Genomic DNA, 55,360 nt, shown 5'->3' with positions numbered 1-55,360 from the left:
GACGGCGACGCCCCAGATCGGTAGCTTATATCGTGGGGGGAGCACTGAGGCGACGGAAGCAAGCGCGCCCATGTGAACCGCATGACCCGACGGAAATGCATCAAGCCTATCCCCGGACAACGGGATGCCATGAAGATGACCTCTCAACGTCTTTCGATCAGGACGAACCTGATCGAAAACGAGCTTCAATCCGTGCGGGAGTGCCGCACTCGCCGCCGCGACCAGGAGCAAGTGGCTGCTTGCAGGACGAAGTGGCGAGCGGCTGATTGTCAGGGCGATCCATGCCGCCGCCGCGCAACCCAGCAATAGATGTTCGTCAGCACCCCAACTCAACCCGCCTGCAACTTCTTCCGGTACCGGACTCGCCCCTGAAGCGATCTCGTTCGCAAGACCCTCGTCGATCGAGGCGGGTTTCACGCGAAATAGAGCCATCATGGCGATCCGTCGTGTCAACGAATAACCGCCAATTCGCCATCGCATAAATTAGTTCCGGTCAAGGCCTTTGTCCCGGAGCATCGGCCTCAACGCGGAAGAGGGAAGCCGATTGGATCAACCAATCGTTCGAAGTAGTCGGTAATGGAACGTTCCTCGACCGGATGCATTGAAGCGTCCGAGGACTTGCGCCGTTGTCATCCTCCGGCGCCTCATTCCGCCGTTCCATCTGAGGCGCATAGCGAGTTTTCAGAATGAGCAAGATCGAGGAGGACTTCATGGCGTGGCCTCTCAAGCCTCACCCTTGATGGTGTTTTTGATCCAAAACTCTCAGAACCGAGATGGCGCCGCCATACAGGCCAAATTGGATGAGCTGATCCGCGTGAGCACCGCGCGCAACTCATTCGTCGGGATTGAGCATCTGACCGACGAGGAGCTCGACGATATTCGAAGCAGGTGCGAGCGTCTGGCCAAGGTTGAAAAGTCAGCGAAAAGGCCGTCCAATTGACCGGCAAGAAGGCCGGTCAGGCCGCCGACCGAGCCACAGATTGAGTGTAAAAATTCTACTTTGGCTCGGGCAGATTACCTGAAGCGATAAGTCCTTCCAGTTCGGCGGCTTGACGATCAATCGTTTCAGCAAGGCGAGCAAACGTTTCGCGCTTCTCCAAATTCGTGGCGAGTTTGCTGATGAGCCTGCATTCCTCAGCTTCTGTCCGCAGCTTTTCTGCCCATTCCCTAGTGTCTTTCATGTGCTCGCTTCATCGGTGAGGGACGTCTGTGTACACGGGGGTAGATTACACTTTTAAGAATGCTTCGGAGGGATTTTCTGAATCGCAATGCAAAAAGCGGATCGCTGCCGCGTCAGCTACGACGCTCGCAGCCTGCAGGTGCGCGCTCATTGTCGAAGAGATTTCGGGCGATGAAGATTCAGGTGACACCGAACAGCTGATGATCGGAGCCGTCGTCCGTGACCTCGTTAAATCGTAGCCTGATCAGCAGGGGGGCAACTTCGGCCGCCGCCTTGTGTTGAGCCTTCATGCACTGTCCGGTCCGTTGGAAGGCGCTGCGCTCTATCGCGATCTGCCGAGAAATTGGAACCTCCGGCGAGGGCCGCGCTTGTTGCGTTCCGTAGAGGAGCGTCGAATGAGCCAAGCTGATCAAGATCAAATAGCGCCGCCGGGTACTGAGGCCGAAATGACCCCCCAGGCCGATCACGGCGAGGAGAGCTATTGCGGCTGCGACAAGCTCACCGGGCGGGTGGCTGTAATCACAGGAGGCGACAGCGGCATCGGCCGGGCCGTGGCTATCGCATATGCGAGGGAGGGCGCGGACATCCTTATCAGCTACCTCAACGAGCAAGAGGACGCAGATGCCAGGGAGACGGCGCGCCATGTCGAAGCTGCGGGGCGCCGCTGCGTGCTGGTGTCCGGCGACATCAGCGAGGCAGCCCACTGCAGGGCCATCATCGATCGGGCGGTGGCCGAGTTCGGACGCATCGACATTCTCGTCAATAACGCGGCGTTCCAGCGCACCTACGAGTCGTTGGATGAGATCTCCGAAGAGGAGTGGGATCGCACCTTCAGGACTAACATCGCGGCAATGTTCCACCTGGCAAAAGCTGCGGTGCCTCACATGGGGCTGGGGTCATCGATCATCAACACGACCTCGATTCAGTCAGACAAGCCCAACCCGATACTGCTGGCCTATGCCGCGACCAAGGGCGCAGTCTCCAACTTTACAGCGGGCCTGGCTCAGATGTTGGGTAACAAGGGTATCAGGGTCAACGCGGTAGCGCCCGGTCCGATCTGGACGCCCTTGATTCCCTCGACCATGCCGCCTGAGAAAGTGAAGAACTTCGGCGAGGACACGCCTCTTGGCCGTGTCGGCCAGCCCAGTGAGCTCGCCGGCATCTTTGTCCTGCTCGCGTCCGATGAGGGCAGCTACATGAATGGGGGAATCTATCCGGTCACGGGCGGAAAGCCGCTGCTATAAAGCAGTGCCGACTTCGACGGAAGATCGCATCGAGGCGTGACGTTACTCCACGACTCTGAGACGAAAGCCCCACGGTATTCGCTCGGCGGCTCCGACAGCGCCAGCCTCATCGATTATCTTCAATATCTGATCATGAACCGGTCGCCGTTTTCGAGGTATTTGGAGATCGAGCTTCTCGCCCAGTACCCTATCAATGTCCAACATGAGCTTGAATCCAGAAGCACCTTTGCGAGCACATCGGCATTGCTGCGAGGCGAAACTCAGCGGCAATCTCCGCCGATTTCGCATGTCGAAGCCGCCCAGGCTTTCCGTCTTGTGAATCGAATATTGCTGCATCGTGCCGATCCCCATTTTCTTTTGGTTGTACGCGGGCGAGGCCATGACAACAGCCGATGATTTGAATCGATACATTTAGAAAACATTGATATTTACGAATCTTAAATGGAACCGAGAAAGCATCCTCCAATCATCACGCGGCGGTCTGGAGAGCGGGTGAACCAGCTTTCAGTTCGAGCGTGGCAATGGTTGCTGTGAGATTGTCGCGCCGAATACGTAGCGATCGCGCCAGCGGCGGGTAAGCAATGCTGTTTGGATCGAACGACTTGCTTCGTTCTTCCTCCGCCCGTATCTCCAAATCCAACTGTCGAAGTGTCCTATCAAGATCGCCGATCAACGACTCTACCTGCGCCGCATCGACCACACCATCCGTTCCAGAAACAAAGCGTTGTGCCATTGGAGTACTCCTAGCTGCATTGGTTTGATACAAATCGCCGGTCCACCCGGGCCTTGATGATGACTTTGCAAGATTGCCGCCAACTTGGTGATCGAGGGCGCACCCAATAGCCAGATCGGACAGTCGACGGACTGCAACTGATGACAAGGAATTTTGGAACGGAGCCGGCCGCAGGATTTTGACTCGCGCGAAATCGCAGTCAGGGAGAGAACCATGAAAAAGATAACCGTAATGACGGCGCTGGCATGCACGCTGGCTCTTGGTACCGCTCAAGTTTCGTTTGCGCAGGCCGGCGGAGGTGGCGGTGGGGCAGGTGGCGCCGGCAGCGGAAGTGCTGGAGCAGGCGGTGCTGGTGGTAGCGGTGCCGGCGGGAATACTGGCACGGGTGGAGGATCGGCCGGTACAGGCGGCATGACTGGTGGCGCCGGCACTGGCGGCGCAGGCGCCGGCGGTATGAGCACCGGTGGTATGGGAAGCACCAATACTCCTGGCACTTCGACCGACAGCGCACCTGGACGACTCGGTCAGCCGCTGGTTGAACAGGGATCGGGATCCACACGTTCACCGGGCCAAGCGGGAACAGGTTCGTCCAGCCCCTCCAGCCCTAGGTAACGCGTGCGACGCTCCTGAGATATCGGGCGTCCTAGTTTTAAACGGTAGGCGTCTCAGCCATGGCAAGACAATGGACGACCGATGATGACCGGAAGCTCTCCCATATGAAGAAATGCGGAAAGCCTGTCTCCGTGATCGCTAAGGTTTTCCGCACGACTGAGGCGTCTGTTAGCAGCCGGTGGTACGCACTCCAAAGATCCATGTCTTCGGCAGATCTCGACGCAAATCGCCGGCCAGCCAACCCATTACTTTCTCATATCGAAACGGGTCGCATTCGACGCACGTGAGACTACGGGGACCTTTTCCCGGTTAGCGCCGACGCCATGATTATCGATTGTACCGCAAACGGAGCGTTTTGTGGGTTGGCCCATCTGCTGCGGCGGTGCCGTACCGATAGGTATCCTTGCCGCGCGCACTGCCAAGCGCGTTACAGGGCTGACGCTTACAGCCGCACTAGACATTGCCGGATGCGCTGTGCGCAGCAGCGGCCCGGCGATCTCAATCCGAGAAGTTGCCTATCGATCGTGCGTAAAGGTATCGGCGATAGCGCGAAGCAGCGGTCCTGAATCATTTCGGCGGTTGAAGCTCCGGCGAGTTGATCCAGTTGTAAATTTCAGTAGCTTCATCGGCCTGTGCGATCTTCTTGAAGAGTGCATCTCACTCAGGCCCTGGCGCCATCGCCTCTGCCTGCTCCCGAACCTGGTCGGCCCAGGCTGCAAGGCGAGCCAGAAAAGTAAGTTGCTTCAAACCATGACGCTCGGCCATTGCCGCACCTCCACCGTTTGAACACCAGTGGAGTTCTAACGTTGAAGAATACTTCGGGCGATCAAATTTCTCATGGCTTAGTCACCTCTGGGGTGCGGGAGATCGTCTCGCTCAGCAATCACCGGGCTTTAACGCCCTACTTCCGCCTGTCGGCCTTCCTTCCGTCCGATCGGCCAGGAACGTATGCTCGATTTCGGACTTGGTTGTCAGGACCGTATCGGAAAGGACCTCGGTGTAGAATGTGTTGCTAAACGATCTGACGGTGATCATTCTGATGTATTTTATCTTGCCGCTTTGGCTGGTGGCAGGCTTTGCTGACTGGCTCTGTCACCGCGCGAGTCACATCGAAACGACAAGCGGTGCAAAAGAGTCAATGCTCCATCTTCTGATGTTCGCGGAAGTTGGGTTCCCGCTGCTTGCCGCCATGTTCTTGGACATCAACGGTCTGATTATCGCCTTTATGATTGTGATGTTCTTCGTTCACGAGGCAACGGCACTGTGGGATGTGAGTTATGCGACGACATTTCGTACGGTCACGCCTATCGAACAGCATATCCATAGCTTTCTCGAGATAATACCCTTGATGGCGATCGTCAGCGTAGTGTCGCTACACTGGCAACAGTTCCTGGCGGTGTTCGGCGCGGGATCGGAAACGTTGCGTACTGACGTAAGCTGGAAGCCCGACCGCTACCGATCCTTTATGTCACCACCATTCTGAGCATGGTCCTGCCATTCGAATTGCTTCCCTATTTGGAAGAGTTTTGGAGGGGGCTGCGCGCCAATCGAGGCAGACTCGTTCCGACCATGACGAAGGACGCCAATTCGGATTAGATCAAACGCCCTGCCACCGGGCTGCATGATCCGTCTCTGCTGGCGCGCGGCCAGGCTTGCGGCCTAACATGACGATCACGACGGCGATGCCAGCTTAGCCGCGGTGCAGAAAGCCAGTTTCGTATCGTGGGACGACTGTTATGACAGATACGCCGAACCGGTTGATTGCTAAAACAATGAGGTCGATGAAACGCCTCAAGGATCTTGAGAAAGAGAACGGCCGGCTGCGCAAGGCTGGGTCGGACCTGACGCTGGAGAAGCTGATCCTGAAAGAGGGTTGCCTCGGAAAACCTCTGATCCCCTCCCGCCGTCGCCGTTGCGTCCTGACGCCGAGCAAATCGATATTTTGAGTGAGCCAAAAAAAGCTGAGGCAGTGAAAGAGATAGATGCTTGGGCAGCCGCCCGGGCGCCCGCGCGCTCTGCGAAATAATAACCTCGCCGGCCTATAGCGAAGGATTACCGCTTAAGCCGAAGAACTGGAGCCCGCGGGACTCGCTTCGAGCCTATGTTAGCGTATGCGGACAACAAAATGGGAGAACAGGCATGTCAGACGCAACTGATGTCGGCGGCATCTTGGGCGGAGCTCGACTGCGAAGCGAAGAAAAAGACGGGTAGGACAATGGAAGAAGCGGAAAGAGCTGGACCGAGAAGATAGCGAAGGGCGGTGTTGATCAACCGTAAACGCATTAAGTTTCCGATCTTACGGTCGTGGAAAAAGTGCTTCGAGCTTCGAAAGGCACCCGCGGCGTTAACGATCAACCACTGATTGGTTTCCTCCCGGGAAACCGCGGCCGTTTTGGGGCGTTAAGCCAAGTCGCCCAATCCGCCCACATCCCCCGTTAGGCGCCTCAAGAGCGAAGTCTGAGCGAGAAGAGGACTTTAACATGTCGACGAAAAATAGAGCCCCCAGGCCGACCCAAACGACCAATAACAGGACAAGAACAAGCGGTAGGACCCGAACAAAAAGCAGGCCGGGAGAAGGGGACGTAGGACCAAGAATGGAAGATATGCGGACTGAAGGATCGCGGATGCAAGTGCCGGCGCTGCCCCCGCAGCAGCCTCAGCCAGTAATCAGTATTGTAGCGGTCGAACAGCTTCTACGGGCTTATGGCTGCGCGGCCAATGTGTGCGGAGACGAGCACGGGCGAGTGATAGCCACGGCAGCCAACCCGAGAATGCAGCCGGAGGTGGATAGGCGACTGCAAGACGTGCTAAGAATGCAGATCAATACCGAGCCCCCTCGAAAGAGCAGGCGCTGACAACTTACGCCTCCCCCTGTTCCGTTCCCTTCACGTTTAGGCGGCAATCAAGGTACTGGTCCATGATCAGTCTTCTAAGGACGAGCGGTGGGTGGCATCGAAAGGTCAGGTACTGGCTTTGTCTTTATTTCGTCCAGTGCTCAGAAATTCGACGTCTAGTCCAAAAGGAACAAACGGCAGCGCCGCAGCGTTGGTGGGCTGTTCAACCAAGAACTTATTTATGAAGATAGTCGCCTTTAGCGCGCTGATTGCCCTTGCCGGCGCAAGCGGTGACGGTCGACGAATACTACGTTCTGCGCGATCCCGATTCCAAGAAGTGCACCATCGTGGAGCATAGGCCGGCCGTGGCGACGAGCATCGTCGACAACGGCATCTTCAAAACGCGGACCGACGCCGAGGCCGCCATCAAGACAATGGAAGAGACTGCAAGTCTGACGACAATTGAGGGGCACCCGCGTTTCCCCAAAAAACTCACTTCAGGCAGCGCTTTGCCTTCGCGATCTTCACGTCCGAAACTCCCGCCGCTTTTGCGACAGCTTCGGCCTTTGCCTCGCCGACCGCAGCGACCACAGTTCGCACGTCAGTGCAGGTGGGTATGTGTACACGAAGCCATTCTTTGATGGCCGCAGCGGATACATCGGCATGGGCCTTTTCACCAATCAGACAGGCCAACCCGAAACCAGCCGAGACAGCGACTGCGAGAAAGAGACGATGCCGTTTCATTTCAGCGCGAACCTCGCTCCGTGCAGGTGGACGATCTTACCCTAGCAATTGACGACTTGGGGTGAATGTACGCCGGCACGGCCGTCGTAGAGCTAAGTCGATCGTTGATTACTCTTAACGCTTCAACAACGCTCGGGAACCGCAGCCAGTTCCGCGCCAGGTAACAGCGACGGGACTAGGTTCTCCATTTTCTTGTTTTCCTTGTTCTGCGTACCGGCAGGCTTTGGCCGTGCCGCCTGGCTGCCGCAGCACATCATCGCGACGGGCTTTTCTAGGAACACTTCGCTGCGTCGCGCATTGAATAGACCGGAACGGACCCGTGTTCACACATGATGCCCGAACCTGAATTCGGCCCGCTGTGCCTGATGCTGACCATCGGAGTCCTTGGTCAACTTGATGCGATTGCCCGCGACACCGTCAACAGTCCCGACGTGGCCACCATCCTTGCCGACAACTTTCATATGCTCTTTGATTTCATTCATGGCATTCTCCCTTGAGGTGAACGTCCATCATCGGTGAACGTTGCGTTAGGTTTGTCGGAACAGCTCTTGGGATGTTGGAGATAGTTAAAGATATCAATCTTCTTAAGACACCTCAAACGGAGGGCGCATGCGGTCGGCTGGCTATTATTTTGCCTGGTAGAAGGGCTCCAAAGCGAATGCTTTGGAGCCCTTGCGTGAACTTAGTATTTGAACTCAGGCATTGCTTTGAGCTCATCCTTCGTGACATTCAGGACAGCGCGGTCTGGATACCATTCTCTCTTGGTCTCAGACGTCTTTCCGGTGGTCGTCTTGCCGGCCTTATTGGAGAACTTCAAGCTGTTCATGGCGACCAGCACATGGTGCTTTCCCATTCCAAGGAAGCCGCCGGCTTCGATCACGACGCCCCTAAGTTCGCCTTGTGCAGAGACGATTAGATCAGAGATCTCACCGATCTTGTCGTTAGCTTCATTGTAGACGTTCACACCTGACAATTTCGATGCACTCCAATCGCCGGCGGCAGCAATAGGAGCTTCGGCTTGCGAAGGTGTATGTGCCGGTGTCTGGGCGAACGACGCCGTCGAAATCATGAGCAATGCGAGGGCAGCGGTGAATGTTTTCAAGGTAGCCTCCATCGTGGGACTTTGGAAACAGCGACCGTGCGCAATGGTTCCTGAGTTATGTTTGGAACACAGGAACGTCTGCGGCGTCCGGCCTCAACTCTCACATGGTCTCCACCATCGACGGCCCTTCATTATTGTCGTTAAGTCGCCTCCTTCAGCTCGGCATCCGCGCCGGACCGCTTGGCGCGACCAGCCAGCGCCGCGCCGACGACGACACCCATCTCGTGCGAGCTGGTGATTCCCTGAATAAACGGATGGCGACTGAGAATGAACGGGATGCTCAGGCAGAAGATGCGGTCGGCGGCCGGATGGTCTGACAACGGATGAAACTGCTCGTCCACGGCCACGCCCTTGGCGATGTCCGGCGCGCCGTCGGCAGCGTCCTGGACGACGCCTTGCTCGATGAGCGTCGCGAACGGGAACGCCTCGACCGCCAGCGGTCGCTGGCCGGTTGCGTCAACGAAGGCCGGAAAGTGGTGACGCTCTCCGTCGATCACGACCGTGGCGCCCGGTTCGGGACCATGGCTGTCGACGCGGTGGTCCCGCCCCAGCGCGATCACGTCCAGGCGGCCGGCGCTGTGTAGTGCAAGCATCCGCTCAATCGAGAGGTGGGGAACGGTCGCATACTCGTCGACGAACACTGGCTTCAGGTAGCGGTTGAACCGCTGCAGCGAGTCCTCGCCGAGGTGCGGGACGATCAGGGCGAGCACTTCGTGCATTCGGAGAATCGCGTAGCGCCACGGCACGGTGACGTGGTCGGCGTAGTTCGCGCGCGCCTCGGCCAAATTAGCCGTCGCCCATTCGAACGGATCGGCGTCGGCACGGTCGGCGAAATAGCGATCGGTGAAGTCCTCTAGGTCGAGTTCGTCTAGGTTAACCCGCGCGGCGTATTTGGAATCGGCGTGCGCAAGTTCGCGCTTGAACAACGCATAGGCCCCGTCGAGCAGCGTGTCGTACGCTTGTTCAATCAGCGCCTCAATCGCTTTCGGTGTGCAGATAGCAAGCGGTTCATAGGGGACGGGATGGTAAAAATCGGCTTCCGGCAGTAGCCCCTTGCGCGACATCATCACCATCCGCAGCGGCTCCGAACCCGCATTAGTCCGATATATGACGCCTCCGTCATCGGTCTCGACGAAGCTGCCGTGCGCAACGGCGATCGCGACAGCAGCGTCGATCGCCGTCAGCGAGCTGCCACGGATGCCGACTGTCGTAGCGGGGATGCGCTGCAGCGCAGTTGCCGGCCATGGACTGAGGAAGTAACCTGGCCTCGCCTCGGGCTCCTCCGGCCAGCAGTGCCCCGTTGCGAGCACCACATGGTCAAACAGGCGCTCGAACGGTTCACCCGACCTGGGCGAGACGCTTAGCTTTATCCCATCATGTTCAGCTGCAACGTCGGTGACGGGACAGTTGGTGCGAACCTCGATTTTTATGCCGCGCTCGACAGCGCGGGCGATCAGCGCGTCGAACTGGTCGAGAAAGTATTCGCCTAACGCTAGCCGCGGATAAAAAGTTCGGCCGTCTATCATCTCGGGATCGATACCGAGGCGCACCAAGCGAGCCCGCGGTTGGCGCCGCAGCCAGTCAATCAGCGTCTCCCCGATTGGCGGGATCTCGATGCTGGCGATATTCGACAGCATTGCGGGATCGTTCCAGCCCGGACGATACGGTGTCCCCAATCCAGCACGCGGCTGCGCCTCAAAGACCGTCACCTTTGCCGGTGCGGTCGTCTCATCGACAAACGCGCAGAGCGTATAGATCGTCGTGGGCCCGGCGCCGACAAACGCGACGGTCCGCACCGTCTCGTCCCAAGCGCTGGTGATGCCGTTGTCGGGCGGCTCAAGCCAACGTCCGAAGCGTCGGCTCGCGATCGTAGAAGCGTCGCGCCGCCGCTTTGACGAAGGCACTGTCCAATCCGGTAACCCCTTCGTCCGTCCCGACGCCAGCCTTGTCGAGCAGGGGCTGCGCGCCGTCGCTTGCGCCGATCGCCTTCAGGTGCGCGAAGGCGTTCATCGCGAACTCGACCGACGCGCCCTCCTTGAGCAACGCCTGACAGCCCTCGTTCGACAGGATGATCGCGACCGCGTCGAAGATTTGGCTCGGCGAGCCGGCGAGCTGGCCATCGGCCTTGCGGACCTTGCCATCCGACAGCGTCGCTCCACCAATCTTGGGCGCGATTATCACGGCCTTGCCCTTCGCCCTTGTTACGGCCGCGACAACAGCGTCGAGTTGACCCGCGTCGGTGCCGTCAGCGATCAGGATACCCACCGCGCGTCCCTCAAGCGTATCCTTCATGTTCTTGTGGATTGAGAGCGCATCGGACAATGCCATGTCAACCGGCTCCCGCGCCGCCTTGGCCTTCGTCGGCAGCTCGATCCCGAGCCCGTCCGCAACGCGCCGAGCGAGGTCCTCGTCGACGTTGCGCAGGTTCGCGACCATGCGCCGTGGCACGTCTAGCAAGCCGACCTTCGATAACTCGAAAACAAACGACGAAGCGATGTGTGCCTGCTCGTGCTCGTCCTGCGAGCGGTAGAAGAGCCGCGCCTGGCTATAGTGGTCTGCGAAGCTCTCCGAGCGCACGCGCTGCTTGTCGCCGGTCTCATCCGGGCCGGAGGTGAGGTTGGTTGTCGCAAAGCCGTTCGGCGCCTCTCGGGGACCACCGTCCTCGCCATGCTCGGCAAGGCTGTTAGGCTCATAGTTCGCGCGGCCCTTAGGCACCAGCGTCTGCATCTTCCCGTCGCGCTGCATGTTGGCGAACGGGCAGCGCGGCGCATTGATCGGGATTTGGTGGAAGTTGGTCGTACCCAACCGCGAGTTCTGGGTGTCCATGTAGCTGAACAGCCGGCCCTGTAGCAGCGGGTCGTTCGAGAAATCGATCCCAGGTGGGATGTTACTCGGCAGAAACGCCACCTGCTCAGTCTCGGCGAAAAAGTTATCGACGTTACGATTCAGGGTCAGCGTGCCGATCAGCCGAACCGGCACGTCCTCCTCAGGGATCAACTTGGTCGCGTCGAGCACATCATAGGGCTGCGCATCCGCGAAGGCCTGGTCGAAGACCTGGATGCCAAGGTCCCACTGCGGAAATGCGCCAGCGTCGATCGCCTCGAATAGGTCGCGGCGCTGATAGTCATTGTCGGCGGCTTGAAGCTTCAGTGCCTCGTCCCAGATCGTCGATTGCAGCCCAAGCCGCGGTTTCCAATGGAACTTGACGAAGTTCGCCTTGCCGGAAGCGTTGACCAGCTTAAATGTGTGGACGCCGAACCCTTCCATCATCCGGAACGAGCGCGGCAGCGTCCGATCAGACATCGCCCACATCAACATGTGGGTGGTCTCCGGCATAAGCGATGCCCAGTCCCAAAAAGTGTCGTGCGCGCTGCCCGCCTGCGGATAGGCGCGGTCGGCCTCCATTTTCACAGCGTGGACGAGGTCGGGGAACTTGATGGCGTCCTGGATGAAGAAGACCGGGATGTTGTTGCCGACGAGGTCCCAGTTTCCCTCGCGGGTGTAGAACTTCACCGCAAAGCCGCGCACGTCACGTGGTGTATCGACCGAGCCTGCCCCGCCAGCGACGGTGGAGAAGCGCACGAACACCTCGGTCTTCTCCCCCTTCATAAACACCGCTGCTTTGGACAGGTCGGAGATGTCATCCGTCGCCTCGAACATGCCATGCGCGCCGGAGCCGCGGGCGTGGACGATTCGCTCTGGAATGCGCTCGTGGTCAAAGTGGAAGATCTTTTCTCGGAGCACGAAATCCTCAAGTAGCGTGGGCCCGCGCGCGCCGCTCTTGAGGCTGTTCTGGTTGTCGCTGACTGGCACACCGTGGTTGGTCGTCATCATATCGGAGCCGCCACTCGCCACTTGGTGGGTTTCGCCACCTTTGCCGATGCCTACGTCACGCTTACTCATCCTCGCTCCTTCAATCGATCGGTTCACATCAGCCGCGCCACACGACATAGCTCCACGAATCTACGCATCAAGTTCGGGTAGCTGCAAAGGCGGCACTATCTTAAGTCCTTTCCCCCGAAAACGATCCGTCCTGCTTTGCGCGTTCCTCGTACGTCTCAACCATCATTCGGATCGCAGCGACCGCTAGCCGTCCCTAGCCGGCTTCCAGAGCGGACAAGGTGTAGGGCTCTCGGCGATACCTTCCTTGCAGCACGACTTTGCGATGTTGTCCTCGCCGCGAAGGTGAGTTTCACAAACGAAGTCTGGAACACTGACAGCTCTTCGGAATTGAAAAGTTGCGAGAGAGAGGAGGTTCAGGATGCCGTTATTCTACTTTAACGCTAGAACAGGCGATCCGCTGCTGGCGGATAATGAAGGCGAGCAACTCCGGACCGAGAATCTGCCCGAAGCGTTGCAGAGTCCTCCGCATGGGAGGCTTTGCTCGAGGCCGTGAAGTTTGGCGGAAACTGGCTGAGGCGGTATGATTAGAAGCCGATACCGAGCATCAGCACGGCCAACGGGCTGCACCAGAAGTCTGCGCACGCGGCCGGTCGCTCATAGGCGTAGCGGCGCGGGGGAGCGGCGAACGGCGCGATCCTGCGGACGGCGTGGGTGCGGGCTGTCCGGGTCGATATCTTTGGCGATGGGGCAAGGCGCGGTATCTGCGTCGAGGTTGTGGCCGCGGTCGTTTGCACCGTCGGAGCGGAGCTTGCGACCAGGCCTTCGCTGCCCGAGGCGGGGCCCGCAAGCAACACTGCTGCGCCAAACGCGGCCGCGATGTGGAGCCGGGAAAGCTGTGCTGCGGTCATAGGCGGTGCCTTTCCTGATCCTAGAGCCTTTCCGCTTCTGATTGAATCAGAAGCGGGGCTCGATGATTTTGTTTTGACGCGTTTTCTTCACGCGAACAGGTCATCCACTTCGCTCGAAAACGCTCTAGCGGGCGGCGTGTCAGAAGCCAACGCCGATCATGGCGGGAGCCGCCCGATATGATGGGGCTGGGCGAGATGCTTCCTGCCGGGCGCGGGGCGCGGGTTCACGCTGGCGGCTGGTCTGTGTGCGCTCTGGACGGCGGGCGGGTTTGCTTGCCGTGGCCTTATCGTCGCGCTTGTGTTGCGCGGCGGCCGGCGGCTGCGGCTTGGTCTCGGCGACGCAGGTGTCGTCCTTCACCGCCTCGCCGGCCTTGCATTTGAGCGGGCAGACCCGGCCGCTCTGCTGGCCGAGCTCCTTGACCATGTCATCGGTGATGGCGAGGTCGCCGTTGCTGCGGCCCTTATCCGATTGACCCTTGCCGGGCGATTTTTTGGCGTCGTGGTAGCGACCGAGGGCCGCCCTGGTGGCGGAGCCCAGGTTCCCGTCGGCATCACCGGAGAAGCAGCCAATGCGGCTGAGCGCGACTTGCGCCGCCGTGACCAGGCGCCTGGAGGTCTCGTTCTCGAAGGATTTGAGCGTGTTTGCGACCTCTGGCTTCAGGCGCTCGCAGGTCGCCTCCCGGGCGAAGGTCTTGACGTTGTCGAGCTCTTTGCCCTCGCTGCCCCTGGCGATGAGTTCCTTGAAGCGGGTTTCCTCTGCCTTGCAGGTCTCTTCCTTCTGTTTCGCAAGCTCGGCCTTGCGGCGCTCTTCCTCCGCTTTCCGTCGTTCCAGCTCGGCTTGACGCGCGGCGCGCTCGCTCTCGGCCTTCTGGCGCGCGGCTTCAGCCGCCGTCTTGGCGGCGGCGAGTTCTTCAGCTTTCCGCTGGGCTTCCTCCGCCTTGCGTTTGGCTTCGGCCGCTTTGCGCTCGGCATCCGCTGCGCGGGCCTGCTGCGCCGCCTCCTCTGCCTTGGCGCGGCGTTCGTCTTCTTCGCGCTTCCTCGCGGCAGCCAGTTCCGCTTTCTTGCGCTCGGCTTCGATGCGCGCCTGCTCGGCGGCGAGCCGCGCCGCTTCGCGCTCGGCGCGCTGCTTCTCCTCGCGCTCGGCGGCGGCGCTCTGCAACACCTCAAGGCGATGCTGCACCTGCAACGCCAGCGGCGAATCCGGATAGCGCTTGATGAACCGCTTCAGTGCGGCCTGGTCAGTTGAATCCTTCAGCCGGTCGAATTCGAGTCGCTCGCGGGACGATGGTTCGTTCACCGGCGCGGGCGTATCCTGCGGAAGCGCCGCCACGGTGACGTTGCCGACATCCCGGGCGACGTCGCTCGCGGTCTTGCTGGTCAGGCTGGCGAGCTGCGCTCGCGCCAGATCGGCATAGAATCCGGTCTTGTAGGTGCTGATGAACACCTCCCAGGCGCGCGCCGAATTGATCTTGGCGACCAGTTCGAAGTCGCCCTTGACGTCGGCCGCCTCCGGCTCCTTCTCGACCACCGGCGGCGGAACCAGCGAGATGTTGCCGCCGCCGAGCGAACCATAGACAAACGGCTCTTGCCGGGCGCCCGTCAGTTTCATCACCTCATCGCGCACCCGGCCGAAGGCAAGGCGGATATCGAGGCCGGGCACGGTAAGGTTCTTGAGCAGCGCCGTGGTGAACGGGCTGTGCTTGCCCTCGCCGTCATCGGCTGTCGATCCTGCCTTCGCGGCATAGGCGATGAGGGTATCGGTCGAGGTCGGCTCGACCTTGCCGAGGCCGGACGAAATCGCGCGCAGGGCGGCGCGACGCTCGCGGCGCATCTTCACCGTGAACGGATTGTCGCGGCAGGCATCTAGAATAATGACACGCAGTTTCTTCGCACCGTCGGCCGACAGTACCATGCGCTCCAGCCGGATCGCTTCGTCCTCGGCGTCGCGGTCGCTGGAGAGCCGCGCATCGACCGGGATCAGGAAATTGTTGCCGTTCACCTCGATGCCATGGCCGGCATAGTAGACCACCGCGATGTCGGCCTGATCGGCGTCGGCCTCGAACTTGCGGATGGCGCGCTTGAACTCGAGATTGCCGAGGTCGAGCAGCACCTCCACCGAATCGAAGCCAGCATCCTTAAACATCTGGCCGACGGCCTTGGCGTCGCGCGCCGGGTTGGGAAGCTGCGGCACGGTTTGATAGCTGGAGTTGCCGACCACCAGCGCGATGCGTTTGTCGGCCCATGCAACGCCGGAGGACAGCGCCATGATGATGGCTCCTCCGATCATTGCCGCGATGAGGCCGAGACGCTTGAACATTGTTGTGCGGCGCACGCCGGACGTGCGCCGTTTCTCCGGTTTCGAGTTTTGGCGCGATCGAACTGTTTCGATCGCTATCAGGTCGGTGCGACGCGGCCATCGTCTCCTTGCTGGCCCCGTTGCCTCGTCCGCTTGGGGTGAAACATATTTCGCCCGACTTCTGGAATTTATCGGCTTTGGCGCGGCCGATCAATCAGAGGACCGGTCACAAGATGCTGTTACGTCAGCGAGTTGATGGATCTTTAATCTGCTCAAGGGCCCCGCGGTGAGGTTCTGCCGGATCGTCGCCGGCATTGTACCTCGAACTCCTGCCCGCCGACGTGCGGTGAGTCACAGAACCTGCCTGGGGTAAGCGGAAGATATCCGCAGCAGACGTTCAGCGCGCGATAGGCGTCCTATGTAGGAGGGATTATAATACCGCCGCACTTGCGACGTGGGGACAACAATGTGGCCTCTCGACCACAGCCGCGAGGAAAGTGTGGCTTCATCGCAGCAGGACTCCTGCATACGCTTTCGACGATCCCGACTCCACGTTATGTTTCGCGCATCCATTATCCGTTATTGCCGCGATTACCGCGTATCTATCTATTTCCTAATACAGGCCAGCAAAAAGCCGGCTGCCCCGGGGGTGTTATCAATGAACGTTGTTATCCGCGCATCCGTATCTGGAAATGGCGCTCTACGTCGCCGCGTCGTGGCGGGTGGCGCGTTCGCCTTTGCGCTATCGGCATCATCCGGAGCGATCGCGGCTTGCACCGGCTCGGGGACTCTCGTCGGTCTTGGCGCTGACGTGCTGCCGTTTACGGCGGGTGGGGCGGCCGTAAACTCGCTGGTTTCAGCTATCAACGCGACCAATACCGTCTTCCTTACCCAGTCCACCGCTTTTGTCAGCGCGCCCGCCAATGCGGCGCCCAATCAGGAGGGGGGCGGCATTTGGGTGCGCGGCATCGGCGGCGAGTTGACCACCCGGAATACCACGACGACTTCCAACGTTTCGGTCGGCGGTGTCGCCAGTCCCGGCCAGATCGACTGCAACAACTCTTCGCGCCTGAGCTTTTCCGGGGTGCAGCTCGGCACCGATATCGCGCAACTTAACTGGAACGGCTGGAACGTCCATCTCGGGACCACCGTGGGTTATCTCGGCGCCAGGTCCAGGGATACCTCTTCTGCCGGATCCGAGAATCCGTTCGGCGGCACCTTTCAGAATTCTCTACAGGTGCCGTTTGTCGGCATGTATGCCGCCGCGACCCATGGCGGCTTCTTCGTCGATGGTCAGATTCGTCTCGATTACTACCAAAATACCCTGAGCGATCCCAACGTCAGTGGCGTCTTTAACCAGAAGTTGGATGCGCGCGGCCTGTCGTTCGCCGGTAATTTTGGCTACCACCACCAACTCCCCAACAACTGGTTTATCGAGCCGTCGGCGGGCATCGTCGTCTCGCGGGTTCAGGTCGATCCGCTCAACATCACCGGTACTCTTGTTCTGCCGACGGCCGGGGGCATTTCCTTGCCGGGTACGCTGCGCGTCGACGATATGTACAGCACACTCGGCCGCTGGAGCCTGCGCGCCGGTACCAATATCGTCTCCGGCAATATCGCGTGGCAACCCTTCGGTACCGCCAGCGTCTTTCATGAATTCCAGGGTGGAGCGAACGCCTCGTTCACGGGTTATTTCCCGATTCCAGGCTTTGATGTCGCCGGCAACGTTCGTACCAGTTCGATCGGTACTTACGGTCAGTTCGGCCTTGGCGTCGCGGCGCAAGTGTTGAATACCGGCTGGCTGGGTTACCTGCGTGCCGACTACCGCACCGGTTCAAACATTGAGGGCTATAGCCTGAACGGTGGCCTGCGTTATCAATTCAGCCCCGATCAGGTCGCCAGCGCGCCGTTGTTCGCCAAGGCCCCGGCCATGGGGGTGGCTCCCTATAACTGGACCGGCTTCTACATCGGCGCCAGCACAGGCGTTCTCAATGGAAGGACCGATTGGAGCTTCCCGGGCCTCGGCACCGGCACTAATCCGCGTTTTGCTGGCTTCGCCGGCGGTGGCCAGATCGGCTATGACTGGCAGACCGGGCCGTGGGTGATCGGTATCGAGGGTGCGTTTAACGCGAGCAACGCCAACGGCGCGCGTTCGTGCCCCAACGCATTATTCTACACCTGCAAGAATGAGATCGACTGGCTTGGCACGGCCACAGCCAAACTTGGATACGCGCTGTGGAGCCGATCGTTGGTGTATCTGCGTGGCGGCGCTGCCTTTGGCAACACCCGGATTGTTTCGACCTGTAATACGGGGCCGAATGGTCAGTATATCGACTACAGCATTCCTGCCTTGATCACGCAGCCGGGCTGCGGCTCCGGCAGCAGCAGGACTGCCGTGGGCTGGACCATCGGTTACGGCGCCGAGTTCGCGCTGTCTCGCAACTGGACGGTGCGCGCGGAATCCAACTACTTCGACCTCGGCACCGAGCGCCACAGTCTGGCCCAGGGCGGCGGCATTCCCCCGATCCAGATCGATGTCCGCAATCACGGCTTCATCTCGACCGTTGGCCTGAACTATCGCTTCCCGATCGAGCCGGTGCTGGCGGCACATTACTGAATCGAGAGCTATCCACCGTCAGTGACGTTGATAGGTTGCTGACGGTGGACACAATCTGATCATCGCCCAGCTTACGAATCGAAACGGCGATAAATCCAAACAATGCCTCTGCGCCACCGAAGCCCAAGAAATTGCTCGAAAGTATAATAGAGCGTTTTCACGCGAAGTGGATTGCCGATTCGCCGGAAGAAAACGCGTCAAATCAAAAATTATAGAGCCACGCTTCTGATTCCATCAGAAGTGGAAAGGCTCTAGAATCTGTTATGGATCTGAGCGATTTCGACCAGTTGTTTGAGCATAAGGCAAGTGAGAGCCACGATGTGCATGCCTTCGAGAGTTGTGTGCAGACGTTCGTAGTCCTTGACGAGTCTGCGGCAGCACGTGGCCCATGCGAAGGTTCGCTCGACCACCCAGCGTCTTGGCAACAGGACGAAGCCGCGTTTGCCTGCGGCAGCCGGACCACCTCCAGGGTGATGCCGTGGACCTTTGCCGCGGCAGCGGGCTTTTCGCCGGTGTAGCATTGGTCCACGAAGGCGAGTTCGACGCTCTCCCCGGTGACGTCTTGCACGGCGGCGGTAAGCGTGACGAGCACGGCTATGGCGGCGGCTACACGGTGGTGAAGGACTATGTCTGGATTGCCCGTGCCAGGGGTCGCGAGACGTTCGTGCCCTTGTCGCATCCGCCGGGTCATGCGCAGGTGGACTTTGTGTTGCGGTCGTTGCATGCGGCATTGCCTCTCGCCGCGCTAGGTGGTAGCGACAATTTAACTATCTTAGCCAGATGGCGATAGCGGTGAGTTTGACGAATCCCATGAAGTTGACGAGCCGTTTGTCGTGTCGGGTTGCGACGCGCCTGAACTGCTTGAGCTTGTTGAAGAAGCGCTCGATGATGTTGCGCTCTTTGTAGAGATCGGCGTCGTAAGGACGCTGATCTTTTCGGTTTCGCTTTTGCGGAATGACGACGGTGGCTTGCATCTCAACAATCCTGTCGACGAGATGGTTGCACGTCACGCCTGCCACCGCCGACGACCGCGCCGAGGTCGGGCGGCTTTGGTAACGTCGAAACGCAGACGGTAGTCTCCGCCGCCACTGAGCAGATTACCGTTTGTTCGTATCGCTAAAAGCGTCTCAGGATCAGTCACCTTTCGAAGCTCTGCCCGGATTGGCGACGCTATGCGGCGGATATCCGCCGGACAGAAATACCAGCGTGCTCGGTGAGGTGAGATATCCGAACCGGCCGCCGACCGACCATTGCCGATCAGCGCTGATTTCGCCGCGGGCAGTGACAGGAATGGCCGCGATGTCGACGTTGATCGACGATTTAACCTGATGGAAATCGTAATCTCCGAACGCTCCGACCACCAGTGCCGGTGTGACCTGATAGTCATATCCGGCGCTGAGGGTGGCGAAAGAACCGACCGCGCCGAGCCCGTCAAACGTTGCTGAGATACCGGGCGACGTGGGATCGGGGCCGGGCAGGGAGCCAGGTCAGCGATGGCCACGACATGGATCACTACGCCGCCGATGCCTCGGCCGTCGTCGAACATCTCGACCTGAAGAACGCTGTTCATATCGGCCACTCGACCGGCGGCGGCCAGGTCGCGCGTTATGTTGCGAAATACGGCCAGTCGCAGGGCCGTGTGGCAAAGGCGGTGCTGGTCAGCGCGGTCCCGCCGTTGATGGTGAAGACCGAGAGCAATCCGGATGGCACGCCGATCGAGGTGTTCGATGATTTCCGGGCGCAGCTCGCCGCCAACCGCGCACAGTTCTATCTCGACGTGCCGTCCGGCCCGTTCTACGGCTTCAATCGTCTGCTCGCGAAATCGTCGGATGCCATCATCCAGAATTGGTGGCGCCAGGGCATGATGGGCAGCGCCAAGGCGCACTACGAAGGCATCAAGGCGTTCTCCGAAACCGACCAGATTGAAGATCTGAAGGCGATCACGGTGCCGACGCTCGTTATGCAGGGTGATGACGACCAGGTTGTCCCCTACAAGAATGCTGCACTGCTTCAGGACAAGCTGCTCGCGAACAGCACACTCAAAATCTATCCCGGCTTCCCGCATGGCATGCACACGACGAACACCGACGAGATCAACGCGGACCTGTTGGCCTTCATCAAGAGCTGACACACGCCGCGTGGACTCATCCCGAGCGTGCAGTGTGTTCTTACCGGCAATTTGAGGCAAGTCGTTAGGTTCGCGTTAGCCGCTGTTTCGCGCGAAAGCACGGCTCGCTTCGATGTTAAACACCCGAACCGTAGTATTGTGCTCGGAAGCAAGACCGGTGCGGCGGAGCGCGAATGCCATTTCGGACGGAAACTGTGCGTAACGGAGTCTATGTAGAGCTTGTCCGCAGTCTCTATGCGATGTGCCGCCGGGCCTCGGCCGACCTCGACGAACTTCTCGGCCTTGCCGACCAGGCGCTCTACGTCGCCAAGAACAGCGAGACCGGCATCGAATGCAATGACTCGCTGCTGCGAACCGCGGGTCGGCTGGCGGCCTGATCTCGACAGCGCGCGATACACGCTCACTCGCGTAGGTCAGCGCGCGGCTGAGGGTTTAGCCCGAAGGTGCTTAGTTCAGCGCCCAAATATAAGCCGTCGTGGCCGCGACTCCGAAGACAGTACGGACCGCATGAAGGCGGCCCCACGTTTGGAGCAAGCCACGTGATGTCGCTCCCGCATCGGCTTCCGTTGTGTCCTTCAGCTTCCGATTGGTCGGCATCATGCCGAAGAGCGTATAGGGCCAGTTCGCCAGAATCAGCGCAGCGCCAAAGATCCACCGCCAATCGCTCGTCAGCCAAGCAGCGATGACGCCGAATACCCCAGACGCGGCGGCCAGGTTCGCCTGCATGACGTATCCCGCGTCATAGCTCGGCTTCTATTCCCGGAGCCCGGCGCGATCATCGAGGTGGAGCCGTGCGGGCTGCTCTGCGAAACTGATGTAAAAGGCCGCACCTGCAAAAAACGCCGCCAGAACCAGCGCGATTTGACCAAAGATCATTGGACCCTCTCAACCCGCGTCGCTCTCCAGCCCCTTCAGATCCAACGCTCGAAACCGCGTCGGGTTGTCCCCAACGGGTGGTGTTGGCATCCGACTGCGCAACTTCTGGCCAGGCTGCGCGTTGAGCGGACAGTATGGACGTCATTGAACCTGTCAAGCGGCTGGCCGAGAAAGCGATCGGCATCGGCATCCCGACCCGGGATGAAGCGCTCGCCTGCGTCCAGGACCTCCGTCCCTCACGCATGACATTCCGCGACGACGGCTATATCCCGAACAATCCCAAGTTTCCGCTGCTTCACTACCGAAAAGTCCTCCGGGTCGGTCGCAAGCACAATCCCGCCGCTGTCCTGGAGAAGGTGTTCAACGTCAACGGCTGGGGCGAAGCCTGGCGCAACGGGATTTACGACTACGTCCATTATCACTCGATGATCCACGAGGTGCTGGGAATAGCGCGAGGGTCAGCGACGCTGCGGCTCGGCGGCAATAAGGGGAAGACTGTGAAGGTCGGCTCTGGCGATGTCATTATCGTTCCGGCCGGCGTCGGCCATGAATGCCTGAAGGCCCGCGCGACGTTCCTCGTGGTCGGCGCGTATCCACCGACCGGGACCTATAATGAGTGCCGCGGTAGCTTTCAGGAGCGCGACCAGGCGATCAAGGCCATCCGCCGTGTCGGCGCTCCGAAACAGCATCCGCTCTACGGAAGCCAAATCCCGCTCTGGTAGGCCATCTCGCTGCTACGAGCTTCCCCACATGCCCCGCATCCGCGCTTTCATGTCGATCGGCGCGCGAATCGAGCGCGCGGCAGCAGAAGCCGATTGAGCACGCGGCCAATACCGGCTTTGGAAATGCGTCGTCATTGCGTTCGGGATGAACCGCGTGCGCTGCGCGTAGACGTGACGATCGCCAAGGCTGCGCTGGCCGTGTGTGAAGAACCTTTGCGGCACCATCAGATGAAGCTGATCCTTGGCGCGCGTCATTGCGACGTAGAGCAACCTCCGTTCTTCCTCGATCTCCGGTGTCGAGCCGACGCCGAGGTCGGACGGAATACAGCCGTCAACGACGTTCAAAACAAACACCGACGACCACTCCTGCCCCTTGGCGGAATGAATAGTGGACAGGATCAGATAGTCCTCATCGAGTAGCGGCGGGCCGGCCTGATCGCTGGTGGCGTCCGGCGGATCGAGCGTCAGTTCGGTCAGAAAGCGCTCACGGGTCGGATAGCTCGCCGCGATCTGCGCAAGCTGCGTGAGATCCGTTTGCCGCTGAAGTGCGTCCTCGAAGCGTTGCTCCATGAACGGCAGATACCAGCGGCAGGCGAGATCGAGTTCGGACGGCCATCCCGCTGCGCCCAGATGCAGTGTGCTCATCGTTTCGACGAAATCCTGCCAGTGCGCGGCCGCCGCTGCGGGAGGGCGAAAACCGTGCAAGCCGGCCGCCGCGCTACCGCTCTCGGTGATGCCGTCGAGCAGTTTCGCAGCCGTGCCCGGACCTATGCCGGGCAGGAGCTGCGCCACCCGAAACCCGGCGACGCGATCGCGCAGATTGTGCGCCCAGCGCAGCACGGCGAGCACATCCTTGATATGCGCAGCCTCCAGGAATTTAAGACCGCCGAATTTGACGAACGGAATGTTGCGACGGGTCAACTCGACTTCGAGCGTCGCACTGTGGCTTGATGTCCGAAACAAGACCGCCTGCGATTTCAAACGCTGCCCGGCTTCGCGATTGGCCAGGATGTTCTCGACGATATAGCCGGCCTGCGCGTTGTCGTCGGCGACATTGACGAGCGCGGGCAGATCGGACGACGCGCGGCCGGACCATAGGTTCTTGGTGAAGCGCTCCGAAGCGAGGTCGATCACGGCATTGGCAGCAGCAAGGATCGGCTGCGTCGAGCGATAGTTCTGCTCAAGTGTGATCAACTCGGCTTTCGGCGTGAAGTGTCCGGGAAAGTCGAGGATATTGCGCACGGTCGCCGCGCGGAACGAATAGATCGATTGCGCATCGTCGCCGACGACAGTGAGGCCGCGCCCGGTTGGCTTGAAGTTGAGCAGGATCGACGCCTGAAGTCGGTTCGTATCCTGATATTCGTCAATCAGGACGTGATCGAAACGGTCGGAGAGATCGTCGGCCAGTGCCGGAACCAGCATCATTTGCGCCCAGTAGAGCAGCAGATCATCATAATCGAGCACATTCTGATTCTGCTTGGCCTCGACATAGGCACCGAATAACCGTTGCAACTCGATTTCCCATTCGGCGCACCACGGAAAAACGCCGCCGAGCACTTCCCCGAGTGGGGTCTCAGCATTCACCGCGCGCGAATAGATCGCCAGACATGTATCTTTCATCGGAAACCGCTTCTCCATCTTGGAGAAGTCGAGGTCGTGCCGCACGAGGTTCATCAGGTCGGCGGAGTCCTGCCGATCATGGATCGTGAAGGCCGGCTCCAGTCCGATATCGGGCGCGTATTCGCGCAGGAGGCGCGCGCCCATCGCGTGGAACGTTCCCGACCAGGCCAACGCATCGGCCATCGCTCCGGCGTTCGGCCCAAGTGCTTTCGTCATGATCCGCTCGACCCGGCGCTGCATCTCGACCACGGCGCGCCGCGAAAACGTCAGCAGCATGATCCGCCGAGGATCGGCGCCCGACACGACCAGGTGCGCGACGCGGTGCGCGAGCGTGTTGGTTTTGCCGGAGCCGGCACCGGCAATGATCAAAAGGGGCGCTGCATCGTTCAAGTCAGCGCAGCCATGTTCCACGGCGCGCCGCTGCTCGGCGTTCAGTTCGACCAAATAGTCCACACTGCTCGCATCTTGTTGGCGGCTCGCCCTGACTTGCACCATTCCTTGCCCCGAATCCTGAGTTTATGGTACAAATCATGAACGAGAATTTAAGTCGACCGATTTCGCGTCCTGGGCTTGCGCGATTGTCCAAACACCGTTTGGTCTTGGCCGACTAAGGGCGCAGGCACAGCCCTGCGTCGCGTGTTGCGGAGAGAGCGGCCGATGCTAAACGGGGATCAGGGCGCTCGCCACCCCGCCTACATCAGGCCAAGCGTTCATCCCGCCGCGCCTTCTCGACGCTGTTCTGATCCTCCCCGTCGTCAGGACGGTTGAGGGTGACGATGCAACGGATCAGGAGATTCCAGTCGGGACCATGCTCGATGATGAGATGCAGGTCCGATATTTCCTCGAAATAGTGCTCGACGCTGGTGACGCCTTCATCGCTTCGATAGTCGATGACGGCTTTCCAACGCTTCTCAGCGTGCAGCGTGACAACGTTGCTCATCAGGTAGTCTCGGGACTCCGTTGCCCCATTATATCACGGATCGGGCACCCCGATGTGCCGCCACCTTCGCGTGGCGTGGGCTTACAGTCGGCCGCGCGGCAGCACACTTCGCTTCATTCTCCAGCCGAGCTTGCCGCAGCCTCGCAGTATTGGCATCGCGCTGTTCCGATTCAGCACGGATGAAATCACGCGCGGCCTGGTCCGTGATATCGGCGCGGGTTTCCATTCTCGATCGCATCGGCCGGAATAGATTATCCTTGGTGATGGTTATACCCATGTGTCCATGTCCTTCAGTTGCAAAAAACAAAAAAGGCCGGGCGAACCCGGCCTTCTCGATGCGCTTCGGTGGTCAGTGCCAGTACATCCGTGGTCACAGGCCAGAATCGCAAGATGCTTACGCAGCCATCAGGTTCTCAGCGGCGCTTTTGCCGTTGCGGTTGTCCTTGACGATATCGAAGCCGAGCTTTTGACCCTCCCGGAGGGAATTCATGCCGGCGCGCTCGACCACCGAGATGGGGACGAAGACGTCGGGCTGGCCATTGCCCTGCTCGATAAAGCCAAAGCCCTTGGTTGCGTTGAAAACTTCACGGTTCCGGTGTTCATGACGATTTCCTTTCAATCGATCATAGGAATTGCTTGCCGTGCAGTGCGCAAGGCAAACGGTCCAAATCGATTTTGAGGAGGAAGATCGCCAACAGCGCAGGTAGCGCCGGAAAACAACGTTCGACAGGCAACATCGATACTTCGCAACATAGACGCTGACGGTGTTGGAAACAAGGCGTTGATCGAGAATAAAGCCGACGCGCCTCAACACCACCCGTTCCTTGAGCCGCACTCATGCAGGATCGTGTGTCTGATAGATGCTGAGTCGTTGCTGTGTTCTGGCCGTGGTTAACAGCCATCACTCTGGTTCTGTCGATGAAACAACATGCCTCGCGGTTCGACCCGAGCTACGGCCGTCTGGCAGGTGCAACGAACGGATTGGACTCAGGACTCTGTCGGAGGTTTTTATCGAAACACAAGTCCAGACGCTCAAGCCCCGCCGCGCTCCCGTCGAGCGGCACGCGCAGCGTTGTGCCTTCACCTCGAACATCCAGCGTGTTGGCGGTCCGCAGCCGTTCGTTGAAGGTGGCGTCGGCTAACGCGATGGTGACGGATTTCGATTCCGACAGTGCTTTCGCCTCAAGCGAGCGTGGGCCTGTGGACAGGCGCACGGGATACGCCTTGCCGCGTTCGAGTTTCCACTTCGGCGAATCGAGAGACAGCAGAAGTCCGTCCTGATTGCGCACGAACACGACGCCCAGCCCGTCCGCGGATCGCGTCATGGTGCAATTCTCAAACTTGTCGGCTTTATAGGTTGTCGCGATCGTCCATGGACCGACGGCGACCGTTTGAAGGTCGAGCGGCTGTTGAGCAAGTACCGGCGCTCCCAGCATTGGGAGACAGGCAAGCGCAAGGATCACTCGCATCGACGCCTCCAATCCTGAAATCGCGAGCGGGAATTAACCGACACAAATAAAACGCACCGCCAGCAGAGCGGTTCCGGACGCTTTCATCAGCCCACAAGTGTTGCCGGGATTCAGGTTGTTGACGAGGGAGTTTTGGCGTGTCCCTGCGGGGCCGGGCTGTCGGCTTCGCTGAGTCCCGTCGTGCGCCGGTTCTCCACCCTCCGGGCCTTCATCCCTCACGCTCGCTGCGGAGTTCGGAGCAAGGCCGAACTGCCACTGAGCGGGCCCGGCCGTATTCAGAGTGAGAGGGAAGACCGGGTTTGCCGTGACGGGTTGAAGGCTGGAGGAGAGGCTTCCGGCGCCCGTCGCGGAGAACCGCGATGTCCAGACATCACCGCACCGGCCAGGACCGGACGAACCTCTATGATGAAATCACCAACAAGATTATCGCCGAACTTGTGGCCGGGCGTTTTCCATGGGTTCAGCCTTGGGGCAAATCCAACACCAAAGCTCCGCTCGGCCTGCCCAGGAATGCCAGCACCGGCCGGCGCTACAGTGGCATCAATATCCTGATCCTCTGGGGCGCCGTGGTCCAGTACGGCTTTCCAAGCCAGGGCTGGCTCACCTTCCGGCAAGCGCTCTCGCTCGGCGGCAATGTCCGCAAGGGCGAGCGGGGCACCACCGTCGTCTATGCCGATCGCTATATTCCCGAGGACGAGAAGCAACGGGCGCGCGAGACCGGCGAAGAAGCACAGGCCATTCCCTTCTTGAAGCGTTTCACCGTCTTCAACACCGCACAATGCGAGGGGCTGCCCGAGGACATCACGATTGCGGCGCCGCTCCCGCCGCCTGGCTTGATCGAGCCGAGGGTCGAAACGCTGATCGCCGCGACCGGCATCGACTTTCGCATCGGCGGCGATAAGGCGTTCTACGTCCCGAGCCACGACCATGTCGTCGTACCACCGCCGCAAGCCTATTTTGAGCCGATCAACTGGCACCGCACGGCGCTGCACGAGATCGGTCACGCCAGCGGTCATCACAGCCGCCTGAATCGCGATCTGTCTGGTTCGTTCGGTTCGAAGAAGTATTGCTTCGAAGAACTGATCGCCGAGCAAATCTCCGCGTTTTGTTGCGCGTCGCTCGGTATCATCCCGACAGTGCGCCACGCGGACTACATCGGCAACTGGTTGGAAATTATGCGCGAGGATTCGCGCGCCATCGTGCGCGCGGCATCACAGGCCAGCAAAGCAGCCGACTGGATCTTGTCCTTCCTGCCCGAGAACGAGCAGCACGCTGACACCGCCGAGCACAGGAGGGCTGCATGAGCACTCCTGTGTTCGTCTTCGGATCGAACCTTGCCGGTCGCCACGGCAAGGGCGCGGCCCATTGGGCGCGTCGGCACCGTGGCGCGATCTATGGCCAAGGCATCGGGGCCGCAGGGAGCCGCCTACGCGATCCCCACCAAGGATCGCGGGCTGCGCGTGCTACCGCTGGCCGTCATCCGCGGCCATGTCGACGACTTCCTCGGCTACGCGTGCCGCCGGGCGGAGCTGCGCTTCGAGGTCACGCCAATCGGGTGCGGTCTGGCGGGCTATCGCCCGGACCAGATCGCCCCGAGGTTCGCCGGCGCACCAGCAAACGTCATCCTGCCGGAGGTCTTCCGCGCGGTGCTAGCCGCGTCGACATGGAGAAGCCCATGATGACGCGGGAGGCGCTGCGCGCCGCCTTAGCGCGCATGGAATCGCGCCTCGCCGACAGCCGGCACAATCTCGCTTTCGCCGAGAGCGCGGCGCTATCACCGCCGCATGAGCGGATGGACCGGCGCCGACGAGGCGGAGTACCGCCGCGTTCTCGACGGGCTGCTGGCGATCGCCGGCCCCGATCTCGACCGGCTGCGGCGCAGGATCGGCCGGCAGGAAGCCGCGGTCGCGGCGCTGCGCCGAAAATACGGGGTGAACGAGCCGCCGCAATCTCTGCCCTGCTGATGACGCGGTGCAGGCGGCGGCGTTCAAGAGTGAGAGAGGGGTTGGGGATTTCGTGACGGGTTGATAGCGGAGAGAGAGGCTCTCGGCGCCCGTCGCGGAGTAATCCATCATGGCAAGAGCTGCCAAGAAGAAGCGCGCACCCGCAATCATCATCTTCTCGCGGGCACGCGACATCCCGTTCAATCGCATCAGACTGTCCGCTAACAATGTTCGCGAGACCAACGCCGAGGACGGTCTGGACGAACTCACCCACGACATCGAACGTCGCGAAGATCTCGTGCAGGGCCTCAATGTCCGCGCCATTCTCGATGATGACGAAAACGAAACCGGCGATTTCGAGACTCCGGCGGGCGGCCGTCGCTACAGGGCTATCGCTCGCCTCGTCGAAGCAGGCCGCTTCCCGGCCGACGGCCTCGTCCCCTGCGTCGTCAAGAAGGCAGATGCCAAGACGTCGGCAATCGATGACTCGCTCGCCGAGAACACTTTCCGACTGGCGCTGCATCCGCTCGACCAGTTCCAGGCGTTCAAGCGCATGGTCGACGGCGGGATGAGCACCGGGGAGGTCGCCAGCGCCTACTTCACCAGCCAGCGTTATGTCGATCAGCGCCTCGCGCTTGCCAAGGTCTCGCCCAAGCTGCACGAGGTCTATGCCCAGGAGGGCATGACCTTGGCGATGCTGGAGGCGTTCACCGCACATCCGGATCATGCTCGTCAGGAGCAGGTGTGGGATGCCCTCAAACAGTCCCACTACCGCGAGCCCTGGCGCATCCGTAACATGCTGACCGAAACCACCGTTGCCGCGTCCGACAAACGCGCGCTTTTCGTCGGCATCGACGCTTACATGGCGGCCGGCGGCCAGTTGCTCCCGCGCTACCTCTTCGACGATGACGAAGACGGTTGGCTGAAGGACGTCTCGCTTCTCGATCGTCTGGTTGCCGAGAAGCTGAAAGCTGCCGCCGACGAAGTGGCCGCCGAAGGTTGGAAGTGGGTCGCGGTCGACCTCGAACTGCCCTATGGCCACGACCACGGGCTGCGGGCTATCACCGGCACCTTCGCGGAGTTGACCAAGAAGGAGCAGCGCCAGCGCGAGAAGCTGCGTGACGAACAGGAGCGTCTTGAGGCTGAATACGCCAGCTACGACGAACTACCGGACGAAATCGACCAGCGCCTGGGCGAAATCGAAAAGCAGCTTGACGCCTTCGAGCGCCGTCCCGCTGTCTATGATCCCGCAGACATCGCCATCGCTGGCGTCTTCGTCACCGTCGATGAGGACGGTGCATTTGTAGTCGATCGTGGCTGGGTCCGTCCCGAAGACGAGCGGGCGGAGACCGCCGACGGAGCATCGCATGATTGCGACGATGCCGATGGCGCGGTCGCGCCGGATGGCAAGCGCACCGTCATCACCATCGGCGGACAGCCGGCGGAGCCCGAGGAGGAGGAAGAAACGATCAAGCCTCTTCCCGAGCGCCTGGTTGCCGAACTGACGGCGCACCGCACCGTTGCGCTGAGCGATGCCGTAGGGTCCCACCCGCACATCGCCATGACGGCGCTGTTGCACAAGCTGGTCCGCGACACCTTCAAGCGCTCCACCAGCGGTTCGGCTGTCCAGGTGTCGGTGCGCGAGGTGTATTTCCGCGAGCAGGGAATCGACCTCAAGGACAGCCCCTACGCGAAGTCGATCGGCGAACGACATGCAGGCTGGAAGGCCGATCTTCCGGCAGACGACGATGCGCTGTGGGACTGGCTCGACCGGCTCGATGATGCCAGCCGCATGGCGCTTCTCGCGCACTGCGTGTCCTTCGGAATCAACGCGCTCTATGAGCGCCCGAATCCGATGAGCGCAACCGGCACTTCCGAGCACGGCCTGCGCACCCGCATGGCGGAAGCCGACCGCCTGGCCCGCATCACCGGCCTCGACATGGCGGATGCCGGTTTCCGGCCCACCGTCGCGAACTACCTGGGCCGCGTCACCAAGCCTCGCATTCTCGAAGCGGTCCATGAGGCCCTTGGGGAAGAGAAAGCGCGCCTGATCGAGCATCTGAAGAAGGACGACATGGCGCGCGAGGCCGAACGACTCCTGGTCGATACCGGCTGGCTGCCGGAGCCCCTGCGCCTCCTCGCTGAGGAGCCGGCCGCCGAAACATCGGCCGGGCAAAACGGCGACGACGTCGCACTGCCCGAGTTCCTCGCTGACGGCGACGGTGCGGCGACTGCGGCCCCCGACGCTCCAACGACTCTCGTCGCCGCTGAGTGACACGCACCGGCGGGGCGGCTCCAGTCGCCCCGCATGTCCTTCCTTCGATCCCATGGCCCGGCAATCCGCCGGGCCATTTTTGATTCAGGAGAACCCTGTGGCTATTCCCGATTACGCCCGCACGAACTTCAACACCATGCTGCGCGCCGCTGGCGACGGCAACCTTGCGCTCATGGAGTGCCTCGACGCGACCACGCGCCAGCCACGCTACGTTCTTTGCGCTGTCGGACGCGACGGAGGTGATTATATGTTCACGCCGTTCGGCCATCTCGCGGAAGGCAACCCCTATGACGCCTACCTGCCGCCGCACCCCGATGATCCGACCGGCTTCATCGAGACGTCCTGGGACCGAGGCGCAACATGATGACCGTCGATGACATTTTTGCCGACGATCGCTGCAATCCTCCCGCGAAGCGCTCGCTTCCCTGGGAGGAGACATGCGGCGGCGTCACCGTCGTCGTGGAGCCGAAACCGCATTGGGCGTCCGACATGACCGTCTTCCGGCTGACCGAACGGAGCTGGTGTTCCTACGCCGACTGGATCGAGAACGGCCCTGCCGCGCGGTTCATCGACCATCCCGAAACGCGAGGCGACGACGTCATGATGAAGGCGCGGGCCATGGTCGGACGCGAAATCGCGCTCGGCCGTTGGTCGGATCGAGAGGGAGAGAGCTGATCGGGCGGGATGGATCCGGACGGGCGAAGAGAGCGCGCTGTCCGGACCCGTCCTTTTTCGCTCTCTGGAGATTCAGTGCCATGACAACGCAAGTCACCACGCCTCACGTCGCGACTCTTGTTCCTGACAACCGCCGCGAGATGTTCTTGCCGGCATTGTTCGGCGTTCGCCACCTGATCGTCGCCGAAAACACCGTCTACACATTCATGGACCGGCTCAGCCCGAAAGACTATGGCGGCGGCTTCTGGAACTTCTACGAATGCGACGGCACGCCGCTGTTCATGGCACCGCAATCAACGTCGCGCTTCCGGATCGAGAGCGAGATCACACAATTTCGTGGCGAGGTGTCGGCCGAGGCCGCAGGCATCATCGCCACACTCTTCACTTTCTCCCATCTCTCCTTCCGATTCGAGTCCGACCTTCTCGTGGAAGGCTATCATCGTCTTCATGCCTGGTGCGACTGCCATCCCGAGGCATCAGAGATCTTCCAGGCCATCGATTGAATTCACAGGCGCTCCACCACCTGGTGGGGCGTTTTTTTCATGTTGGCCATGGTCACCTCTCATGGGTTGCCGAGCGGCGTAGAGGGAGAGGAAGGCCGGGACGGATTTGAGCCGGTGCGGTCGAGAGAGAGCGCTGCGCGGCTCGTCCTCATCCCGCTCTCCCGAGGCCACCAGCATGACCCTGATCTCCGCAGCCGCAGCGGCGTCTGCCGCCGCGCCGCTTCCGCTCGTCCCTGAGCCCGATGCTGCTGCCGCCATCTTCGCGGCTGCCAGCCTGCTGCTGCCCCATCTCGAACGCGGCCAGCGCGTCAACGCCGCGACGTTGCGCGCTGCGATGGAATCCGCTTTCGGTGCGTCCGACGCCACCGGCGCCTGGGACTGGAAGTACGCCTATGAAGCGTGCGAGGTGGCAACCGTCCTTTTCCTGCGCAAATACGGAAAGACGATTTTGCGCAAAGCCGGCTCTCCGGCGCTCGCCGTGCCGCTCCTGGCCAAAATCTCCGACCGCCTCCCGACACATACGCGCCGCTCCGAAGAGAGCCAGGCTTTCCAGCAGTTCTCGACGCCGATTCCGCTCGGCCTAGTCGCCGCAACGGCGGCCGCGATCACCCCGGCCGACCGCGTTCTGGAACCGTCCGCTGGAACCGGACTTCTCGCCATCCTCGCCGAAGTCGCCGGCGGCGCACTCGTTCTCAACGAGTTCGCCGAGATGCGCGCCACGCTGCTCTCTTCCCTCTTTCCGGCCATTTCCGTCACTCGCTTTGATGCGTCGCAGATCGACGATCATCTTAGTGCGGCCGTCATTCCCACCATCGTGCTGATGAACCCGCCGTTCTCCGTCATGGCGCACGTCGAGGGCCGCGTGGCGGACGCCACCTTCCGCCATGTCGCTTCTGCGCTCGCGCGCCTTGCACACGGCGGTCGCCTTGTCACGATCACCGGCGCAAACTTCGCTCCAGACAATCCGATCTGGGCGCCGGCGTTCGCGCGCCTGCAAGAGCGCGGCCGCGTCGTGTTCTCCGCCGCTGTCTACGGCTCGGTCTATGCCAAGCACGGCACCACCTTCGCAACGCGGCTCACAGTCATTGACAAGCTGCCCGCCGACGATCCCTCCGTCTTCCCGAACGCGCCCGGCGTCGCGCCAGACGTCGCCACACTGCTTGGCTGGGTGACTGAGCAACTGCCCGCGAGACTTCCCGTCGATCCATCCGTCGCCGTGCCGATCACTGCGCCGGCCGCGGCCCGTACCGTGCGCGGCTATCTGAACCGGGCGGCAAAACTCGCTCCCGCCATATCACGCGGCGAGCCCGATGGCGTTCCACTCGACTACGAGACCGTCGACTGGAAGCCCACCGAGAGCGGTCGCCTCTCCGATTCCATCTACGAGGATTACGGATTGCAGACGATCCGTATTGCCGGCTCTCAGGCGCACCCGACCCAGCTCGTGCAGTCGGCCGCCATGGCGAGCATCGCCCCGCCGAAGCCCAGCTATCTGCCGCGCCTGCCGCAGAACATCCTCGATCTGCTGTCCGACGCGCAACTCGAGACCGTGATCTATGCCGGCGAGGCGCATTCGAATTTCCTTGGCGGCGCGTGGACGGTGAACGACACGCTCGACACTCTGACTGCCGCGTCCGAGAATGCCAAAAACGCCGTCCTCTTCCGTCAGGGCTTCATGATCGGAGACGGCACCGGCGTCGGCAAGGGTCGCGAATCCGCGGCGATCCTTCTCGACAACTGGATGCAAGGCCGCCGCAAGGCGGTCTGGATCAGCAAATCCGACAAGCTCCTGGAGGATGCGCAGCGCGATTGGTCGGCGCTTGGCATGGAGCGGTTGCTGGTCACGCCGTTGTCGCGATTCCCTCAAGGCGCGCGCATCACCCTCACTGAGGGCATCCTATTTCTAACCTACGCTACGCTCAGGTCCGATGACCGCGGCGAAAAGGTTTCGCGCGTCAGGCAAATCGTCGAATGGTTGGGCTCCGGGTTTGATGGCGTCATCATCTTCGACGAGAGCCATGCCATGCAGAATGCCGCTGGCGGTACGGGAGAGCGCGGCGATGTCGCGGCCTCGCAGCAGGGCCGCGCCGGATTGCGGCTCCAACACGCACTGCCGAATGCTCGCGTCGCCTATGTCTCCGCGACCGGCGCGACCGCGGTCCACAATCTCGCCTATGCTCAGCGGCTCGGCCTCTGGGGCGGCGAGGATTTCCCGTTCGGGACGCGCGCCGAGTTCGTCGAAGCGATTGAGGCGGGCGGTGTCGCGGCGATGGAGGTGCTGGCCCGCGATCTTCGTGCGCTCGGCCTCTACACCGCTCGCTCGCTCTCGTTTGCCGGCGTCGAGTACGAGCTTGTCGAGCACAAACTGACGCCCGAACAAATCCGCATCTACGATACGTATGCGGGCGCGTTTGCCATCATCCATAACAATCTGGATGCCGCGATGCGGGCTGCCAACATCACCGGCAGCGGCGAAGGCGGGACGGGCACGCTGAACAGGCAGGCGAAGTCCGCCGCCCGTTCGGCTTTCGAGTCCGCCAAGCAGCGCTTCTTCGGCCATCTGCTCACCAGCATGAAAACGCCGACGCTGATCCGCTCGATCACGCGCGATCTCGAAGAAGGCCATTCGGCTGTGATCCAGATCGTCTCCACCGGTGAGGCGCTGATGGAGCGCCGGCTGGCGGAACTGCCGACCGAGGAATGGAATGATGTGCGCGTGGACATTACGCCTCGTGAATATGTCCTCGACTATCTCGCCCATTCCTTCCCAGTGCAGCTCTACGAACGTTTCACCGATAGTTCGGGAAGCGTGTCGTCACGTCCGGTCTATCGTAACGGCCAGCCTGTCGAGAGCCGCGAAGCCATCGCGCGCCGCGATGAGTTGATCGCGAAACTCGCGAGCCTGCCGCCGGTCCCCGGCGCGCTCGATCAGATCATCCAGCACTTCGGCACCGATGTTGTCGCCGAGGTGACAGGTCGCGCGCGTCGTATCGTGCGCAAGCGTGGCACGACGATCGACAGGCTCGTTGTCGAGAACCGCGCAGCTTCCGCCAATCTCGCGGAGACGCAAGCCTTCATGGACGATCTAAAGCGCGGACTCGTTTTCTCCGACGCCGGCGGCACCGGCCGCAGCTATCACGCGGAAAAGTCCGCGAAGAACACGCGGCTGCGCGTTCATTACCTGCTCGAAGCCGGCTGGAAAGCCGACACCGCCATTCAGGGTCTTGGCCGCACGCACCGGACCAATCAGAAACAACCGCCGCTCTTCCGGCCGATCTCGACCAATGTGAAAGCCGAAAAACGGTTCTTGAGCACGATCGCGCGCCGCCTCGATACGCTGGGCGCGATCACGCGCGGCCAGCGCCAGACCGGCGGTCAGGGCCTGTTCAGGCCCGAGGACAATCTGGAGTCGCACTATGCCCGCGCCGCGCTGCGCCAACTCTATCACCTGCTGGTGCTCGGCAAGATAGAGGGGTGCAGCCTCGAACGCTTCGAGTCCGCGACCGGGCTGAAGCTGACGGATTCGAACGGCATCAAGGACGAACTGCCGGCGATCACGACGTTCCTCAATCGTCTGCTGGCGTTGACGATCGAGCTTCAGAACATCCTCTTCGCGGCCTTCGAGCAGCTTCTGGCCACCCGCATCGAGGGCGCGATCGCGTCGGGGACCTATGACGCCGGGCTTGAGACGCTGCGCGCCGAAAGCTTCGTCGTTGACGATCGCCAGACGATCTACATGCATCCACGCACCGGAGCCGAAACCAACCTGCTGACGATCACCGAACGTAGGCGCAATCGGCCGGTCGCGCTCGACGAAGCGTTGAGTCATCTTGACGATCCGCGCGCGCAGCTCCTCGTCAACGAGCGCTCGGGCCGTGCCGCCGTGCAGGTCCCGGCGAGCAGCATCATGCTCGACGACGGCGAGGTCGAGCGCCGCGTCCGCCTGATCCGGCCGACGGAGGCGCATAACCTCGCGATCAGGATGATGGGCGAAACCCATTGGGTCGACGCGGATCGCGCGACTTTCGCGACAGCCTGGAAGTCCGAGATGGCGGAGGTGCCAGAATTCTCTGACGCCACGCTGCACATGGTCACGGGACTGCTCCTGCCGATCTGGAAGCGACTGCCGAATGAATCGACCCGCGTCTATCGGCTCCAGACCGATGCAGGCGAACGGATCATCGGTCGCAAGGTCTCGCCGGCCTGGGCCGCAAATGCGACCACGACCGACATCGCGACCGTCACACCGGACGACGCCTTCGCCGCACTGATGGACGGCCGCACGATCCTCGAACTTGCGGAGGGCCTTCAGCTTCGACGCGCCCGCGTTATGGGCGCGAACCGCATCGAGTTGTCAGGCTTTGACGACACCATGCGCGAACGCCTCACCGCCTATGGCCTGTTCCACGAGATCATCTCGTGGAAGCTGCGCATGTTCGTGCCGACCGACGCCAACGGCCCGATCGTGCTCGGCAAGGTGCTCGAGCGCTGGCCGGTCGCGCGCGTCGGCGAGCGGGAGGCGGCATGATGCCCCGTCACAGCGCCTCCGAACTCGCGATCCGCCTCGGCCGACACGCCGAGGCGGTCTGCAAACAATATCTATCGTCCGGCCATCGAGCCGGACGATATTGGATCGTCGGCGATGCAAAGAATGCGCCCGGCCGCTCGATGTACGTGCGCCTCACAGGGCCGGCATCGGGCAAGGGTGCTGCGGGCAAATGGACCGACGGAGCAACGGGTGAGTATGGCGATCTTCTCGACGTCATCCGCGCGTCGCTTGGCCTTGTCGACTTCGAGGACGTGGCTGAGGAAGCGCGCCGCTTCCTCTCGCTCCCGCATCCCGAGCCGGAGAACACGCCGACGGACAGAGCCGCAAGCCCAGCGCCATCGGGTTCGTCTGAAGCGTCGCGGCGGCTCTTTGCGATGGCGCAGCCGATCGGCGGCACGCTTGCGGCGATCTACCTCAACGGGAGGGCGATCACATCCCTCATCGGCGTCACCGCGCTGCGTTACCATCCGAGGTGCTACTACAAGCCTGACAAGCATTCGCCCACCGAGATCTGGCCGGCGATGGTCGCTGCCGTCACCGATCTCGCCGGACGGCAGACCGGCGCGCACCGCACATGGCTCGCCCCGGACGGTTCGGGCAAGGCGCCTATCGAGACACCGCGTCGGGCGATGGGCGACCTTCTCGGGCACGGCGTCCGCTTCGGCGTCGCCGGTGAGGTGCTCGCAGCCGGCGAAGGCATCGAGACCGTGCTGTCGCCGCGCATGGTTCTGCCCCACATGCCGATGCTGGCGGCGCTGTCGGCCGCACACCTCGCTGCCATCCTGTTTCCGCCGGAACTGCACAGGCTCTATGTCCTTCGGGATCGCGATCCTGCCGGTGACGGCGCGAGAGATAGCCTGGTCGCCAGAGCAATGAGCGTCGGGATCGAGGCGATTTCAGTGTCGCCGGTGCGCGGCGACTTCAACGACGATCTGCGTTGGCGCGGCGTCGATGCCCTTCGGGCGGCCTTGAAGGAGCAGCTTCGTCCCGAAGACGTCAGCTGGTTCATGACGGCGTGAGGAAATCGGCGGAAGACGAGACGCGGACGGAGCCTGCCTGTCGTCACCGCTCGTCCCCGCGAGCAGCTTTCTGGTGTCGGAGAGAGGCGCCCACGGCCTTCTGAGAGGGCGATCGGCCCACAAACGGGCCGGCCAGGCAATGGCGGCGCTCCAGCTATTTTCCGCCGGCGGCTGCGCCGCTTTTGCAGCGCGAAACAAAATAGCCGGGCTTGGCCATCAAGACCCTCGCGGAAGTGCGAGGGCTGCCAGTCCGTCCCGCCCGTGGGCTTCGACGCCTGCGAAGGCCGCGATGGGCGCGGTCTCCAGACGCAGGACGCTCCCGATGACGAACGACGACGATAACACCGGCATCACACCGATCCACACTTCGTCTCCCACCGATCATCTCCTCACCGAACTCCAGCTCTATGGCTGGCGCCCGTTTCAGGACGAACCCGATCCAAGGCCGCTTCCCGAGGGCAATGTCGTCGCCGCGGCTGTCGCAGACATCTTCGATGCTCTCGTCGCCACGCTTGGCGACACCCGCCTCGAACCCGACCTCGAAGAATTGCTCTGGGGGACCGTCAATCTCTTCCACCGCGCCACCTGCCGGGTGGAGCGCGAGCTTGACGACAACGAGCAGGCGCAGCGCCGCCTTCAGAACGAACAGGATGGCAGCGAGGTGAAGTCGGTCGAGCTGGAGCGCCTCACGGCCGAGGGGCAAACCATGATCGAGCGGCGCAACAGCATGGAACTCTTCCGCGACATCGCCGCCGAAGCGTTCGAGCACCATACCGGCACCGTCTGGCGGCCGCGCACCGGCTCGAAGGTCAACCATCGCAACCTGACCGCCGCGATGATCGACAGCCGCGACTTTCTTGCCGCGAAGCGCCGGGCTGAGGCCGAGGTGATGGTGCCCGCCGGTCCCAAAGTCGCCGTCTCCGGCGGCGCTGACTTCAATGACCATCGCCTGATCTGGGCGAAGCTCGATCAGGTCCATGCGAAGCACCCCGATATGGTGCTGATGCACGGTGGCACGCCGAAGGGCGCCGAACTGATCGCCTCCCGCTGGGCGGACAATCGCAAGGTGCCGCAAATCGCCTTCCGGCCCGACTGGGTGAAGCGCGGCAACGCCGCGCCGTTCAAGCGCAACGATGCCATGCTGGATGTCCTTCCGGTCGGCGTCCTCGTCTTCTCTGGCACCGGGATTCAGGAGAACCTCGCGGACAAGGCCCGCAAGCTCGGCATCCCGGTCATGAAGTTCGACGGCGGCGCGTAAGCGCCGCCTTCCCCCTCTTGAAAATCTGGAAAGTATGGATATTATGGATATTGATATGGGAGCAAGGCCATGAGGCATTTCACGACAGGCGATCTCAACAAACAAGTGGGCGACGTCACCGACGCCGCCGCCCGCGAGCCCGTGATCCTCACCAAACACCGCAAACCCCGTTTCGTGCTGATGAGCTACGAGCACTACGAGCGGATGCGCAGCGGCAGCGACCCTCGCCGCGCCTACCGCGTTTCCGAGATGCCGAAGGAGCACAACGATCTTTTCCTCACGGAGATCGACCGGCTGGCGCGCGGCGCGGGCTACGACGATGAGCCGTGAGTTCCTGCCCGGCCAGGTCATCGATTATCCCTATCTCTGGGCATGGCAGCATGAGCGCGGCGAGACCGAAGGCCGGAAGCTCCGGCCGACCTGTGTTGTCGTGGCCGTCCGGAGCACGAACGACGGACTTACCCATCTCGCGCTTCTGGCGATCACCACCCAGCCGCCACAGGCCGACCGTGTTGCAATCGAGGTCTCCGACATCGAATGCCGACGAGCCGGCCTCAGCGATCTCAAGCAATGCTGGATTGTCGTCGACGAATACAATTACGATGTCGCCGAGCGGTCATGGTATATCGAGCCGCACGGCGAGGTGCTTGGCCGCTTCAGCAAGGCTTTCATGATGAAGATCGCGGCCGCCTTTGCCAAAGCGAGGGCCTCCGGACTGCGTATCAACCGCCTCGATTGATGGAAGGTGCATATCTGCGCCTCTCCGGATTGCGACTTGTCGCTCTTCCGGGCCTGATGTGCTTTCCGGCTTGTCCGCTTTCACGTTTCCCGCTTCGGCACTCGACAACGCACCGCCATGCAGTCCGCCGATCTCAACGTGACTTGACGAGACCGGCCCACTTAAGAAAAAATGCCCCATCCACGCAGAACCGGCACAGCAGCATAGTCGCAGGCGGAGCGCATCCACAGGCAGCCTGTCGTGAACTCTTAATCGTTCATGTGGAGGTTTCCATGACGCTGATCCTGCCCGCCATCGTCTTGACGATCGCCTTCTGTGCTCTCGCCTACGGTCTCGCGATCTATGCGCTTCCGTTCTCGGTCGGACTGACAGCAGCCCAATATACTTGGGCCGCGGGGGCCGGCATCGTGATGTCGGGCTTCGCCGCTATCGCTGCTGCGTTGCTGTCGCTCGCCGTGGTCATTGCCGTTCTCGGCTTCGCAAAGAATCCGATTGTGCGCCTGATCGCGCTCGCCGTCTTTGCTGTGCCCGCCGTGGTCGCCGGCTATGCCGTCGTGCATGGTGTCGCAAAGCACGCCATCGATTCAACGATTGCGCTCAATCTGCTATGCGGCAGCGCCGGCCTGTTCATCGGCGGCGCAGCAATTGTCAGTCTCAACGCATTGGGCGAAAGCGTCTTGTCGCGCTGAAGCACTCGCGATCCCCCGCTTGCGGGAAAACCCGGCGGCTTGCGCCGCCGAACCCTGTCGCTTGCGCTCTGAACATGACAGTTAGGTCGAGACTGTCCTGGCCGCCGCTGTTTCGAGCGGCATCGCACGGCGCAGGAAGTCGGTCATGGCGCGTTGATCTTGCACGGCCGCAAACAGCGCCCGCGCTGCATTGATCGTCATGATGTCGTGAACGTCGGCCGCAGCAACTTCATTGCCACTTGTCGCAATGCTGGTGGACCGCGCCTCCGCCGATTGAGCGGCGACCGCCGCCATCCGCAACGGGTCCGGTAGCCTTTTCGCCTTTCCCCGAACAACCTTCCATCGGCGGCGCAAACGGTGGCCGTGAAGGGGTGGTGAGCGCGGCCGCAAGATGGTGTGGCGTGGGTCTTAAGAGCGATGTGGCTGTTGGCGAGAACAATGTTCCTGCTGGGCGCCTCCGTAATCGGGCTCTCAGGGGCGCCAATCCCTCCGACTGACTGATCCCCTAAGTCCGTTCGGTTTCCGCCCGCAACCCCCGCGGCTCCGGACCGTGTTGGCGCTAAAGCGCCTGCCCGCACCACTCCGGGCCTTAGGGGCGAGCTGCCAGCAGGCAGGCAGTTGCAGGGGGCTCCCGACGTCCTTGGCCGGGTCTCGTCGGAGGGAATGGTCCCTCCGAGGAGCAACGGAGACTTAAAATGCAGAACATCGTCATTCTCGCCGGCAACATCGGCCAGGACCCCGAATCCCGCAACACTCAGGGCGGGACCCGTATCACCCACTTCACGCTGGCCACTTCGCGGCCCCGCTACTCGGAAGGCAAGGCTGTTCGGGACGACAATGGCTACCGGGTCCAGGACACCGAATGGCACCGGATCACCTGCTTCAACGGCCTCGGCAAGACGGTCCAGGATCATTGCCAGAAGGGCATGAAGGTTCTGGTGCGCGGCCGCATCCACTACACCAAGTGGACCGATCAGCAGGGCAACGACCGCTACGGCTGCGAGATCATCGCCGAAACGGTCGACTTCCTGAGCCGGGCGAAGCAGACCGAAAGCGCCACCGGACAGCGCGATCTCGATGACGACATCCCGTTCTGACCGGGGCGTCAGAGGCCCGGCGGCGCAAGCCGCCGGGTTTTCCCCGACCGGAGGGCGACCGAATCAGTCGCCCGCCGTGCCGGTCGCAAGGGGGCTGGCCGGCGGTTTTCGGTCGCATTCGCGGCCGAGTCCGACTAAAATAGTCGTAGTTCTAGCGTGCGCGCAGGTCCGAGTGGGAGGTGGTCATGCATGATCACCTCCCGACAATCACGGGCTGCGCGCGCGTTGCTGGGTTGGACGCAGGAGACGCTCGCTGACAAGGCCCGCATATCGCTGACCTCCCTCAAGCGCCTTGAATCCGAAAGCGGATTGGGCGTGTACGAGACAACGCGCGATCAGGTTCGCAGGGCGCTGGAAGCAGCAGGGATCGTTCTTCTGTCCGTCGACAAAGGACAGGGAGTGTTGCTCGTTGAGGGTCGCGGCAAACGGAAAGGCTGATGCGGCGATGTGCGCCGATGCCGATACGGCAGCGGCCGATGCACCAGGGCGGCGCCATGGTTGACCCGTTCGAGGATACGCCACCTTCCTGCCCGCAATTGACCGAATACGACAGGTCGCACATCAAGCTCTATATGCGCCTTCTCGATGCTGACGCCGATGGCGCTGATTGGCGGGAAGCGGTCGAAGTCGTGTTCGGGATCGATCCCGCACGCGAGCCGGAGCGCGCGCGGCAAGTCCACGACAATCACCTCCAACGCGCGCGCTGGATGACGCAGACCGGATACCAGCAGCTCCTGCACAGTCCCGGCAAACGCCTGTAATTCGGTATATCGTGCGGCTCGGTGATGCCCCGACAGCATCGCGCAATGCCGGCGCCAAGACTCCCGCACACCCCCGCGTGTGGGAATCAATATCTGCCCGGCTTACGCGATACATGCGGGGGATAGCCCATGAAACCCGATACTTCGCAATGGAGAGAGCGCCACAGTTACGATTTCTTCGATGATCTCACGAACGAAGGCTTGGCGTGGGAATGCCTCCGCCGCCAGGAGCAGTATCAACGTCGGTATCGGGCGCTCGTCGCCGACCACGCGGACAACTCTCCATTATCGCTCGGAGACCAACGCCGTTGGGGGCTGCGCTTTCCCCGCTCGGCCAAGCCTCTCCGCATCCGCGCAAACCGTGTTCTGGTCTCCCGCGGTCGTCCCGTTGGTGTTGACGCTCATGCCGGCGCCCGACCACCTTTCCACCACCTCACAACCACCTCTCGCAAAGTTTGAGGCAGCGCGTGACGGTCCGGAGGGACGATACGTCATCTACAGCGCCGATACGCCTGTTCAGCTCGTTTTCTATCCGACGGGGGAAACGCGGGCGCCGCTCGTCGCGCTGATCCCGATCGACGCAGAAACACTCACCTGGGCCGATGTGCTCACGCGCTTCTGGCGGGCCGTCTATGGCCGCAGACCACTTCCCGACAAGCGGCTGACGCGCCAGCAGCGCCGCCGTCTTCGGCTGATGCTCCAGGCGGTCGATGGTCGCACGAATGGCGCCAGCTACCGCGAGATCGCCATCGCGATCTACGGCGCGGAGCGCGTCGCAAGCGATCCATGGAAGACATCGCCGCTGCGCGATTCCGTGATCGGACTTGTTGAGGGCGGCTCCGCTCTGGTCGGTGGCGGCTATCTCGATCTCCTTCGCCATCGCCGTCGATCATAGCCGGTCCGTCGCAAGCTGGAGGGGTGGGGATTTTAGCCACCTCAAGTTTCCCATCCTCCCTGATACGTTTCCTCCGCCACCGTGGTCGCCGTCCGCCGCTGATCTCCAGCGCTCCGACGCAACACCACGGAGGCCCGATCCATGCCACACGAACCCGTCGTTCTGCCGCCACGCTACCTGCGCACCAAGGAAGCCGCCGAGTTTCTCAGCCTCTCGGCCCGAACTCTCGAAAAACATCGCACCTACGGAACGGGTCCCGCCTATCGCAAGCTCGGCGGCCGTGTCGTCTACGCCATCGACGATCTCGAAACCTGGGCCGATCGCGGCGCGGTGACGTCCACCTCCGACCCGCGCAGCACCGTGCTGCCCGCCAAGCGCCACACCTTTCCATCCGGCCCGCAGGCTGGTCGCTCCGCACGCTGACCGCAGCCGGCCTCCTTCATGACGGTGCGGCGTCGACCCCTGTCGGAGCGCGAACAGCTCAACCTGTTCAGAGCACTCCCCGGCGACTTCGCGCCACGAGACGCGCAGGATCTCATGGCCTATCCCTTCTTCTCTCTCGCCAAGACGCACCGCATCGCGCCGATCGATTTCGTCGCTGGCGAAGTATCGATCCGCGTCGAAGCCGTGCCCGATCATGGCATGGCGACCATCTGGGATGCTGATATTCTCATATGGGCGGCGAGCCAGATCGTCGAGGCGCGCGACGCCGGCCTGCGCACCTCCCGGCTGATGGCCGCCACTCCCTATGAGATTCTGAAATTCATCGGGCGCGGCACCTCGCTGCGCGATTACCAGCGTCTCAAGGCCGCGCTGGACCGCCTCCAGTCCACCACCGTCAGCACCACCATCCGCCAGCCGGCGGAAGGACGACGGCATCGCTTCTCGTGGATCAATGAGTGGAAGGAACGCACCGATCGCGACGGCATCGAGATGATCGTGCCCGACTGGTTTTACAAGGCGGTGCTCGACGACGTGCTCGTCCTCACCATCGACCGCGCCTACTTCGATCTGACGGGTGGCCTCGAACGCTGGCTCTACCGCATCGTGCGCAAGCACGGCGGTCGCCAGCGCAATGGATGGCGCTTCGACTTCCGCCATCTCCATGCGAAGTCGGGCAGCCTGTCCCAGTTCAAGCGCTTCGCATTCGAGTTGCGCGACATCATCCGTCGACAGCCGTTGCCCGGCTACACGCTGTTCATCGAGGTGGAGATCGGCGGCCGAACGCTGCTCGCCTTCGAGCCGTCTGCGCCCTGTGGACCGGCTGTGGATTCCTTCGTGCCATCAGGAACCCGCCGAGACGTGCTATCCGGAACTGGCCCCTCGTGCCAACAGGAACCGAAACCGCGTCTAACTCAAAGCGTCCGCAGAAGAAATCGCGCCCTTAACTTAGACTCTAACTCAGACTCTAACCTTAAGAGGCGCGCGCGCGATGTTGATAACATCGAAACCGAACGACTGATCGCGCCTGAGCGATCTGACGATCAAGCGACTGCGCGGCAGACGACGCTCGGCAAATCCACTCTTGCCGCCGACGATACTTCATACACGCGGACGCCGCCCCGAAGCCGCAGGCCGGGAGGCGCGTCATGATCGTCGCGATACTTGTTGCTTCCGACATCTGCGATGACAGTCCGACCGTGCACGAGATCGACACCGCCATGGCCGAACGTGCCCGCGCGCATCGCCACCGTGTTGCCGGTTCACGACGCAGGCGCCTTATGACGGCAGGCATAGCAAAGCGCCGTTTTGCGTCGCGGCCGGGCGATCCAGGCGGCTGGATCAGGGCTGGTGACGCGCCGCCAGCCGGCGGCCGCGCAGCCGTCACGCCCGCAATGCGCGGCCGCATCAAGGAGGCCGCATTCAGCCGCCGCGTCACCGGCGCCGCATCCTGCGCGAGCAGCTTGCCTGCAAATTCCCAGAAAAGTCAGGAGGGTCCTCATGACCAGCAACGCGGCACACCGCGCGCGCTGGCGTCCGTCTCCGGGCAGCCCAGCGCCATTCACCACGCTTGTCCATCTGACGTGGCGTCAGAAGGCGATCGAGCACTGGATTAGGTTCGGTCATAAGATACACGAACAGATTCTCGATCGGCATCGCAGCGTCGTCGGCTTCGCGCCGAACAGCGTGTTCGCGTTCGTCCGTTGGGCCTCGAACGACTACGGCACGATCCTTTCACGCATCGACATTGCGCGCGCCGTCTGCCGCGGCGAGCCCTTCCAGACGTTGCCATTCGTGCGTCCCGGCGGCGAGATTCTGGTCAAGGCGGAGAACTGGCCGACAGTCGAGCGCGTGCTCCAGCACATCGACGCGATCGAAGCGATCGGCATCGATCCCGCAGAGGTCGATCCCGATCATTGGCGGCATGTCCATCACCGCCTGCGCGCCGGCGACCAGCCCTCCACCTACACGCCAGCGCGCCATGAAGCCTGGCTGATGCGCCGACGGGTCACGTGATGACACGCTTCGGTCTCCTCGTCTGTACGGCGGCGGCGACGTTCGGAGTGGGCTATCCCGGCCTCACACCGATGCCGATCAAACTGATCTGGAATGCATCGGCCAGCGTGCCGATCGGCTTCTATACGATCGACTTCGACGGCCCGTTCGAGGTGACTGATCTCGTTGCCGTCGATGCACCCGAACCGCTCGCGACTTTTCTCGCTGATCGCGACTATTTGCCGAAGGGCGTGCCGCTTCTCAAGCGCGTGCGCGCCGTCTCCGGTCAGACCGTTTGCAGGATCGGTCACGTCATCACCGTCGACGGCATGATTGCCGGTGTCGCGCTCGACCGCGACCGGGTCGGCCGCGATCTGCCGGTCTGGCAGGGCTGCCAGCACATCCACACCGGCGAAATCTTCCTGATGAACTGGCAGCACCGCGACAGTCTCGACGGGAGGTATTTCGGGCTGATCTCCACCGACCAGATCATCGGGCGAGCGGTTCCGCTGTGGACCGACGAGGAAGGCGGCGGCCGCTTTCAATGGCGGGCGCCGACACGCTGATCGCTTCCCCATTGGCGGAAGCGGTGCCGCCGATGGCTTTCTCAACACCACCGCCAGGGAGACTGTCATGCCGCAGATCGGTCAATTCGCGCGCGACGAGGCCGGCTTTATCGGACACTTCGGGACGCTTTTACTGAATCAGGACATCATCATCATCGCGACGGAACCGTCCGACGCGGAGAACACACCAGATTATCGCGTTCACCTCTTTGACGGTATGAGCAACAACACAGGTCCGGAGATCGGCGCGGGCTGGAAACGCACCGGAGAGAAGGCGGGCGAATATGTCGCGCTGCTGATCGACGATCCGATAATGCCGCAGCCGATCCGGGCCAACCTGTTCCGCGATGATGACACAGGCAACGCCTGGTCGCTGCACTGGTCGCGTCCGCGCGATCGCGGCGAGAAGGTTTAAGCAATGCCTGCTCGCCGCCAATCGACGGGCCATTCGAGTGCGTCCGGGCTGCGCTGCGCCGCCCGGCGCATGGCTCTCCTTTTCCTTTCCGGCCTTTCCTTCGCCGGCGTCATGCCGGCGGTCACGATGGCGCAGGGCAAGCCGATCGCGAGACTGTCGCCGCGCGATCCCTATGCCGCTCACATTGCCGAAGCCTCGCAGCGGTTCGGCATTCCCGAACGCTGGATTCGCGCTGTGCTGCGCGCGGAAAGCGCGGGCGATGTGTGTGCGATCTCAACGGCCGGCGCGATGGGATTGATGCAGGTCATGCCCGACACCTGGGCTGATCTTCGCTCACGATATGGCCTCGGACGCGACCCTTATGATCCGCACGACAATATTCTCGCCGGTGCTGCGTATCTGCGCGAAATGTGGGATCGCTATCGCGACATCACCGCCATGCTCGCCGCCCACAACGCAGGGCCGGCACGCTACGATGAGCATCGCGCGACCGGCCGTCCGCTACCGGCCGAGACACGCGCCTATGTGGCTTCGCTCGCGCCGCTCCTTGACGGTGAGGCCACATCCGATGCGCCAGCCCGGCGCCCATTGCGGCTGCGTGACTGGCGCGGTGCGCCGCTCTTTATCGTGCGTCCAAACGACAGCCGGGCGACCGCCTCGCCGTCATTCGACCCGCAACCCGGCGGTCTGTTCGCCGCCGTTTCGGAGCGGGACCGGCGATGAAAATTGCCTATGCCGACCCGCCTTATATCGGCTGCGCGCATCTCTACCGCGACCATCCCGACTATGCGGGCGAGGTCGATCATGTGCGCCTGATCGAACGGCTGGAGCGGGACTACGACGGCTGGATATTGCACGCCGCGGCAACGCCGCGCTCGATCGCGACGCTCGCGCCGCTGGTCGAGCAGACCGGCGCGCGGTGGATGGCCTGGGTGAAAGGTTTCGCCGCGTTCAAGCGCAATATCCCGGTCGCGTGGGCGTGGGAGCCGGTCATCGTGAAGGCCGCGCGAAAGCCCGTCGTCAGCAAGCGGCTGGTGATGCGGGACTGGATTCTGGAGAGCATTACGCTGCGGCGCGGCCTTACTGGTGCGAAGCCCGAAGCGGTTTGCCATTGGGCGTTCGAGGTGGTCGCCGCGCGTCCCGACGACATGCTCGACGACCTGTTTCCCGGCAGCGGAGCGGTCACTGATGCGTGGCGCACCTGGCGTCTCAAGTTCTCTCTTCCGTCCGATCAGCAGCAAACGCGGCATCCTACAAGCGCATCACCGCAACGTCTTGCCGCCATTCCCGTAGTCTCGAACAAGCGGGGCACACATAGATGACAGCAGCTGTGAATCGCTTTGTAGCGCGCGCTGGCGTATCATGGAGAGCACCAAGGGTGGAGGCAGGCCCAACAACCGGATCAGGGCAGGATAAAAGAGCGCACGGTGCGCTTCGGTCGGGCGGTTGTTGCTCTTCATTTTTTTGGTGCGCGTCGCACCGTGCTGCGCTTACGCGCACCGTGCGCTGCGCGCTCACGTCTTTGAATTTTCAATCTGTTTTGCACCGTGCGGTGTCGCGTCATGGCCGATGATCGCGAGTTTCGCGTTCGACCGGGACGCATCCGATCGACCCGCGCCCAGCAAGCCCGGCCCTTCATCGCGCAGGCGCTCGCCGCCGCAAAGAAGGCAGGCGGGGGTGTCTCGCGGTCCGGCCGTATCGTGTCCGGCAATCGATCCCGCTTCGGGCGTGGCCAGCGCGCCAGCATCCAGGCCAACCGCCTCATCACCTCCCGCACGCGCGGCGCTGTCGTGAAAGCCCGCGTCGTGCGGCACACGGCACGGTCCGCGCCGCTCGGCAGACATCTCGATTATCTGCGCCGTGATGGCGTGACCCGCGACGGAGAAAAGGCGCGGCTGTTCGGACCGGAGACGGAGAACGCCGATGCCCGCGTATTCGCCGACCGATGCAAAGACGACCGGCACCATTTCCGGTTCATCATCTCGCCCGACGACGCACCCGAGATGACAGACCTCAAGCAATTCACCCGCGATCTCGTCAGCCAGATGGAAATGGATCTCGGCACCAGGCTCGACTGGGTGGCGGTGGATCACTGGAACACCGAGCATCCGCATGTCCATCTGATCGTGCGCGGCGTTCGCGACGACGGCCAGGACCTCGTGATCTCGCGCGACTATATCAAGGAAGGCATGCGCGACCGTGCGCGCGATCTCATCACGCAGGAACTCGGGCTTCGCTCCGATTTCGACATCCACCGCACCCTGGAAAGTCAGATCGAGGCCGAGCGCTGGACGCAGCTTGACCGGCAGTTCGTCCGTGATGCCGGCAAATCCGGAATCATCGACCTCGCCCCGCTCGCCGGCCAGCAGCCTGACGAATTCCACACATTGAAGATCGGCCGGCTGCGGACCCTCGAAGTCCTCGGCGTCGCGGGACAGATCAACCACTCGCAATGGTTCATCAGGCCGGAAGCCGAGACCGTGCTGCGCGAACTCGGCGAGCGCGGCGACATCATCAAGCGGATGCACCGCGCGCTGACTGAACGCGGCATCGAGCGCGGCTCGGCGAATTACGTCCTCGCAGGCGAGAGCCTCGACGTTCCCGTCATCGGTCGTCTGATCGAACGCGGCCTCGACGACGAACTGAGAGGCACGGCCTATGCCGTGGTCGATGGCGTGGACGGCCGCACTCATCACATCAAGCTCCCGCATCTCGACGCGGCCGGCGATAGCCGGCCCGGCTCGATCGTCGAACTGCGCACCTATGAGAACGCGCGTGGCGAGCGTCGTGTCGCACTCGCCGTCCGCTCCGATCTCGATGTGCAGGCGCAGGTGACTGCGACTGGCGCGACGTGGCTCGATCGCCAGGCCGTCGTTCGTGAACCCATCGCGCTTTCGCAAGGTGGCTTCGGCGCCGAGGTGCGTCAGGCGATGGAGCAGCGCGTCGAACGTCTGATCGGCGAAGGCTTGGCGGAGCGGCAGAACGGCCGCGCCGTTTTCGCGCGCCGGCTGCTCAACACGCTGCGAGACCGCGAGATAGGCGCGCTCGGCAAGAAGCTCGCGACTGAGACCGGCCTGTCGTTCAACCGGGCCGGCAGCGGCAAATATATCGCAGGCGCTTATCGCCAGCGATTCACGCTCGCCTCCGGTCGCTTTGGCATGATCGACGACGGCCTCGGCTTCCAGCTCGTGCCCTGGTCGCCATCCCTCGAAAAGCAACTCGGCCGCCATGTCTCCGGCGTCGCCCGCGACGACGGTGGCGTCGAATGGGATTTCGGCCGCAAGCGGGGGCTCGGCCTCTAGAAAGGAGTCCTCATCATGTCAGGAACCAAAATCCTTTGGGGATCGATCACGGTCGTCTTCCTCATCATCCTCGTCACCACCTGGAGCGCCACGCAATACGTCGCCTGGAGCCTTGGCTATCAGGCGCAGCTTGGCCATCCGTGGTTCACACTCTTTGGCCTGCCGATCTACTTTCCCGCCGCGATCATGTGGTGGTGGTATTTCTACGATGCCTATGCGCCCGAGGTCTTCGCCACGGGCGGGATCATCGCGGCATCGGGCGGGATCATCGCCATCGTCGTCGCGATAGGAATGTCGGTCTCGCGCGCGAGAGAGACCAGGAACGTCGCCACCTATGGCTCGGCACGCTGGGCCGAGAAGAAGGAGGTGGAGGCCGCTGGACTCCTCGATCCGGACGGCGTGGTGCTCGGCCGCTATGAGCGTGACTATCTACGCCATGATGGACCGGAGCACGTCCTATGCTTCGCACCGACGCGATCCGGCAAGGGCGTCGGCCTTGTGGTGCCCTCGCTCCTGACCTGGCCGGGTTCGGCCATCGTTCACGACATCAAGGGCGAGAACTGGCAGCTCACGGCCGGATTCCGGTCGCAGCATGGCCGGGTGTTGCTGTTCGATCCGACCAATCCGAACTCCTCCGCCTACAACCCGCTGCTCGAAGTCCGCCGCGGCGAATGGGAGGTGCGGGACGTCCAGAACATCGCGGACATCCTCGTCGATCCCGAAGGGTCTCTCGACAAGCGGAACCATTGGGAGAAAACGAGTCACTCGCTCCTGGTCGGCGCAATCCTGCATGTGCTTTATGCCGAGAGCGACAAGACCCTGGCCGGGGTCGCGAACTTTCTCTCCGATCCGAAACGTCCGATCGAGTCGACCTTGCGCGCCATGATGAAGACCGCGCATCTTGGCGCGGCAGGACCGCATCCCGTCGTCGCCAGCGCCGCGCGCGAGTTGCGAAACAAATCCGACAACGAGCGATCCGGCGTGCTCTCCACCGCCATGTCGTTCCTTGGATTATACCGCGATCCAGTCGTCGCGCAGGTGACGCGACGCTGCGACTGGCGGATCAAGGACATCGTCGGCAACGAAAAGCCTGCCACTCTCTATCTCGTTGTCCCACCATCAGACATCAATCGCACCAAGCCGCTGATGCGCTTGCTGCTCAATCAGGTCGGCCGTCGCTTGACCGAGGACTTGCAGGCGAATGCCGGCCGGCATCGCCTGCTGCTGATGCTGGATGAATTTCCCGCGCTGGGGAGACTCGACTTCTTTGAGACCGCATTGGCCTTCATGGCGGGCTACGGATTGAAGAGCATCCTGATCGCGCAGAGCCTGAACCAGATCGAGAAAGCCTATGGGCCGAACAACAGCATCCTCGATAACTGCCATATAAGGGTTGCGTTCTCGACGAACGACGAAAGGACGGCCAAGAGAGTCAGCGACGCGCTCGGCACCGCCACCGAAATGAGGGCGATGAAAAACTATGCCGGCCACCGCTTGTCGCCCTGGCTTGGACACCTCATGGTGTCGCGCTCCGAAACCGCTCGCCAGTTGTTGACGCCCGGAGAAATCATGCAACTCCCACCCGGCGATGAGATCGTCATGGTGGCAGGCGTCCCTCCGATCCGCGCGAAGAAGGCGCGCTACTATGAGGACGTCCGTTTCAAGGAGCGCGTGCTGCCGCCGCCGGCCTTGTCCACTCCTGAGCAACCACGGTCCGATGACTGGAGCAGCCTGCCTGTTCCCGCGCGACCGGAGCCGGATGAATCGCAACCGGGCAACCGATCCGACGACGGCGACCCGACGCAGTCCGAACGCCGGCTGCAACACGAACTCCATCGCGTAAAGCCGGTGGAAAAGAAAAAGCCGATCGAGAACGAATTCGAGCCACCCGACGACACCGACGAGGACGACGCGGTACGCAATCGGCAAATGGTCCGTCAGATGCAGGACATCGCGCAACAGGTCTCGCTCGATCCTGGCGACAACATGGAATTGTAAAATCCATGGCCCGCACAAAGAAGAAAGTGAAGTTTACGGCCTACCTCGACCACGACGTCGGCGAGATGCTGGTCGATGCCGCCGCGCGCCGTCGCCGCTCGAAGTCCATGATCGCGGAGGCTGCCATCGCATCGTTCCTCTCGCCGGACGATGCCGAGCGCCGCGAGGCGATCGTCGCCAAACGCCTCGACCAGCTCGACCGTCGCATGACGCGCATCGAGCGGGACGTCGGTATCGCGGTCGAGAGCCTGGCGGTGTTCATCCGGTTCTGGATCACCACCACGCCTGCGCTCCCCGAGCCGGCGGCGCAGGCCGCGCGCGCCGTGGCCAACAAGCGTTATGAAGCCTTCATCACTGCGCTCGGCCGCCGTCTGGCGAAGGGTCCGAAATTGCGCCAGGAGATTTCCGAAGATGTTCCGGATTCGACAATCCTCGATCAATAACATTTCAGTCGGCGGCATTTCTTCTCGCGATGATCGTGAGGCACGTTTGTTACGTTCGGTGTATCAGCAACTCGTGGTAAACAGACCGGTAGTGTTTGGACGACAACGCTGGGACAGCTGTCATTCACATAATCAGCGGGTTTCGGCAGCAATGCGCCCCATAGTCGACGTTCAGGGTAGGTAAAGTTTCTCCCAAAAGCGGCCATTCAGATTTACCGTGTGCGAACACGTCGACATCAAAAATTAGAGGGTTTCGATCTCGTTTTCGCCGAACCAGCCGCGTTCGACGAGAGCGGCGCGTGCCGCGTCCGGATTGTCGGAATAGTAAACGATCGCCAAGCTCTCTTCGGCACGGCTACACGTCACATAAAATAGCCGGCGCGTGCGCGCGATGCTGGTGTCATTGCCCGCGGCTTCATTCTCGAGATCGGTTTTGGATTTGGCCTTAGTGCCGATCAGCTTGTCGTAGCTGAAGAGAAAGCCGCGCGCCTCCTCATCGCTGATCACGACCATCACGCGAGGAAATTCCCGGCCTTTCACCCCCTGATGCGTGTCGAACTGCGAGACGCCACGCACGTAACGATCGTATTTCTCGGTTTCGGGGAATGGTGCGTCGAGGGCCCTCCGCCACGCTCCCGTTTCCGTGTTCGCATCGTCCTCAAGTTCCACCGCGCCGTCCGCCGGCCCTTCTGGGACAAAGGGCTGGAGAACCTCGGGGATTTCGAAGAGATTGGTTTCAGCCACGTAGCGTAGGACGGCACGCAAGGTCGGCGGGTTTTCCGTGAACAGCAAGGCCTGCAGCCCATCACAAGCCACCTTAGCGCGGGCAAGCTCCTCGTGTTGCCACTCGCCGGCATCGGCGAGCCGCTGACGATCAAGCAGCGGCGAAGTCTGGCGCACGGCTGCCGCGATGGCGAAGCGATCTCCGGCGGCCAGCGCCGTTGCAAGCCGAAGCACCTCACGCGTGAAGAATCCGATCCCGCGCCCGGTGCCGTCCAGCAATCCGGTTCGCATGGCTTCATAGCCATAGAGTGATCCGAAGAACTGCTCGAACCCGAACCGGCGTGCTGACATCATATGTTCGAGCGCCAACGTCTTGATCTTCCCCTCACCAGGTTGCCAGCCCTCGTCACCTGTCAGTTCGACCATTCGTGTCGCAGCGGCAGCTTCCACCTCGGCCTTGTTCGGGATCGCTTCTGAAGCAACAAACAACCTGACGATACCTTCGGGTGCATCACTTCGCCATTTCTGCTCCTGCCCGTCATCATCGGCGCGGATCTTGTTGATGAGGGTGACTACACGCCGGGGACAGCGGTGGTTCATGACCTTGATCGGGCGAGCCCAGTTTTCGGGGATAGCTTCGGCGAGCCCGACCTTTCCATCCGCGTAGATACGCTGCATCGTATCGCCAAACAGTCCGAGGCAGAACTCTTCGGGGAAAGCCGCCTGAACGTCGAGCAGCGCGTCCATCAGGCGCCGCGCCGTATCCTGGCTCTCGTCGATTAGCAAGATCGGATAGCGCGCGATCAGCAGACGCCGCAGCCCCGGCTTCTCCTTGAGGAAAGCGGCGGTCATGGCGATCACTTCCGCGTGGTTCAGGGAATCGCGCGTACGGTTGTCGCCGGTCGGACTATAGACGAAGCGAACGATCTCTCCGAGGCTCTCGCGGCGGCGGGTCTTGCTCTCGATCGACTGTGCGCGCTCGATTGCGGCTTTGCCGGCGCGACCCTTTGCCTGCTTCTCCTCAAGCTCGGCGATCTCGGCAAGTAGATTTGCGTCGAGCCAGGTGCGGATATCTGCATCGAAGCCGCGGAGCATCGACCAAGCGAACGCGTGTATTGTCGACACGTCGATGCGGGGATCGAACTCCAGTCGCTGGACGATCTCGTCGCACGCGGCATTGGTATAAGTGATGATCGCGATTTTCCTGCCGGTCAGCGATAAATCTCGGCCCTGCCGTTCGCAGAGATCTCTGATCGCGCTTACCAGCGACCGTGTCTTGCCTGACCCCGCACCAGCATAGAGGAAGAAGCTGCGCGGTGCGGTCAGATCGAGACACTGGCCGATCATTTGGTCGGCAGCGGCATCTACCAGATCGTCATCAACCGCGTCGGTCACGTGGCGGCCTCCTCGGCCGGTGGAAGCACTTCGATCTGCTTCTTCTTAAGGCGCTCCTGAAGCCAGATCGGGCCTTCGGCGATATATCTTGGCACCGTAAGCGTCTCGAATGTCTCGGCGTAGAGGATGTCGAGCGCGAATTCCGCTTTCTTGCCCGTCTTAAGCGCCTCGAACATCGCCGCGCCGATGGCGGCCACGCCCCCGCCGGCAGCGATGGCGTTGCGGAACTTGGCCGCAAGTCCGGTACCCGGGAGCGCAGCGAAGAAAGCCAGGTTCTCGAATGCCAGCGCATCTTCGAAGGTATAGGGATAAGCGGTCTCGGCAACCACCGCGCCTGGGGGCGTCACTTCCACGGGAAGCTGGTAGGCGGCGCGGACCGCAAAGAGCTGATCGTCCGGCGTTTCCAGCGTGCGTTCGGTTGGTGTCGCCGCCCAGAGCGCGTCAACCTCGGCGCGTGCGGGCACCCAATCCTGCAAAGTCGTATTATTCGTGGTTTGGCCGCCCCCAGGCGCGGGCTGCGTTTTGGTCCCCGCCACCTCGCTATCGAGATCGGTGATGATCAAGGTCAGCAGGCCCAGATGATCTATCAACGGGCGCAGGCGATGTGCATGACTACCGCCGATCTCGAGCAGCGTGACATAGCTTTTGCTCAATGCTTCGAACTTGTTCTGGATGAAGTTCGGGACGATCATTCGTTCGGCTGGACCTTCGACAAGAATGGCGGCATCGGCGAAGAACAAGTCGGCGTGCTGAGCGCGCAAATAACGAGTGACAAAGCGCGCGGTCTCATCTTCTGCTCCGAACACTTCGGACAGATTGATCACCGTCGACACCGGGATGCGTGACGCCATGCCTGCCGGCAGCCGGCGGAAGTAGCGGAGGCAAGCGAACGAGACTTCATGCGTGACATGGCTCGAATGGGTGCTGACCACGAGTTGCGTTCGTCGAAGCTTCGTCGGTCCAAGGTCCGGATGCGCGCGTAGCACCTCGTAGGCTTTGTTGATGAAGACCTGCTGGACTTGTGCGTGCAAATGCGCTTCGGGCTCTTCAACTAGCACGAGGTGAAGCGGCTCGACAGACGCGGCCGGGTTGGCGCTCGCCGCCTTGCCGACGCGCATCCATGCGTCGCGGAAGCTCATCAGCCGAAAAATCATGGATATGAGATTCTGATAGCCGAGCCCATTGTTATTCTCCGGGAGGCGCAACACCGGCACTGCCGCTTCACCCGCTGCCGGTGTAACGTCCACCATGAAGGTGACCGCCGAACTGTGATTGAGACCGTCAATAGCCTTCAGCCGGGTCGACACTTTCGGCTTGGGGTCGGTGACGCCGGGGTAGCCCATCCCCTCGACCTCGCTGAACGCCGCCTCGAAACTTTCGGTGAGCTTTTGGTCGAAAGCATCCTGGGCCGCTTCGATCGCCTGGAGCGCGCCTAGATCTTTGACGTCCGGTCCCTTGGTCGGATCGAGATGCTTTGAATAATAGCTGCGCAACTGGTCGGACAAGCGGCTGCCTGGCGAACCGGCTGGGACCTCTTCATCGTCGCTCTGCGGCGCTTCTTCCCCGAAACCGCGCTGCGCCGGTATGTCATGGATGCGGACAAGGCCCTTGAGCGGCTCACCTTCGAGACTGAGCGTCACAGTCGGAAGCGCTTGTGGCCGTGCCTGCCCCTTTTCGGGTGTCTGCAGTTGGGCGGGATCGAGTGTGTACGCGCGAATGCTGAAGCTCTTCGCCAGCCTGCGGTTCAAATAATCGATTAAGGTGGATGGCCATAAAGTGAGCTTTGGCTCGGGACTCGGCTGCCCCTCCAC

56 protein-coding genes and 7 pseudogenes (2 of these 63 running past the window's edge) are annotated in these 55,360 nt (G+C 61.9%); 40 read left to right on the top strand and 23 right to left on the bottom strand.

From position 1 onward, the window contains the following. Nucleotides 1-435, bottom strand: the 5' portion of a protein-coding gene (locus NWI01_RS09080) for a phosphatase PAP2 family protein (protein WP_307723460.1). It extends 159 nt beyond the left edge of the window; only the first 435 of its 594 coding nucleotides appear in the window; the start codon lies at nt 433-435; its stop codon lies beyond the left edge, outside the window. A 301-nt stretch (nt 436-736) separates the two neighbouring features. On the opposite strand from NWI01_RS09080, the pseudogene NWI01_RS09075 reads away from it, so the two are divergent. After that, nucleotides 737-984, top strand: a pseudogene (locus NWI01_RS09075) (low affinity iron permease family protein); the annotation flags it as partial. 11 nt (nt 985-995) lie between these two features. Here the strand turns inward: NWI01_RS09075 and NWI01_RS09070 are convergent. After that, on the bottom strand, nt 996-1,181 hold the full coding sequence (locus NWI01_RS09070; RefSeq protein ID WP_141383536.1) for a hypothetical protein: 186 nt from the start codon (nt 1,179-1,181) through the stop codon (nt 996-998). 394 nt (nt 1,182-1,575) lie between these two features. Between NWI01_RS09070 and NWI01_RS09065 the strand changes: the two genes are divergently transcribed. After that, complete coding sequence (locus NWI01_RS09065; RefSeq protein WP_141383535.1) at nt 1,576-2,424, top strand: glucose 1-dehydrogenase; 849 nt, start codon at nt 1,576-1,578, stop codon at nt 2,422-2,424. Nucleotides 2,425-2,466: 42 nt separating this feature from the next. On the opposite strand, the gene NWI01_RS09060 is transcribed toward NWI01_RS09065, so the two are convergent. Together NWI01_RS09060 and NWI01_RS09055 are read right to left on the bottom strand one after the other, a co-directional pair. Continuing rightward, a complete protein-coding gene (locus tag NWI01_RS09060; RefSeq protein WP_141383534.1) occupies nt 2,467-2,805 on the bottom strand; it encodes a hypothetical protein in 339 nt (112 codons plus the stop codon). A gap of 88 nt (nt 2,806-2,893) precedes the next feature. Then, entirely contained in the window at nt 2,894-3,157 is a 264-nt protein-coding gene (locus NWI01_RS09055; protein WP_141383533.1) for a hypothetical protein, read from the bottom strand. A gap of 259 nt (nt 3,158-3,416) precedes the next feature. Between NWI01_RS09055 and NWI01_RS18845 the strand changes: the two genes are divergently transcribed. The 3 genes and pseudogenes from NWI01_RS18845 to NWI01_RS18840 form a co-directional block, all read left to right on the top strand. Further along, nucleotides 3,417-3,572 carry a hypothetical protein gene (locus NWI01_RS18845; protein ID WP_181410419.1) on the top strand — a complete coding sequence of 52 codons (156 nt, stop codon included), beginning with the start codon at nt 3,417-3,419 and terminating at the stop codon, nt 3,570-3,572. A gap of 1,224 nt (nt 3,573-4,796) precedes the next feature. After that, the gene (locus NWI01_RS09045) at nt 4,797-5,252 is read left to right on the top strand and encodes a diguanylate cyclase (RefSeq protein ID WP_307723459.1); all 456 of its coding nucleotides are present in this window, start codon (nt 4,797-4,799) and stop codon (nt 5,250-5,252) included. Between the two features lie 298 nt (nt 5,253-5,550). Further along, nucleotides 5,551-5,688 (top strand): annotated as a pseudogene (locus NWI01_RS18840) (IS3 family transposase); the annotation flags it as partial. A 1,407-nt stretch (nt 5,689-7,095) separates the two neighbouring features. On the opposite strand, the gene NWI01_RS09040 reads toward NWI01_RS18840, so the two are convergent. The 7 genes from NWI01_RS09040 to NWI01_RS09010 all read right to left on the bottom strand — a co-directional run bounded on the left by NWI01_RS09040 (nt 7,096) and on the right by NWI01_RS09010 (nt 15,532). Then, entirely contained in the window at nt 7,096-7,347 is a 252-nt protein-coding gene (locus tag NWI01_RS09040; RefSeq protein ID WP_141383531.1) for a hypothetical protein, read from the bottom strand. A 323-nt stretch (nt 7,348-7,670) separates the two neighbouring features. Then, the gene (locus tag NWI01_RS20300; RefSeq protein ID WP_375782179.1) at nt 7,671-7,808 is read right to left on the bottom strand and encodes a DUF2171 domain-containing protein; all 138 of its coding nucleotides are present in this window, start codon (nt 7,806-7,808) and stop codon (nt 7,671-7,673) included. Between the two features lie 221 nt (nt 7,809-8,029). Beyond that, on the bottom strand, nt 8,030-8,449 hold the full coding sequence (locus NWI01_RS09030; protein ID WP_437179920.1) for a PRC-barrel domain-containing protein: 420 nt from the start codon (nt 8,447-8,449) through the stop codon (nt 8,030-8,032). 140 nt (nt 8,450-8,589) lie between these two features. After that, on the bottom strand, nt 8,590-10,245 hold the full coding sequence (locus NWI01_RS09025; protein WP_141383528.1) for an FAD/NAD(P)-binding protein: 1,656 nt from the start codon (nt 10,243-10,245) through the stop codon (nt 8,590-8,592). A 40-nt stretch (nt 10,246-10,285) separates the two neighbouring features. After that, on the bottom strand, nt 10,286-12,352 hold the full coding sequence (locus tag NWI01_RS09020; RefSeq protein WP_141383527.1) for a catalase: 2,067 nt from the start codon (nt 12,350-12,352) through the stop codon (nt 10,286-10,288). A gap of 524 nt (nt 12,353-12,876) precedes the next feature. After that, nucleotides 12,877-13,200: a hypothetical protein gene (locus NWI01_RS09015; protein WP_141383526.1), complete on the bottom strand. Its 324-nt coding sequence runs from the start codon at nt 13,198-13,200 to the stop codon at nt 12,877-12,879. Nucleotides 13,201-13,339: 139 nt separating this feature from the next. Continuing rightward, on the bottom strand, nt 13,340-15,532 hold the full coding sequence (locus tag NWI01_RS09010; RefSeq protein WP_244613707.1) for a caspase family protein: 2,193 nt from the start codon (nt 15,530-15,532) through the stop codon (nt 13,340-13,342). Between the two features lie 520 nt (nt 15,533-16,052). On the opposite strand from NWI01_RS09010, the gene NWI01_RS09005 reads away from it, so the two are divergent. After that, nucleotides 16,053-18,113 (top strand): autotransporter outer membrane beta-barrel domain-containing protein, encoded by a 2,061-nt coding sequence (locus NWI01_RS09005; RefSeq protein WP_244613706.1) that lies wholly within the window; start codon nt 16,053-16,055, stop codon nt 18,111-18,113. 251 nt (nt 18,114-18,364) lie between these two features. On the opposite strand, the gene NWI01_RS09000 is transcribed toward NWI01_RS09005, so the two are convergent. Continuing rightward, a complete protein-coding gene (locus tag NWI01_RS09000) occupies nt 18,365-18,634 on the bottom strand; it encodes a transposase (protein WP_375782177.1) in 270 nt (89 codons plus the stop codon). Here NWI01_RS09000 and NWI01_RS20295 point away from each other — a divergent pair. Continuing rightward, on the top strand, nt 18,532-18,903 hold the full coding sequence (locus NWI01_RS20295; RefSeq protein WP_375782180.1) for a hypothetical protein: 372 nt from the start codon (nt 18,532-18,534) through the stop codon (nt 18,901-18,903). The two genes, NWI01_RS09000 and NWI01_RS20295, sit on opposite strands and share 103 nt — an antisense overlap. On the opposite strand, the pseudogene NWI01_RS08990 reads toward NWI01_RS20295, so the two are convergent. Together NWI01_RS08990 and NWI01_RS08985 are read right to left on the bottom strand one after the other, a co-directional pair. After that, a pseudogene (locus NWI01_RS08990) lies at nt 18,881-19,075 on the bottom strand (transposase); the annotation flags it as partial. The gene NWI01_RS20295 and the pseudogene NWI01_RS08990 overlap by 23 nt on opposite strands. Nucleotides 19,076-19,246: 171 nt before the next feature. Further along, complete coding sequence (locus tag NWI01_RS08985; protein ID WP_141383524.1) at nt 19,247-19,474, bottom strand: hypothetical protein; 228 nt, start codon at nt 19,472-19,474, stop codon at nt 19,247-19,249. Between the two features lie 104 nt (nt 19,475-19,578). On the opposite strand from NWI01_RS08985, the pseudogene NWI01_RS08980 reads away from it, so the two are divergent. Both NWI01_RS08980 and NWI01_RS08975 read left to right on the top strand, forming a co-directional pair. Continuing rightward, nucleotides 19,579-20,241 (top strand): annotated as a pseudogene (locus NWI01_RS08980) (alpha/beta fold hydrolase); the annotation flags it as partial. Nucleotides 20,242-20,414: 173 nt separating this feature from the next. Then, nucleotides 20,415-20,618, top strand: a complete 204-nt coding sequence (locus NWI01_RS08975) for a hypothetical protein (RefSeq protein ID WP_141383523.1) — start codon at nt 20,415-20,417, stop codon at nt 20,616-20,618. A 70-nt stretch (nt 20,619-20,688) separates the two neighbouring features. Here the strand turns inward: NWI01_RS08975 and NWI01_RS08970 are convergent. Both NWI01_RS08970 and NWI01_RS20290 read right to left on the bottom strand, forming a co-directional pair. Beyond that, nucleotides 20,689-20,973: pseudogene (locus tag NWI01_RS08970) on the bottom strand (DUF1772 domain-containing protein); the annotation flags it as partial. 21 nt (nt 20,974-20,994) lie between these two features. Continuing rightward, nucleotides 20,995-21,117 (bottom strand): hypothetical protein, encoded by a 123-nt coding sequence (locus tag NWI01_RS20290; protein WP_375782176.1) that lies wholly within the window; start codon nt 21,115-21,117, stop codon nt 20,995-20,997. A 134-nt stretch (nt 21,118-21,251) separates the two neighbouring features. Here NWI01_RS20290 and NWI01_RS08965 point away from each other — a divergent pair, with 134 nt between their 5' ends. Further along, entirely contained in the window at nt 21,252-21,839 is a 588-nt protein-coding gene (locus NWI01_RS08965) for a cupin (protein WP_141383522.1), read from the top strand. Between the two features lie 12 nt (nt 21,840-21,851). On the opposite strand, the gene NWI01_RS08960 is transcribed toward NWI01_RS08965, so the two are convergent. The 4 genes and pseudogenes from NWI01_RS08960 to NWI01_RS08945 form a co-directional block, all read right to left on the bottom strand. Beyond that, nucleotides 21,852-23,954: an ATP-dependent helicase gene (locus tag NWI01_RS08960; protein ID WP_141383521.1), complete on the bottom strand. Its 2,103-nt coding sequence runs from the start codon at nt 23,952-23,954 to the stop codon at nt 21,852-21,854. A gap of 202 nt (nt 23,955-24,156) precedes the next feature. Continuing rightward, complete coding sequence (locus NWI01_RS08955) at nt 24,157-24,399, bottom strand: hypothetical protein (RefSeq protein WP_141383520.1); 243 nt, start codon at nt 24,397-24,399, stop codon at nt 24,157-24,159. Nucleotides 24,400-24,793: 394 nt separating this feature from the next. Next, a pseudogene (locus tag NWI01_RS08950) lies at nt 24,794-25,002 on the bottom strand (cold-shock protein). A 347-nt stretch (nt 25,003-25,349) separates the two neighbouring features. Beyond that, on the bottom strand, nt 25,350-25,868 hold the full coding sequence (locus tag NWI01_RS08945; protein ID WP_141383519.1) for a hypothetical protein: 519 nt from the start codon (nt 25,866-25,868) through the stop codon (nt 25,350-25,352). Between the two features lie 359 nt (nt 25,869-26,227). Between NWI01_RS08945 and NWI01_RS08940 the strand changes: the two genes are divergently transcribed. The 14 genes and pseudogenes from NWI01_RS08940 (at nt 26,228) to NWI01_RS08880 (ending at nt 39,518) form a co-directional block, all read left to right on the top strand. After that, complete coding sequence (locus NWI01_RS08940; RefSeq protein WP_141383518.1) at nt 26,228-27,172, top strand: ArdC family protein; 945 nt, start codon at nt 26,228-26,230, stop codon at nt 27,170-27,172. Then, nucleotides 27,169-27,240 (top strand): annotated as a pseudogene (locus NWI01_RS20440) (hypothetical protein); the annotation flags it as partial. The gene NWI01_RS08940 and the pseudogene NWI01_RS20440, both read left to right, overlap by 4 nt. 10 nt (nt 27,241-27,250) lie before the next feature. After that, on the top strand, nt 27,251-27,547 hold the full coding sequence (locus tag NWI01_RS08935; RefSeq protein ID WP_244613705.1) for an A1S_2505 family phage non-structural protein: 297 nt from the start codon (nt 27,251-27,253) through the stop codon (nt 27,545-27,547). Nucleotides 27,548-27,652: 105 nt separating this feature from the next. Then, entirely contained in the window at nt 27,653-27,832 is a 180-nt protein-coding gene (locus NWI01_RS19605) for a hypothetical protein (RefSeq protein ID WP_244613704.1), read from the top strand. Between the two features lie 109 nt (nt 27,833-27,941). Further along, the gene (locus NWI01_RS08925; RefSeq protein ID WP_141383517.1) at nt 27,942-30,086 is read left to right on the top strand and encodes a ParB/RepB/Spo0J family partition protein; all 2,145 of its coding nucleotides are present in this window, start codon (nt 27,942-27,944) and stop codon (nt 30,084-30,086) included. A 97-nt stretch (nt 30,087-30,183) separates the two neighbouring features. Next, nucleotides 30,184-30,450 (top strand): DUF6117 family protein, encoded by a 267-nt coding sequence (locus NWI01_RS08920; protein WP_141383516.1) that lies wholly within the window; start codon nt 30,184-30,186, stop codon nt 30,448-30,450. Further along, the gene (locus tag NWI01_RS08915; RefSeq protein WP_141383515.1) at nt 30,447-30,761 is read left to right on the top strand and encodes a hypothetical protein; all 315 of its coding nucleotides are present in this window, start codon (nt 30,447-30,449) and stop codon (nt 30,759-30,761) included. The genes NWI01_RS08920 and NWI01_RS08915 overlap by 4 nt, the downstream gene beginning before the upstream one ends. Before the next feature lie 80 nt (nt 30,762-30,841). Next, entirely contained in the window at nt 30,842-31,264 is a 423-nt protein-coding gene (locus NWI01_RS08910) for an antirestriction protein (protein WP_141383514.1), read from the top strand. A gap of 175 nt (nt 31,265-31,439) precedes the next feature. Beyond that, nucleotides 31,440-35,792 (top strand): strawberry notch family protein, encoded by a 4,353-nt coding sequence (locus NWI01_RS08905; RefSeq protein WP_141383513.1) that lies wholly within the window; start codon nt 31,440-31,442, stop codon nt 35,790-35,792. Beyond that, on the top strand, nt 35,792-36,832 hold the full coding sequence (locus NWI01_RS08900; protein WP_141383544.1) for a DUF7146 domain-containing protein: 1,041 nt from the start codon (nt 35,792-35,794) through the stop codon (nt 36,830-36,832). Before NWI01_RS08905 ends, NWI01_RS08900 begins: the two co-directional genes overlap by 1 nt. A 322-nt stretch (nt 36,833-37,154) precedes the next feature. After that, nucleotides 37,155-38,090, top strand: coding sequence for a DUF2493 domain-containing protein (locus NWI01_RS08895; protein ID WP_141383512.1), 936 nt, complete (start codon nt 37,155-37,157; stop codon nt 38,088-38,090). A 69-nt stretch (nt 38,091-38,159) separates the two neighbouring features. Beyond that, entirely contained in the window at nt 38,160-38,420 is a 261-nt protein-coding gene (locus NWI01_RS08890; protein WP_141383511.1) for a type II toxin-antitoxin system prevent-host-death family antitoxin, read from the top strand. Continuing rightward, nucleotides 38,410-38,829, top strand: coding sequence for a hypothetical protein (locus NWI01_RS08885; protein ID WP_141383510.1), 420 nt, complete (start codon nt 38,410-38,412; stop codon nt 38,827-38,829). Before NWI01_RS08890 ends, NWI01_RS08885 begins: the two co-directional genes overlap by 11 nt. 272 nt (nt 38,830-39,101) lie before the next feature. Beyond that, nucleotides 39,102-39,518 carry a hypothetical protein gene (locus tag NWI01_RS08880; RefSeq protein WP_141383509.1) on the top strand — a complete coding sequence of 139 codons (417 nt, stop codon included), beginning with the start codon at nt 39,102-39,104 and terminating at the stop codon, nt 39,516-39,518. Between the two features lie 81 nt (nt 39,519-39,599). On the opposite strand, the gene NWI01_RS08875 is transcribed toward NWI01_RS08880, so the two are convergent. Then, entirely contained in the window at nt 39,600-39,812 is a 213-nt protein-coding gene (locus NWI01_RS08875; protein ID WP_141383508.1) for a hypothetical protein, read from the bottom strand. A 401-nt stretch (nt 39,813-40,213) separates the two neighbouring features. Here NWI01_RS08875 and NWI01_RS08870 point away from each other — a divergent pair, with 401 nt between their 5' ends. The 16 genes from NWI01_RS08870 to NWI01_RS08800 all read left to right on the top strand — a co-directional run bounded on the left by NWI01_RS08870 (nt 40,214) and on the right by NWI01_RS08800 (nt 51,431). After that, the gene (locus NWI01_RS08870; protein ID WP_141383507.1) at nt 40,214-40,615 is read left to right on the top strand and encodes a single-stranded DNA-binding protein; all 402 of its coding nucleotides are present in this window, start codon (nt 40,214-40,216) and stop codon (nt 40,613-40,615) included. Between the two features lie 189 nt (nt 40,616-40,804). Continuing rightward, the gene (locus NWI01_RS08865) at nt 40,805-41,053 is read left to right on the top strand and encodes a helix-turn-helix domain-containing protein (RefSeq protein ID WP_141383506.1); all 249 of its coding nucleotides are present in this window, start codon (nt 40,805-40,807) and stop codon (nt 41,051-41,053) included. A 56-nt stretch (nt 41,054-41,109) separates the two neighbouring features. Next, nucleotides 41,110-41,376, top strand: a complete 267-nt coding sequence (locus tag NWI01_RS08860) for a DNA -binding domain-containing protein (protein ID WP_141383543.1) — start codon at nt 41,110-41,112, stop codon at nt 41,374-41,376. Nucleotides 41,377-41,505: 129 nt separating this feature from the next. Continuing rightward, nucleotides 41,506-41,835 carry a transcriptional regulator domain-containing protein gene (locus NWI01_RS20435; RefSeq protein ID WP_244613703.1) on the top strand — a complete coding sequence of 110 codons (330 nt, stop codon included), beginning with the start codon at nt 41,506-41,508 and terminating at the stop codon, nt 41,833-41,835. Beyond that, complete coding sequence (locus tag NWI01_RS08855) at nt 41,780-42,271, top strand: DUF2285 domain-containing protein (protein WP_244613702.1); 492 nt, start codon at nt 41,780-41,782, stop codon at nt 42,269-42,271. Before NWI01_RS20435 ends, NWI01_RS08855 begins: the two co-directional genes overlap by 56 nt. Before the next feature lie 141 nt (nt 42,272-42,412). Beyond that, the gene (locus tag NWI01_RS08850) at nt 42,413-42,694 is read left to right on the top strand and encodes a helix-turn-helix transcriptional regulator (RefSeq protein ID WP_141383504.1); all 282 of its coding nucleotides are present in this window, start codon (nt 42,413-42,415) and stop codon (nt 42,692-42,694) included. 18 nt (nt 42,695-42,712) lie between these two features. Further along, entirely contained in the window at nt 42,713-43,864 is a 1,152-nt protein-coding gene (locus NWI01_RS08845; RefSeq protein WP_141383503.1) for a replication initiator protein A, read from the top strand. Further along, on the top strand, nt 43,861-44,328 hold the full coding sequence (locus NWI01_RS20280) for a hypothetical protein (RefSeq protein WP_375782175.1): 468 nt from the start codon (nt 43,861-43,863) through the stop codon (nt 44,326-44,328). Before NWI01_RS08845 ends, NWI01_RS20280 begins: the two co-directional genes overlap by 4 nt. Next, on the top strand, nt 44,213-44,728 hold the full coding sequence (locus tag NWI01_RS08835) for a DUF2840 domain-containing protein (RefSeq protein ID WP_141383502.1): 516 nt from the start codon (nt 44,213-44,215) through the stop codon (nt 44,726-44,728). Before NWI01_RS20280 ends, NWI01_RS08835 begins: the two co-directional genes overlap by 116 nt. After that, nucleotides 44,728-45,273, top strand: coding sequence for a S26 family signal peptidase (locus tag NWI01_RS08830; protein ID WP_141383501.1), 546 nt, complete (start codon nt 44,728-44,730; stop codon nt 45,271-45,273). Before NWI01_RS08835 ends, NWI01_RS08830 begins: the two co-directional genes overlap by 1 nt. 67 nt (nt 45,274-45,340) lie before the next feature. After that, nucleotides 45,341-45,688, top strand: coding sequence for a DUF736 domain-containing protein (locus NWI01_RS08825; RefSeq protein ID WP_141383500.1), 348 nt, complete (start codon nt 45,341-45,343; stop codon nt 45,686-45,688). Nucleotides 45,689-45,691: 3 nt separating this feature from the next. Beyond that, the gene (locus NWI01_RS08820; protein ID WP_141383499.1) at nt 45,692-46,411 is read left to right on the top strand and encodes a lytic transglycosylase domain-containing protein; all 720 of its coding nucleotides are present in this window, start codon (nt 45,692-45,694) and stop codon (nt 46,409-46,411) included. Beyond that, nucleotides 46,408-47,010 carry a hypothetical protein gene (locus NWI01_RS08815; protein ID WP_210242956.1) on the top strand — a complete coding sequence of 201 codons (603 nt, stop codon included), beginning with the start codon at nt 46,408-46,410 and terminating at the stop codon, nt 47,008-47,010. The genes NWI01_RS08820 and NWI01_RS08815 overlap by 4 nt, the downstream gene beginning before the upstream one ends. A gap of 240 nt (nt 47,011-47,250) precedes the next feature. Next, nucleotides 47,251-48,990 carry a relaxase/mobilization nuclease domain-containing protein gene (locus tag NWI01_RS08810; RefSeq protein ID WP_141383498.1) on the top strand — a complete coding sequence of 580 codons (1,740 nt, stop codon included), beginning with the start codon at nt 47,251-47,253 and terminating at the stop codon, nt 48,988-48,990. Nucleotides 48,991-49,005: 15 nt separating this feature from the next. Continuing rightward, the gene (locus NWI01_RS08805; protein ID WP_141383497.1) at nt 49,006-50,988 is read left to right on the top strand and encodes a conjugal transfer protein TraG; all 1,983 of its coding nucleotides are present in this window, start codon (nt 49,006-49,008) and stop codon (nt 50,986-50,988) included. Nucleotides 50,989-50,993: 5 nt separating this feature from the next. Then, on the top strand, nt 50,994-51,431 hold the full coding sequence (locus NWI01_RS08800; RefSeq protein WP_141383496.1) for a CopG family transcriptional regulator: 438 nt from the start codon (nt 50,994-50,996) through the stop codon (nt 51,429-51,431). Nucleotides 51,432-51,674: 243 nt separating this feature from the next. On the opposite strand, the gene NWI01_RS08795 is transcribed toward NWI01_RS08800, so the two are convergent. Next, nucleotides 51,675-53,549: a UvrD-helicase domain-containing protein gene (locus tag NWI01_RS08795; RefSeq protein WP_244613701.1), complete on the bottom strand. Its 1,875-nt coding sequence runs from the start codon at nt 53,547-53,549 to the stop codon at nt 51,675-51,677. After that, nucleotides 53,546-55,360, bottom strand: the 3' portion of a protein-coding gene (locus tag NWI01_RS08790; protein ID WP_141383495.1) for an AAA family ATPase. It continues 501 nt past the right edge of the window; 1,815 of the gene's 2,316 nt are visible here — the last part of the coding sequence; the start codon falls outside the window, past its right edge; it ends in the stop codon at nt 53,546-53,548. The genes NWI01_RS08795 and NWI01_RS08790 overlap by 4 nt, the downstream gene beginning before the upstream one ends.

Source organism: Nitrobacter winogradskyi (assembly GCF_006539545.1).
Lineage (GTDB): Bacteria > Pseudomonadota > Alphaproteobacteria > Rhizobiales > Xanthobacteraceae > Nitrobacter > Nitrobacter winogradskyi_A.
The sequence above is the reverse complement of the archived record's forward strand: the minus strand, read 5'-3'. Positions and strand labels throughout refer to the sequence as shown.

What these genes read in the sequence shown, in the direction of transcription:
- NWI01_RS09020 (WP_141383527.1), bottom strand. Translation starts at nt 12,352, where the DNA reads ATGAGTAAGCGTGACGTAGGCATCGGCAAAGGTGGCGAAACCCACCAA.
- NWI01_RS08965 (WP_141383522.1), top strand. Translation starts at nt 21,252, where the DNA reads ATGGACGTCATTGAACCTGTCAAGCGGCTGGCCGAGAAAGCGATCGGC.
- NWI01_RS08850 (WP_141383504.1), top strand. Translation starts at nt 42,413, where the DNA reads ATGCCACACGAACCCGTCGTTCTGCCGCCACGCTACCTGCGCACCAAG.
- NWI01_RS08820 (WP_141383499.1), top strand. Translation starts at nt 45,692, where the DNA reads ATGCCTGCTCGCCGCCAATCGACGGGCCATTCGAGTGCGTCCGGGCTG.
- NWI01_RS08815 (WP_210242956.1), top strand. Translation starts at nt 46,408, where the DNA reads ATGAAAATTGCCTATGCCGACCCGCCTTATATCGGCTGCGCGCATCTC.
- NWI01_RS08855 (WP_244613702.1), top strand. Translation starts at nt 41,780, where the DNA reads ATGCCGGCGCCCGACCACCTTTCCACCACCTCACAACCACCTCTCGCA.
- NWI01_RS08835 (WP_141383502.1), top strand. Translation starts at nt 44,213, where the DNA reads ATGACCAGCAACGCGGCACACCGCGCGCGCTGGCGTCCGTCTCCGGGC.
- NWI01_RS08895 (WP_141383512.1), top strand. Translation starts at nt 37,155, where the DNA reads ATGACGAACGACGACGATAACACCGGCATCACACCGATCCACACTTCG.
- NWI01_RS08890 (WP_141383511.1), top strand. Translation starts at nt 38,160, where the DNA reads ATGAGGCATTTCACGACAGGCGATCTCAACAAACAAGTGGGCGACGTC.
- NWI01_RS08810 (WP_141383498.1), top strand. Translation starts at nt 47,251, where the DNA reads ATGGCCGATGATCGCGAGTTTCGCGTTCGACCGGGACGCATCCGATCG.
- NWI01_RS08955 (WP_141383520.1), bottom strand. Translation starts at nt 24,399, where the DNA reads ATGAGCAACGTTGTCACGCTGCACGCTGAGAAGCGTTGGAAAGCCGTC.
- NWI01_RS08870 (WP_141383507.1), top strand. Translation starts at nt 40,214, where the DNA reads ATGCAGAACATCGTCATTCTCGCCGGCAACATCGGCCAGGACCCCGAA.
- NWI01_RS08915 (WP_141383515.1), top strand. Translation starts at nt 30,447, where the DNA reads ATGATGACCGTCGATGACATTTTTGCCGACGATCGCTGCAATCCTCCC.
- NWI01_RS08830 (WP_141383501.1), top strand. Translation starts at nt 44,728, where the DNA reads ATGACACGCTTCGGTCTCCTCGTCTGTACGGCGGCGGCGACGTTCGGA.
- NWI01_RS08960 (WP_141383521.1), bottom strand. Translation starts at nt 23,954, where the DNA reads ATGGTGCAAGTCAGGGCGAGCCGCCAACAAGATGCGAGCAGTGTGGAC.
- NWI01_RS19605 (WP_244613704.1), top strand. Translation starts at nt 27,653, where the DNA reads ATGAGCGGATGGACCGGCGCCGACGAGGCGGAGTACCGCCGCGTTCTC.
- NWI01_RS09000 (WP_375782177.1), bottom strand. Translation starts at nt 18,634, where the DNA reads ATGCTACACCGGCGAAAAGCCCGCTGCCGCGGCAAAGGTCCACGGCAT.
- NWI01_RS08800 (WP_141383496.1), top strand. Translation starts at nt 50,994, where the DNA reads ATGGCCCGCACAAAGAAGAAAGTGAAGTTTACGGCCTACCTCGACCAC.
- NWI01_RS08860 (WP_141383543.1), top strand. Translation starts at nt 41,110, where the DNA reads ATGGTTGACCCGTTCGAGGATACGCCACCTTCCTGCCCGCAATTGACC.
- NWI01_RS08825 (WP_141383500.1), top strand. Translation starts at nt 45,341, where the DNA reads ATGCCGCAGATCGGTCAATTCGCGCGCGACGAGGCCGGCTTTATCGGA.
- NWI01_RS08940 (WP_141383518.1), top strand. Translation starts at nt 26,228, where the DNA reads ATGTCCAGACATCACCGCACCGGCCAGGACCGGACGAACCTCTATGAT.
- NWI01_RS08875 (WP_141383508.1), bottom strand. Translation starts at nt 39,812, where the DNA reads ATGGCGGCGGTCGCCGCTCAATCGGCGGAGGCGCGGTCCACCAGCATT.
- NWI01_RS20300 (WP_375782179.1), bottom strand. Translation starts at nt 7,808, where the DNA reads ATGAAAGTTGTCGGCAAGGATGGTGGCCACGTCGGGACTGTTGACGGT.
- NWI01_RS09055 (WP_141383533.1), bottom strand. Translation starts at nt 3,157, where the DNA reads ATGGCACAACGCTTTGTTTCTGGAACGGATGGTGTGGTCGATGCGGCG.
- NWI01_RS08975 (WP_141383523.1), top strand. Translation starts at nt 20,415, where the DNA reads ATGCCATTTCGGACGGAAACTGTGCGTAACGGAGTCTATGTAGAGCTT.
- NWI01_RS08885 (WP_141383510.1), top strand. Translation starts at nt 38,410, where the DNA reads ATGAGCCGTGAGTTCCTGCCCGGCCAGGTCATCGATTATCCCTATCTC.
- NWI01_RS20435 (WP_244613703.1), top strand. Translation starts at nt 41,506, where the DNA reads ATGAAACCCGATACTTCGCAATGGAGAGAGCGCCACAGTTACGATTTC.
- NWI01_RS08905 (WP_141383513.1), top strand. Translation starts at nt 31,440, where the DNA reads ATGACCCTGATCTCCGCAGCCGCAGCGGCGTCTGCCGCCGCGCCGCTT.
- NWI01_RS08845 (WP_141383503.1), top strand. Translation starts at nt 42,713, where the DNA reads ATGACGGTGCGGCGTCGACCCCTGTCGGAGCGCGAACAGCTCAACCTG.
- NWI01_RS08910 (WP_141383514.1), top strand. Translation starts at nt 30,842, where the DNA reads ATGACAACGCAAGTCACCACGCCTCACGTCGCGACTCTTGTTCCTGAC.
- NWI01_RS09015 (WP_141383526.1), bottom strand. Translation starts at nt 13,200, where the DNA reads ATGACCGCAGCACAGCTTTCCCGGCTCCACATCGCGGCCGCGTTTGGC.
- NWI01_RS08805 (WP_141383497.1), top strand. Translation starts at nt 49,006, where the DNA reads ATGTCAGGAACCAAAATCCTTTGGGGATCGATCACGGTCGTCTTCCTC.
- NWI01_RS08865 (WP_141383506.1), top strand. Translation starts at nt 40,805, where the DNA reads ATGATCACCTCCCGACAATCACGGGCTGCGCGCGCGTTGCTGGGTTGG.
- NWI01_RS09060 (WP_141383534.1), bottom strand. Translation starts at nt 2,805, where the DNA reads ATGGCCTCGCCCGCGTACAACCAAAAGAAAATGGGGATCGGCACGATG.
- NWI01_RS09065 (WP_141383535.1), top strand. Translation starts at nt 1,576, where the DNA reads ATGAGCCAAGCTGATCAAGATCAAATAGCGCCGCCGGGTACTGAGGCC.
- NWI01_RS09070 (WP_141383536.1), bottom strand. Translation starts at nt 1,181, where the DNA reads ATGAAAGACACTAGGGAATGGGCAGAAAAGCTGCGGACAGAAGCTGAG.
- NWI01_RS08945 (WP_141383519.1), bottom strand. Translation starts at nt 25,868, where the DNA reads ATGCGAGTGATCCTTGCGCTTGCCTGTCTCCCAATGCTGGGAGCGCCG.
- NWI01_RS20290 (WP_375782176.1), bottom strand. Translation starts at nt 21,117, where the DNA reads ATGATCTTTGGTCAAATCGCGCTGGTTCTGGCGGCGTTTTTTGCAGGT.
- NWI01_RS09040 (WP_141383531.1), bottom strand. Translation starts at nt 7,347, where the DNA reads ATGAAACGGCATCGTCTCTTTCTCGCAGTCGCTGTCTCGGCTGGTTTC.
- NWI01_RS08900 (WP_141383544.1), top strand. Translation starts at nt 35,792, where the DNA reads ATGCCCCGTCACAGCGCCTCCGAACTCGCGATCCGCCTCGGCCGACAC.
- NWI01_RS08925 (WP_141383517.1), top strand. Translation starts at nt 27,942, where the DNA reads ATGGCAAGAGCTGCCAAGAAGAAGCGCGCACCCGCAATCATCATCTTC.
- NWI01_RS08880 (WP_141383509.1), top strand. Translation starts at nt 39,102, where the DNA reads ATGACGCTGATCCTGCCCGCCATCGTCTTGACGATCGCCTTCTGTGCT.
- NWI01_RS20280 (WP_375782175.1), top strand. Translation starts at nt 43,861, where the DNA reads ATGATCGTCGCGATACTTGTTGCTTCCGACATCTGCGATGACAGTCCG.
- NWI01_RS09005 (WP_244613706.1), top strand. Translation starts at nt 16,053, where the DNA reads ATGTTTCGCGCATCCATTATCCGTTATTGCCGCGATTACCGCGTATCT.